Here is a 57671-nt window from a genome sequence, read left to right on the forward strand (position 1 = left end):
ACTGTGACAGGCACCAGTGATGCACCTAACAGCACCATCACGGTGACGTTTACAGATGCAGCAAATGCTACTCAAAGCATTGATGTACAAACCGATGCCAATGGTAACTGGAGTGCGACACCAACAGGCACATTAGCCGAAGGGAATTATAGCGTTAGCGCCAGCATCACTGATGCAGCGGGCAACACAGGTACAGGTACAGACAGTGGCGAAGTAGACGTAACTGCTCCTGAACTTGAAATTATTCCATCGTTTTTATTAGGTAATTTAGTTTCTCTTTCGGGGGATTCTGATTTACCAGGAGGCTCTGTAATCACTATTACAGAGTACCTAGTTGGTGGGTTAGTTGGCGCAACTTATACAGCAACGACAAATCCTGATGGTACCTGGGGGCTTGCAAACATAACAGTACCTTTACTAAACCTTGCCTATGTGACTGCCAGTGCAACGGATGCCGCTGGTAATGTCAGAACAATCAATACGCTTGATTTTGATAACGTAGCGCCAGAACTAACCGTTAGTGTTGATGCTTTATCTAATGACAGTACGCCAGTAATTAGCGGCACCACCGATATGGGGCAAGGCACTGTAATTAATATAACCGTGACTGATAGTGAAGGAGAAAGCCAAGCGTTTACTGCGACAGTTCAAGCCGGTGGCGACTGGTCTGTTGCTGTACCTGCAGAGCTAGCGCAAGGTCAATACACTGTTGTTGCAGAGGTTAGAGACAGTGTTGGTAATTTAACAACGCAGCAGGCTCAAGGTGAAATAGATAGCGTTGCTCCTTCATTAATTGTGAACGAAGTTAACGCGACAATAGATACAACCCCTACAATTTCAGGCACGAGTAATGAGATTGGTGCTGATGTAACCATCCTTATCGGCGGTCAAACACTAACAGCAACAGTGGGTATTGATGGCAATTGGCAAGTAGATGTCCCCGTAGCACTTGTTGATGGTGATTATACGGCTCAAGTAAGTGTTACCGATGATGCTAATAATACCAGCAGCACGACTATTGATTTAATAATTGATACCCAAGTACCTGTTATTGTACTTAATGACACAACTGTATTTAACACTAATACACCAATTATAAGTGGTACTTCAACTGAACCACAGAATACGGTGGTCGATATAGTTATTACAGATAAAAACGGTGATATACATACTTTAACCGCAATAGTTGATGCTAACGGCGATTGGCAAGTTACGGCGCCAAGCTTGCCAGATGGCAATTATGATGTAGAGGTAAGTATTACCGATGATGCTGGCAATCAAGGAGTGGATACAGGCTCGAGCTTTATTGATACTCAAGCACCAAGTATTACTATAAACGCATTAGGTACAATTAATGACAGCACGCCAACTATTTCAGGCACATCCAATGAACCTGAAAACACGAGTATTACAGTAACTGTGACCGATGCAGATAGTACCGAGACTTACACAACTGTTGTTGGTGCAGGTGGTGCTTGGACTGTAGATATTACAGATGCACTGACTGATGGTGAAGTTGCAGTTTCTGCAAGTGTTACTGATGCCGCAGGGAATGAATCAGTTGCAAATAGTACCGCAATGTTAAATACCAATGCGCCTACAATTAATATTAATACAATTATTGATACAAACGATCAAACACCAGCAATATCAGGCACAAGTAGTGCGGCAGATAACACAGAAATCACGGTTGTTATAACTGACGTTAATAACGTTTCACATACTGTAACTACAACTGTGGTAGGTGGGATTTGGAGTGTTGATGCGACAGATATTCTACCTGAAGGTGAATTTACTGTTTCGGCAAGTGTAACTGAAGGAGGCTTAACGAGTAATACAACAGGTAGCGGTGTTATCGATTTAACTCCACCAGCCCTTAATATTACACCGCTTACAATTTCAAATGATACAACGCCAACAATTTCAGGCACAACTACAGCTCCACAAGGCGCCATAGTCGCTATTTTAATTACAGATAGCTTAGGTGTAGAGCAAACGGTTAATGCTACTGTTGGTGCAAATGGCACATGGTCAGTCGCTGCAAGTACAGAGTTGAGCGAGGGCACTTACACGGTTTTAGCTTCAACAACAGATACTGCAGGTAATCCTGTAAACACAAGTATTACAGGGGAAGTTGATATAACAGCACCTGTTGTGACCATTAACGATATTGTTGGAAGTACAGACCTAACCCCGGGTATTTCTGGAGGTGTGACAGGTGCCAATGTGGGTGATGCTGTTGCTGTGGTATTTACCGATGCACTCGGGAATAAGCATACTGTAAATACAACTGTTCAAACGGGTGGTATATGGTCTGTAGAGGCAAGTAGTTCTCTTTCACAAGGAGATTATTCAGTTGAAGTATTTGTTACTGACAGCGCGGGTAATACCGGGGACGCAACAGATACAGCAACTATTGATACAATTGCTCCCGAAATTAGTATTGATCAAAGTTCATTAATACTAACTCAAGATGGCACTCCATTAATTAGTGGCACATCAAACGAGCCAAATACAAACGTTATAGTTACGTTTACGGACTCAGCTGGCGCATCGCATCAAATTACCGTTCAAACGGATGCTAATGGAGACTGGCAAGCCGCTGCAGACAACGTATTAGCAGAAGGTGTTTACAGTGTTTCGGCAACGATTACTGATAGCGCAGGAAATACCTCTGTTGATAGTAAAACGGGTGGCGAAGTAGATACAGTAGGGCCAGAGCTTACTATTGTGCCTTCGTTCGTGTTAGGGCAGCTTGTATCTTTATCTGGTACTTCTGATTTAGGTGAAGGTAAAACAGTCACTGTTAATTTAGAATTAGCAGGTGATTTGGCTAACTTAACATACGATGTAACAACTGATGCCAATGGCGATTGGGTGTTATTAGGCCTAGCGGTTAATATTATTGGCTTATCGGTTGTTGAAGCCTCTGCAACTGATGAAGCGGGTAACACCACCACTATTACAACTGCAGATGTAGATGCTTCAACGCCGTTACTTAATGCGGTGGTTGACTTTGTAACTGGCGAGGGAGATTTACCAATAATTAGCGGTACGACCGACCAAGCCCCAGGCACAGAAGTGCTAGTGAGAGTGGTAGATAGCGATAACATAGCACAAGATTTGGTTGCCATAGTGCAGGCAGATAATTCATGGGCTGTACAGGTTCCTCAATCACTTGCTCAGGGCGTGTTTACTGTAACTGTAAATGTATTAAGTGAAGTCGGAATAACAGCTACACAGCTTATAAGCAGTGTAGTAGATACCATCTCGCCAACGCTTAATTTGCAAGTGATTGGTACAACGTCAGATTCTACTCCAATTATTCAAGGGACTAGCGATTTAATTAATGGTGTGGTAGAGATTCAGCTGGATGGAGGCTCAGTACTAACAACAACAGTGAATGCAGCAGGGCTATTTTCACTGGAAGTTGATGCGCTGACTGAAGGACAGCATGTTGCCAACGTCAGTATCACTGATGATGCCGGCAATGTAGTAACACAAACGCTCGAGTTTGTTGTTGATACGTTAGTACCTGTGGTAGATATTTTACCGTTGAGCATCAGCAATACTGACATTCTAACTATTTCTGGTACTTCTGAAGAAGCTCAAGGCACAGACATTGATGTAACTGTGATAGATAGTAACGGGAACGCAACAGTATTTGATGCCCTTGTTGGTAGCGATGGCACGTGGTCATTAGTAACCACTAGTCTACCTGATGGTATATATAGTGTATTCGCAAGTATTACTGATGCTGCGGGTAATGTAGGCCAGTCTGTTACTGAGCAAGTGACGATTGATACCATACCGCCATCGTTAGAAATAGACGCCTTTGGTGTACTTAATACATTAACGCCTACTATTACTGGCACCAGTGACGAAGAAATAGGTAGCTTAATTACGGTTAATGTTACCGACTCTACAAACACACTTTATGAAGTTACCACAACGGTATTAGGAGATGGCACGTGGTTTGTTGTTACCCCTTTACTTGCTGAGGGCGATTTAACCATAGAAGCTATTAGTATTGATGATGCTGGAAATATAGCCACAGTAACGCAAACTGGCACTGTTAGTACCACTTTACCGAGCCTACTAATCAATCCAATAATAGATACAAGCGATACAACCCCTACTATTAGTGGTACTACCGATGTAATAAACGGTAATGTAGAAGTCGTTATTACTGACAGTGACGGTACCGCTACCACTTATAATACAACGGCTATAGCAGGTATGTGGACTCTAATACCTACAACACCATTAGCTGAAGGCGCCTTTACTGTAAGTGCTACAGTTGAAGACTTAGGGCTTTCAAGCTCTACAAGTCTTGGTGGAATAATTGATTTAACACCACCAACAGTTGAAGTTGATCAATTATCTGTAACCAATAACCCGCTACCGACTATAACAGGTATAAGTGATGCACCAGCAGGTACAAATGTGAGTGTTGTTATTACTGATGCTAATAACGATTCACAAACTATTACCGCTCAAGTTTCAGGAAATGGCACATGGTCAGTAACAGCTACCACCGCGCTTAGTGAAGGTGGTTTTAGTGCTACTGCGACAGTGAGTGATGCTGCGGGTAACTCATCAAGCGATACTATGGTTTCAAGCACAGACTACACAGCGCCAACTGTAGTCATAGATCCAATATTGGTAGGGCAAGATACAACGCCTACTGTTACGGGGTCAGTTACTGGAAGCTTTGCAGGTGCAGCGGTTATAGTTATGTTTACTGATTCAGCTGGTGCCACTCACAATGTTCAAACAACAGTTGGAGCTGATGGGACGTGGAGTGTGACATCAGCAGAAGTACTTCCTGAGGGCAACTACAGCGTAGATGTAAGCATTGCTGATGGTGCAGGTAATATCGGTACGCAATCATCAAGTAGCGCAATTGACTCAGGTATTACAATTGACTCGGGGTTAGAGCTAACCGCAGATCAAACACCGCTTGTTACGGGGACTGCCGCTCCAGGTGAGTCTGTAACTGTTACCTTTAATGGTCCAACTGAAAGTATTGTATTAATAAAAACTGTTAATGCATCGGGTGTATGGAGTGCTACAGCTAATACTGACTTAGCTGATGGGGAGTACACAGTAACAGCCGTAGCAACTGATACATCAGGTAATACAACTTCAAGCGGTAGTATATCTGGATTGGTTATTGATACCACGCCAATAGGTTTTGAGGTTACTGATTTTAGATCAGCATTAGGTCTTTTACTCCCATCAGTTGAAGGAACAACAGAACCAGATACTGAAGTGTATATTATTGGCTCTTCATTATTGGGTGTTAATTTACTCGGTCTAGATTTAGATGTACTAGATAATGCAGGAAGTTTTACTTCTGATAGCAATGGAAATTGGGGAGGCTTTCTAAATTTACTCAATCTAAACATAGGTGGAGGAGAGCAATTCTACTTTGTAACTGTAGATGAAGTTGGAAACTACTTAATCAAAAATACTGACAACGCAATAGAAGGTACGGGAAATATTTACGTTAATGGAGCAAGCGCTGCTTCTGGCGATACAATCCCTGCATTATTTAGTGAAGAATCTTCATTAGGCGATACAACCCCTAATGAGGTTTCAAGCAGCAACGTATTAAGCACTGAAACGATTGATTTAGGTAACTTGAGTGGTCTATCAACACCTGAGCAAACGGTGCAAATGAGTTCGGCGGAGCCGCTTAATATTAATGACGTAATCATTGATGAAGATGCAGAGCAGCTTATAGCGCTAAATACACTGGTTGAGGATGAAGGCTCTGCAATTGCTTATACTCCAGCTCAAAGTGGAGGAAGCATTGATGCAGCAGCACCTGCGGTTGATGTACAAAATCAATCGGAAGAGATGATTAAACACTTAATTGAAAGTAGTAATAATCAAACGGATATTTAATATCAATAAAGCCCTCTTAATTATTTTTTAAGGGGGCTTACATTATTAAGCAAATTGATATTATTTGACTTGGTCATAATAAATCCTAAATGTGTAAACACATTTCAGGACGAGACAAGGACATTAAAAAAGCCTTATTGATAAATCAATAAGGCTTTTTTAATGTAAAATTTTGGGCTTACGCTTTTAAATTACGAACCAGTTTACTCTCGGTATTTACAGATTTACCGGCTTGGTCGTAGGTCATTGACGTTGGTGCGCCAATTAATATCTCTTTTAATTGTTTAACACTAAGTTGTGCTTGACGGGCAGCATGAGCATTAACATTATTTTGTTTTTGGCATTGTGCAAGTTGAGTTTTAACTTGGCTTATTAGCTCAGATATTTCAGGATTTTGTGAATCGTTACTGGCAATTAGCTTACTTAGCTCTTTATCTAGAGTGCTTAGCTTAGTTAAAAAAGACATTTTTTGTTGGGCAATTTCTTTTAAACCAGCACCACGTCGTGAGGCAATAGCAGTAAGCTCATCGTTTAATAGCGTATGTAAAGAGTCTAAACAACTTACTTGTTGGTTCAGCTTTACGCTAATTAAACTATTATGATCAGCCATACACGTTAAACTCAAAATCAGCTAAGTTTTTAGCAAGCTTTTCACTATCCACTTGGTATTTACCTTCAGTTATTGCTTTTTTTAGCTCAGCAACTTTATCGCTGTCAAAGCCAGGCGATTGCTGCGCTTTATCTTGAAGCGTTTTTAATTGCTGTGCCTGCGGCGTTAAACTTACAGAATCACTAGCAGCTTTTGGCGAAGGGGCCTGAGCAGCTTGTGTATTTGCGTTATCTTTTTTTAAATCAACTTGTTGCTGCTTTGCATTTGTAAGCGCATTAGCTTGTTGATTACTGCCATTAACTTGATTAACCATAATAATAAACCCGTATATTACCCAACTTATGCCATGTTATCGGCATATACGTGGGATACTTTAGTATAAATCTAAATTAAATATTCACTTGAACAGACTCTACACCATCTACTCGCGCATTTAAAACTTTACCTGATTTTTTGTTTTTTATTTGTATCTGTTCGCCCAAAGTACCGTCTTCTAAAGCAATACCTGTGGTTTTAATTCTAAGGCCTCTGAGATTAGCGTAAATATTAACAGAGTCACCTTTGCACACCATACAAATTTGGTTTAGTAATACTGGCATACCACTTCTAATATTTCGTTTACTTCTGCTGCCTATTAGCATTGTGGGATCATCTAAGTACTGTATTCGTACAAAGTGAGTTGGTTTCATTTCAATACTTAAATGCGACTTAGTTATTACTTCACCGCGGGTTAAATTAGCAGTGGCAACAACAACTGGGGCCATTTCAACAACTCTTACATGAACGTATTGAGCCCACGTTTGAGCATCATTGCACTTGGCTTGTAAGGTTACTTGGCGGTTAAATGGTGGCTCATCGGATGTTGATAATTCAAGCTCTGTATTACAGACACGATCAGGAATGCGACTGTCTAAAGGCAGAGCACTTAATTGAGTATTAGTATTTTGTAATGTACCAATTTGCTTAGCTATGTAAGCAACGGCTATGTCTTGTAATAAATCTTTACTAAACACTTTAGCTTGCAAAGGGAATACAAAGCACAAGCTAGTAACAAAATAAAAAACACTGTATCTTCTGATTTTTTTTAACAAACTCATAATGTTTCGACTATGCTTATGGTTTCAAACAGGGTATAAATATTTTGCGTCAAAAAGTAGACGCACCCGCGATGTTATGTAGCTTTATAAATAGAAAGCAATTATCGTTCCGTATTATTTGTTTTCTTTAGGAGATTTGAATGGCAGGCATTTTAGACTCAGTAAACCAACGCACACAGTTGGTTGGGCAGAACCGCCTAGAATTACTTTTATTTAAGCTCAGAGGGCGTCAGCGTTTTGGTATTAATGTATTTAAAGTGAGAGAAGTGCTGCAATGCCCTCCACTAACAAGCATGCCAAAATCTAATCCGTATATTCGTGGTGTTGCACATATTCGTGGTCAAACCATTTCGGTTATTGATTTATCAATGGCTGTAGGTGGGCGCCCAATCGACAACATTAAAGACAGCTTTATAATCATTGCTGAATACAATCGCTCTGTGCAAGGGTTTTTAGTGGGCGGAGTTGAACGTATTGTAAATATGAATTGGGAAAAAATAATGCCACCGCCATCAGGCGCCGGACGTTATTCATATTTAACGGCAGTGACCGAAATCGAAAATGAATTAGTCGAGATTCTCGATGTAGAAAAAATTCTCAACGAAATTTGTCCAGTAAACACAGAAGTAAGTGCTGAAGTTGCACAAAGTGGCGATATTCAAAGAGATTTAGGCGAACGTATCGTATTTATTGCAGATGACTCTGCTGTTGCCCGTAATCAAGTTAAACGAGCCTTAGAGCCGCTAGGTGTTCAAACAGAGCTTGCTAAAAATGGTAAGGAAGCTTTAATTAGGCTTAAAGAAATAGCAGAGCTTGATTGTAAAAATGATATTACAGAGCGAGTAGCATTACTTATCTCAGACGTTGAAATGCCTGAAATGGACGGCTATACCTTAACAGCTGAAATAAAAGCAGATCCCAAACTTGCACCTTTGCATGTTATTTTGCATACCTCTTTGAGTGGTGTTTTTAACCAAGCGATGATTGAAAAAGTAGGGGCAGATGACTTTATTGCTAAATTTAACCCAGATGAATTAGCAACAGCGGTTAAAAAGTGGGTTCATTGTGATTAACAAAAATAGGTGCTACTAACTTGAATAATAAAGATTTGCAGCAAAGTGAATACGACCAGTTTCGTTCGTTTTTAGAGCAGCAATGCGGCATTGTTTTAGGTGAAAATAAACAGTATTTAGTTAAAAGCCGACTTGCTCCGTTAATGACTCGATTTAATGTGGGATCTTTATCGGAATTGGTTAGTAAAACTCTCGGGCCTCACGAGCGGCAATTAAGAGCCGCTGTGGTTGATGCAATGACCACCAACGAAACTTTGTGGTTTAGAGATCAATACCCATTTGAGTTGCTCCAAAACAAGCTTTTCCCTGAATTTAAAGATTTAAGAAGGCCTTTAAAAATTTGGTCTGCTGCCAGTTCGTCAGGCCAAGAACCTTATTCAATAGCTATGTCGGTTGCTGAATTTAATGCTAAGCAACCAGGTGTGCTTCGTATGGGGGCACAAATTATCGGTACCGACATATCTAATACCATGCTTGATATGTGTAAAAATGCAGAGTATGACGCGCTGGCACTCGCCAGAGGGTTATCTGCAGAGCGTCGTAAAAAGTTTTTTAAAGACAGCGGCAACGGTATGGCACAAGTAAACGATACAATAAAAAAACAAGTTAGTTTTAGGCATTTAAATCTGCTTGATTCTTACGCGTTAATGGGCAAGTTTGATATTATTTTTTGCCGAAATGTACTAATTTATTTTGCGCCTGAAATAAAAGCTAAAATTATTAACCAGTTTGCACAAGCGTTAAATCCAAACGGTTACCTATTTTTAGGCGCGTCAGAGTCCCTAACTGGGCTAAGCACTGAATTTGATATGGTTAGGTGCAACCCTGGTATTATTTACCAAAAGAAGTAATTAAGCTAACTTCCTTCCCTAAAACGACGCACCTAGCGTCGTTTTTCTATTTAGATACATAGCCTTATAAAAATATAGCACTCCCTAATATTAATGGCTTATTTTTTGCTTTATTAATGGGTAAGTCAATTTTTTGGAGAAGGTTATGGCTATCAGTTTTGATAAAGCATTAGGTGTGCATCCGCAAGCCATGTTGATCCGTTCACAGCGAGCAGAATTAATTGCAACTAATATAGCTAACGCTGATACGCCTGGCTATAAAGCAAAAGATATTGATTTTGCCTCTGCATTAAAAGCGGCAAGGTCAACCCAGCAAAGCGGCAATACTATGGTAAGAACTAATGATAAACACATTGGTGGAGGTACTCATAGTATGGGCAGTTCAGAATTATTTCGTTTGCCAAATCAATCAGATACTGGTGATGGTAACTCGGTTGATATACAAGTGGAACGAAACTTGTATACACAGAATGCTATGGAGTATCAGGCCAGCTTGCAATTTTTAAGTGGCAAATTTAAAGGCCTGAATAAAGCTCTCGGTAGTCAAGGATAAAAATTATGAGTTTATATAATGTTTTCGATATTGCAGGTTCGGGTATGAGCGCACAAAACGTTCGCTTAAATACTACAGCTAGTAATATTTCTAATGCTAACACCATTAGTTCATCTCAAGACAAAACGTACCGAGCGCGCCAACCTGTATTTGCGGCTGAGCTAACAAAGGCTTCAGCATCAGTAAGTAACCAGCAGGGCTCCGCAGTTGGTGTTAAAGTTTTGGGCATTGTTGAAAGCGATGCACCATTACAAATTGAATATAACCCAAACCATCCAAGTGCGGATGAAAATGGCTATATCTATAAACCCAACGTTAATGTTGTAGAGGAGATGGCAAATATGATTTCTGCCTCTCGTTCTTACCAAACAAACGTGCAAGTTGCTGATGCAGCTAAGCAAATGCTAAGTAAAACACTGTTGCTAGGGCAGCGGTAACCGAGGGTAGGTTATGAGTAACGATATTAGTACATCTTCATCCTATTTAGACTCTATACGCTGGCAAGAGCAACAAGTTGCTACCAGTGATAATGAGAGTGATGCGTTAACACAAGAAGACTTTTTCTCTTTGTTAACTCAGCAATTATCGTATCAGGATCCCAGTAACCCTGCGGATAATGACCAAATGATTGCTCAAATGACTAGCTTTACGATGGCGCAAGGGATTACAGATTTAAATACTAATTTTGAATCTTTAGCCTCTTCAATGACATCTAATTCAGCACTGCAAGCATCTACACTTGTAGGCAAACAAGCTTTACTAGAGTCAAACACCCTGGATTTAAATGAAACAGGTGATGCCAGAGGCTCTGCAGTGGCAGAAGAAGCCGTTGATAACTTAAAAATTAAAGTTACTGATGCATCAGGTCAGCTAGTAAGAACTATTGATATGGGTTCTCAGCCAGCAGGTGCGGTACGTTTTGCGTGGGATGGCAAAAATGAAGCTGGTGAGCGTTTACCTGAAGGTGAATATTCAGTAACCGCCGAAGGAAGTACTGACGGTGAATTTTCAAGCTTACCCATTGCTACGTTCAAGAACATTGAAAGCGTTAATATTAATGGCTCAAGTGGCATTATTATTAACACTAAAGAAGGTGCGGTTAGGCTGACAGACGTCGCAGAAATCGCGTAATAAATTTTAATTATACTTCGCCTGTCAGCAGGCTAAATATTAACAGGTTAGAGGTGAATTATGAGCTTCAATATTGCATTAACTGGCTTAGCTGCCGCACAAAAAGATTTAGACGTAACTGCAAATAACATTGCAAACGTTAATACCACAGGTTTTAAAGAGTCACGCGCTGAGTTTGCCGATGTTTATGCATCGTCAGTATTTAGCTCTGGTAAGACTAAAAATGGTGACGGTGTGCAAACAACCATGGTTGCGCAGCAGTTTCATCAAGGCTCACTACAATTTACAAATAACTCACTTGATTTAGCAATCACTGGTGAAGGTTATTTTGCGATGACTGACGATTTATCTTCGCAAGATTTAACATATACACGTGCAGGTGCATTTAAGCTTAACCAAGATAACTTTATGGTTGACGCAAAAGGTAACTTTTTACAAGCATTCCCTGTTGACTCATCTACAGGTGATACAACGTCGGTAAGTTTGAGCACAACTGATCCAATTCAAATCCCTGATTCGTCTGGTTCTCCTCGCGCAACCGAAAATGTATTTTTGTCGTTTAACTTAGATGCAACGGCGGATCCAACAGGTCTAGATTTTGACCCTACATCCAGTGGTACTTATAACTCATCTACGTCAACAACAGTATATGATTCACTAGGTGAACCTCACATTTTACAATACTTTTTTGCCAAAGAAGATGATGCCGCAGCAGGTGGTATAGATAACAGTTGGAAAGTATATGCAACTCTCGATGGCAAAGTAGTTGATGGCACAACTGGTGGAGAACAAACAACGACACCTTATACACCACTGACCACCCTAGGTTTTGACTCAAGTGGTTTACCATCAACAACAGGTGGTGTGGCAAATACAAATACAACTACTTTTGATGAAATATTACTACCAGCGGGTTCTGGTGCTGGTTTATCAACATTACTAGACAATGGTGCAACTTTCCCAGGTACTGGTATTGAGCTTAACTGGCGCGATGAAAATAACACGGCTGGACGTATCCCAACTCAGTATTCAAGTGGTTTTGAAGTAAAAGCACTCGATCAAGATGGCTCAACAGTAGGTCGTTTAGCCGGAATTGATATAGGAACAGACGGTAAAATTGTCGCTTCTTACAGTAACGGTGACTCAACATTCCTAGGGCAAGTGGCTATGGTGCGTTTTCCTAACTCACAAGGGTTATCACAAGTGGGTGATACAAGCTGGAAGCAAAGTATTGATTCAGGTGAACCTGTAGCGGGTGAAGCCGGTTCGGGTACGTTTGGTGGAATTAACTCATCAGCCCTTGAGCAATCAAATACTAATCTTACAAACGAGCTTGTAGACTTAATTACTGCACAGCGTAATTACCAAGCAAACTCACGTGCGCTTGAAGTTAACTCAACTATTCAGCAAAGTATTTTGCAGATTCGATAAGCTAAACCCCATTAAATATATTAGGCTGCATTTTTGCAGCCTTTTTTATAAGTCCTCTTTGCAAGCCCTTCTAAATACCTCTCAATGTTGCGTCAAATTTAATCTGGCATCTATTTTGCATTTGTAAGTTCAGAGATTTTTTATGTGAGTCGATACTATGGACAAAATGGTCTACATTGCGGCCTCTGGCGCTAAGCAAAGCCTACAAGGGCTTGCTTTAAAAGCCAATAATTTGGCAAATGCAAATACAACGGGTTTTAAAGCTGACTTTGCGCAGGCGCGTTCTATGCAAGCGTTTGGCGAAGGTTTGCCTACACGTGTATTTTCAATGCAAGAGCGTCCGGGTTCTAACATGGTATCGGGTGGCATTGTTCAAACCGGGCGAGACTTAGATATCGCAATGAGCGATAACGCATGGCTTGCTGTGCAAGATGCCTCCGGTAATGAAGCTTACACAAAAGTGGGTACGTTAAACATTACTGCTCAAGGCATGCTCGTAACCAGCCACGGTCGTCAAGTTATTGGCGAAGGGGGACCTGTTATTTTACCCGTCCCAGTCGAAAAAATAGGGTTTAGCCAAGATGGCGCTATTCAAGTTCGACCACAAGGCGCTCCTGCTAACTTTTTAGAAGAAATCGACACGCTTAGAGTTGTTGAAGCAAATAGCTCACAGCTCGAAAAAGGTAACGACGGTTTATTTAGACCAAAAGCAAATGTAACAGTAGATACCTCTGCCAATGTAAAAGTTTTAAGTGGTTCGCTTGAAATGTCGAATGTGAATCCGGTTCACGAAATGGTCGACATGATAAGCCACCAGCGCCAATTTGAATTACAAGTGAAATTAATGAAAACAGCTGAAGAAATTGACGAGCGTCAAGATCAGTTATTACGCATAGTTTAACTTTAAAGTGAGGACACGATTATGAATCCAGCATTGTGGATCAGTAAAACGGGGCTAGACGCTCAACAAACCGATATATCGGTTATCTCAAATAATTTAGCGAATGCCAGTACCGTAGGTTACAAAAAAAGCCGCGCTATATTTGAAGATTTACTTTATCAAAATATTAATCAACCAGGTGGTCGTTCATCGCAAGATACCGAAATGCCGTCGGGCTTAATGTTAGGTGCGGGTGCTAAAGTTGTAGCTAACCAAAAAGAGTTTACGCAAGGCAACATGTTGACCACCGAAAACTCACTAGATTGGATGATTTCTGGCGAAGGTTTTTTTGAAGTACTGCAACCAGATGGCAATATTGCTTACTCGCGCAATGGTCAGTTTACTACCGATGGCGATGGACGAATTGTGACATCGGGCGCAGGTTACGTTATTCAGCCAGAAATGAATGTACCAGATGACGCGCAATCAATTACGGTTTCGCAAGACGGCGAAGTATCTGTACGTGTTGCAGGCCAAGCCGATAACGTTGTAATTGGTCAGCTAACTATTAGTGACTTTATTAATCCATCGGGTCTTGAGCCAATTGGTCAAAACCTTTATACCGAAACGGCTGTAAGTGGTGCGCCTGTACAAGGTAATCCTGGTGTTGAAGGGTTAGGTAGTATTATTCAAGGCTCACTCGAAACTTCAAACGTAAATGTGACTGAAGAGCTGGTAAACCTAATAGAAACTCAGCGTATTTACGAAATGAACTCAAAAGTAATTTCGGCCGTTGACGAAATGATGAGTTATATCAATCAACAGCTTTAATAGAATAGGGGGAATTATGCGTAATATTATTTTATTTGCAGCGGGCACATTATTTTTAAGTGGCTGTATGTCTACGCAAAATAGTGAGGTAGTGCAGGACGACCCTTACTACGCACCTATGTACCCCGAGCCTATCTTAGAGCCGCTGGTAGCCACAGGTTCACTGTTTAATACTCATACATCAAACGACTTATATTCCGATAAAAAAGCGCTACGTACTGGCGATATAATTACGGTTAAATTGCAAGAGTCTACTCAAGCAACAAAAGCCGCTAAAACAGAAACAGACAAAGAAACTGACGCAAGCTTAGACCCAGTGATTGGCTTAGGTGGTCTACCTGTAAATATAGGTGGCGATAGTATCCAGTTTGGTATTGGTAGTGATTCGTCGTTTACGGGTGATTCAAAATCAAACCAGTCAAACAGCTTAGTGGGCGATATTTCGGTTAATGTAATGCGCGTTTTACCTAACGGTAATTTAGTTATACGCGGCGAAAAATGGCTAACGCTTAATACCGGCGAAGAGTTTATTCGTTTAGAAGGGCTAGTACGCCCTCAAGACGTAAGCGCCGATAATACGGTTGAATCAAATCGTATTGCTAATGCACGTATTCAATACTCAGGTAAAGGGCAAACGCAAGAGGCGCAAAGTCCTGGTTGGCTTACACGTTTCTTTAGCAGTTCGCTGTTTCCATTTTAGAGGGTAACAACATGAATAGCCTTAAAGCTTTATGTTTAGTTGTGTTATTAGGTTGGCAGTTTACTGCCAGTGCTGAGCGCATAAAAGATGTGTCTATGGTTGAAGGCGTACGCTCTAACCAATTAGTCGGTTATGGCTTAGTAGTTGGTTTGCCAGGCACTGGCGAGCAAAACTCATACACACAACAAAGTTTTAGAGGCATGTTAAACAGCTTTGGTATTACGCTACCTTCAACTCAAAGTCCTAAAATTAAAAATGTTGCCGCTGTTGCTGTACATGCAGAATTACCTGCATTTAGAAAACCCGGGCAAACAATAGATATAACGGTTTCTTCTATTGGTAGTGCAGGCAGCTTACGTGGTGGTACTTTACTACAAACTTTTTTAAAGGGTGTAGACGGTAACGTGTATGCAATTGCACAAGGTAGTTTAATTGTTGGTGGCTTAGGTGCACAAGGTCTTGATGGCAGTAGAGTTGTAATTAACACCCCTACAGTTGGTCGTATACCAAATGGTGCAACAGTTGAACGCACAGTAGAAAGCCCGTTTATGCAAGGCGATTACATTACTTTTAATTTAAACCGCCCAGACTTTACAACGGCAAAACGCCTAGAAAAAACAATTAATGACTTAGTTGGCCCAAATAGCGCACAAGCAATAGATTCTGTTTCTATTCGTGTTATAGCACCACGCGATGCATCCCAGCGTGTATCGTACTTATCAACACTCGAAAACTTAGAATTTAAACCAGCTGACATGGCCGCTAAAATTATAGTTAACTCGCGCACAGGTACAATTGTGATTGGTAAAAACGTTAAGCTTCAGCCTGCGGCTATAACTCACGGTGGCTTAACAGTAACAATTGCAGAACAACAAAACGTGTCACAACCAAACCCGCTAGCAAACGGTGATACAGTTGTTACGCAGCAGAGCATTATTGATGTAAATCAAGATGACTCGCGCGCCTTTGTATTTAATCCAGGTGTAAGCCTTGACGATTTAGTTCGCGCAATTAACGAAGTAGGCGCAGCGCCTGGTGACTTAATGGCTATTTTAGAAGCACTAAAAGAAGCCGGCGCAATTAACGGACAGTTAGTTGTTATATAAATAACTCAAGCCAATAAATAACGTATTACTTAAGCCCTATATTTTTGAAATTAGGGCTTTTTATTTACAGCAACTTAAGTTTATTATTTTTATCTTCCTTGTTTTATCTGTAGTGGCTCAATTTTTGCATTTTTAACTGTATTATTCATTTTGTGTCAAAAAGCCGATGGAAACTAATCACCTCGATAAACAAAACTTTTTTGATTTAGGCAACTTAGATTCACTTCGTAAAGAAGCCTTAACGAGCGGCGATGCATCAACTGATGCCTCTAAAGCTGCGCTCAAAAAAGCGGCCGCACAATTTGAAGCTATTTTTACGCAAATGTTGCTCAAAGGAATGCGCAAAGCTAACGAAGCATTTGAAGACAAAGACAGCCCATTTAATTCAAGTGGCGTAAAGTTTTTTGAAGAAATGCACGATCAGCAACTTTCAACAGAGCTTTCATCAAATGGCTCGTTAGGCCTTGCCGATTTAATAGTTCAGCAGTTATCGCCTGAGTCTAAAAACTTTATGCCAGGCTCGGTGCTTAGAACAACCAACGATATTTTTAGCGATACGCAAGTCGGTTCCGCTCTTCCTCATGAGCAAAAAAATAAGCAATCCGATCTTATCGTTAATAACACTAAAGCCGATATTGCTGAGCCTAAAGTCGATACTGCAGAGACTAAAACCGATAGCCCAACATTTAAAAATGCAGAAGAGTTTGTAAGTTCAGTGTGGGAACACGCTAAAACGGCAGCGCAAAAAATTGGTTTAAATCCTGCGGTAATGGTTGCACAAGCGGCACTTGAAACCGGTTGGGGTAAGCACATTATTAATAAAAATGACGGTGGCAGCTCAAATAACTTATTTAATATTAAGTCAGATAAAAGCTGGGAAGGTGATAAAGCAAGCAAAGTAACGCTTGAGTTTGAACAAGGCACACCCGTTAAAAAACAAGCCAGCTTTAGAGCCTACGATTCAGTTAAAGATAGCGTGAACGACTTCGTTGATTTTTTAACGCAAAACCCACGCTACAAAGAAGCATTACAAAATACAGCAAAACCAAATGACTTTTTAGATTCATTACAAAAAGCAGGTTATGCAACCGATCCAAATTATGCCAGCAAAATAAAAAAAGTGCTCAATAGCAGTCAGCTAAAAGACATTGCGGCAAACGTGATCCGCCAAGGAGTAGAGTAACATGTCGTTTAATTTATTGAACATTGCCAGTTCTGGGGTTAGAGCAAGCTCGGAGCTACTGCAAACGACAAGTAAAAATATCGCCAATGTAAATACAGAAGGCTATGTGCGTGAGCGTACAGAGTTTACCACTATGGTTGATAACCAAGTGGGGCGAGGCGAAACATACCGATTATTAAACGAGTTTGCTCAGTCACAGCTAAATCGTGACACCTCTAATAAATCGTTTTTCGATCAGTTTATTACTGAGGCTAATCGGGTTGATACTATTTTCTCTGAAGAGTCGAACAACCTTTCGACTGGTATTAACTCTTTATTTAATAACGTGCAAGAGGCGTTAAATCAGCCTTCGTCTACTGTTGCTCGCTCATTAGTAATGACAGATGCGCAAAGTTTAATTGATCAAATGGATAGGCTTTCGGGCATCGTGCTTGATCAAAAAAGTATAGTAAACGAGCAGCTCGAAATATTTTCAGATGAAGCAAACTCACTCATTCAAAGTATTAGTACGCTAAATCAAAATATTGCAGCAGTTAATGGCACTAATAACGCCGCAGATGCCAGCTCTACCTATAACGAACGCGATAAAGCAATACGCGACTTGTCAGAGCTAATAGACATAGAAACGCTTGATGGTCCAAATGGCGAAAAACTCGTTTTTATGGGCACAGGCGAAGCGGTTGTTATGCAAAATGGCGCATTTAACTTATTTTCGATGACAGGGGATCCTGATCCTAACTTTAAAGAATTCACGCTTGACGTTAATGGTGGCAAAGCTGTGCCGCTTGAAGTTGATGTAAGCAAGCTTAAAGGCAAAATTGGCGGTTTACTTGCTTTTAGAGATGACATATTAGTCCCTGCGCAAAACCAAATTGGCCAAATGGGCTTAGCGATAGCTGATGCATTTAACGAACAAAACAAATTGGGTATGGATGCAACAGGTCAGCTAGGGGGTAATATTTTTAATATTCCTACCGTTGGCGCTTATGCGTATCAAGCTAACACGGGCACTGCTGGTATGACTGCAACGGTAGAGCCAGGTAAAGGCAGTGAACTTCCTGCTAGTGACTTTATTATTACCTATACAGGCAATGCCAACGAAGTAAGTATTCAGCCTATAGATAACAAAGGGGATCCGCTGGGGCAGCCTTCACTTGCTGATATATCGACAGGTGTTATTGATTCATCGACTATAACCTCAGGCGAATCATTTGGTCTTCAAGTAAATGTATCTGGGGCAGGTGTTGAGGGTGATCAATTTCAAATAAAGCTTAATTCAGATGCTGCTTCAAGTATTACACTTGCAACAGGGCGCGCAGAAGATTTAGCACTAGCATCGCCAATCCGTACTGCTAACGATTTAAATAATATAGGCACCGCTACTATTTCAGCGGGAGAAGTAACAAGTGTTACCTCCGGTGGCTTTACTTCAGCGCCAGGCTTAACGAATGGCGAAATAACGCTTGTTAAAACAGATAATGCTAACGAATATCAAATTACGGATAATAGCGGAACGAATACTTTTACTATTACGCCTCCTGCAAAAGGAATGTTATCGCAAGCGGGCGCTCCATTTGATACCTACGGATTCGATTTTGATATAGAAGGTACACCAGCAACAGGCGACACCTTTACACTTGAGTTTAACGAAGGCGGCTTTGATGATAACCGTAATGGTTTAAAATTAGCTGATTTACAAAATGGCGAGTTAGTACGCTTAAACGTAGAAACAACAGCAACGGCCGATAACCATAAAACGTTCAACCAAGCTTATTCAGGATTAGTGAGTGATATAGGTGTTATAACTGGCCAAGCAATCACAAGTGGGGCTGCATTTGACGCTCTAGCACAGCAATCTGAGGCATGGTATGAATCACTATCGGGTGTAAACCTTGATGAAGAGGCCGCAAATTTACTGCGTTTTCAACAATCATATTCAGCATCAGCACAAGTTTTAGCAGCAGCTCAAGAAATTTTTGACACCTTATTAAATGCGGCGAGGTAATTATGCGTTTATCAAATAATTTAATGTACCAAAACAACATAAATAAAATACTCGACAACCAACAAGGTGTTGCAAATGCTCAAGAGCGAGTAACAACAGGTGAAAAGTATTTAACCACCTCAGAAGCACCAGCTGCTATTTCGCAAGCTATGCTCTATTCAAATAAAATACAAACGAATGAGCAATATACTAAAAATATCGATCAGCTAAATGGCCGCCTAGAAACAGAAGAAAGCGTATTACAAAGCATAAATAGTAATATTCAACAAGCGCAAGAGCTCACTATTCAAGCAGGTAATGGTGCATATACTAAAGATGATTTAAAGACGTTTGCATCAGAACTTAGTGGCATTCAGCAAACGTTAGCTAACTTAATGAACACCCGCTCAGAAGACGGAAAGTTCATATTTTCAGGATACCAAGACAGCACGCAGCCATATCAGTTTGATTCTGCAGCGGGTGAGTACACCTATAATGGCGACCAAGGCCAGCACCAAATAACTATAGCTGAAGGGGTATCAATTAAAGCGAGTGATAACGGCTTTGATACGTTTGAAAAAACTAACGCGCGATTAAATGTAGAATCTAACACGGCAAGTGTTTCAGGCTCTATTACAGCGGCAAGTGTATATGTTGACGGCCAAGCTGAGTTTGACAAGTTTCATCAAGCAAATTACAACGCAGACCCAACAGCTCTAGCAACTGCAAATACATATAGTGTATTAGTAAGCCCAGGTGCTACAGCAACAGATCCACAAACCTACGAAATATACCGAGACGGCGCAGCATTAACCCCCGCAGTAACAGGTGAAGTTACTGATGAGCCTATCGATTTTGCAGGTATGAAAATTGAATTTGAAGGCACAGCACCAGGTCAACTCGATTTTAGCCTTGAAAAACCAGGCAAAGAAAACGTACTCAATACACTACAAGCACTTATTACCGGCCTTAACGATGGCACACTTGAAGGTGATGACTTTCAGCAAGTACTTGCTGATGGCTTAGTGCAATTACAAAACGCCAGTGAGCAAGTCGTGTTTACCCAAGCAAGTTTAGGTGGGCGTATGAATGCACTTGAAAGAGTAAGTGATTCAAACTTAGCACTCGACATTCAAAATAAAAGTAATCGCTCTAACTTAGTTGAAGTTGATATGGCAGAAGCTATTAGCGAACTAACTAAACAAGAAACGGCACTGCAAGCATCGCAAGCTACTTTTGGCCGTTTAACTAACCTTTCATTATTCGACTACTTATAAGCAGATTATAAGCAGAATTACCTTGCCGCTTTACCTACTTTAAAGCGGCAATACTTTGCGGCAAAAATTGGCTACAAAACCGCGGCAAAAAAATGTCACTCCCTTCTAAACCACTTCACTTTTTATTTACAATTTAATAAGCGTCATATTTATCAATAAAAACAGTATCTTAAAAATAAATTAAAGTTGGCACAGTAAATGCTTTTCTTATTGTAAGAAATTATCGAACAGTGGTTCCTGTTAAATCGTGTTGAACCACACTCTGTTTAAACCTAGGAGATGGTAAAATGGCATTAACAGTAAATACTAATGTGTCGTCACTAAACGCACAACGTAACCTCAATAAATCAGGTGAAGGCTTAGCAACTTCGATGGAGCGTTTATCATCAGGTATGCGTATCAATAGCGCAAAAGATGATGCCGCAGGTCTACAAATTTCAAACAGATTAACATCGCAAATTAATGGCCTAGCCGTTGCTCAGCGAAATGCTAATGATGGTATTTCAATGGCGCAAACAGCCGAAGGTGCTATGCAGGCATCTACTAATATTTTACAAAGAATGCGAGAGCTTTCCTTGCAGTCTGCAAATGGTTCAAACTCAGATAAAGATCGTGATGCTCTTCAAAAAGAAGTCGTTCAACTCAAGTCAGAACTTACAAGGATCGCAGAAACAACCCAATTTGGTGGTCAGCAATTATTAAATGGCGATTTCGGCACGAAATCTTTTCAAGTCGGAGCTAATGCAAACGAAATTATAGGGCTAACACTTAAAAATGTTTCTGCAGATAGTATAGGATCATTTGATAAAGTGTTAGTTGGTACAGCTGGTTTGGGTAGGGCTAGTGCGGCGGCTAACGATGGTGCAGCATCTAACAATGGATTTGTTGGTACTGGTGCTTTAACAGTCAATGGAACTCAATTAGCAGCGAACCCTGCTGCTGGTAGTGAAGCAAGCGCAATTGCAGAAACAATAAACGAGTTATCAGGGACCACAGGTGTTACAGCCGATGCTAGGACACAAGCTGAAATTAAGCTAACAGCTGGCGACTCTGTCAGCTTTACTCTCAACTCTGTTCAAATATCAGCTTCTGTTTCGGGTACCGATGATTTAACTGATTTAGCAACAGCAATTAATGAAGAGACAAGTAATACAGGTGTAACCGCAGAAAGTAAAGATGGCAGATTAATACTGACAGACGAAAGCGGTAAAGATATCGAAATTGCAGACTTTACAGCAGCTACGGCTGACATGACTGTCGCTGGAATAGCCCAAGATGGAACAACGCAGGCCGCTCCAATTTCACTTGACGGTCAGGGGACTGCAGCAGATAGTACAACTATAGCTGGTAGTATTAAACTTTCATCTGATAATAGCTTTAGTGTTGTTGCTGCCACAGCGGCGGACTTTGGCGCTGGTGGTGTTTCTGCTTTAACAAAAGTTTCTGATATTGATATTAAAACCCAAGACGGCTCGCAAAGCGCTTTAGCTGTTATAGATGGCGCGCTATCACAAATAGATTCGCAACGAGCAAATTTAGGTGCGGTACAAAATCGCTTCAGCCAGACAATTAGTAATTTAGCCAATGTTCAAGAAAATGTGTCGGCATCGCGTAGTCGTATTCAAGATACAGATTTTGCAACTGAAACCGCACAAATGACTAAAAACCAAATATTACAACAAGCGGGCACTTCAATACTCTCGCAAGCAAACCAAATACCGCAAGCGGCAATTAGCTTATTAGGCGGTTAATTATTAGTTCAACTAGTGACTAAATATATAAACGCACTTTATTAAGTGCGTTTTTTATTTTTGGGTTGTTAAAATCAACTAAAAGCATAATATGTAAATTGTATTTTAAACTCATTTAAAATAACTAATCTTTTAAAACAGTCGGTTAGCTTTTTTTTAACGAATAAACCAGTTTATTTCTAAAATACTTCTAAAGATAATTTACCTCCTGCCGTTAACTTAATCAGTACGGAGCTGAACATGTATTTATGGCAGCTCTTGGTTAAATCAAAACAGCAATATTACGAAAGTAATCAGGAGTCTTATCATGGCTATATCAGTAAATACAAATGTATCTTCATTAAACGCTCAACGTAACCTTTCAGCTTCAGGTTCAAATTTAGCTACCTCAATGGAGCGTTTATCATCGGGTATGCGTATTAATAGCGCAAAAGATGATGCAGCAGGCCTGCAAATATCAAACCGTTTAACATCTCAAATTAATGGTTTGGGTGTTGCACAGCGTAACGCTAATGATGGTATTTCAATGGCGCAAACTGCAGAAGGTGCTATGCAAGCTTCTACCGACATCTTACAAAGAATGCGTGAATTAGCACTGCAATCTGCTAATGGCTCTAACTCAGACAAAGACCGCGATGCTTTACAAAAAGAAGTAGTACAGCTAAATACAGAACTAACACGTATTGCAGAAACAACGTCTTTCGGTGGTCAGCAGTTACTAGATGGTTCATTCGGGACTAAGTCTTTCCAAGTTGGTTCTAATGCAAATGAAACAATCGGTGTTACTTTAAAAGATATCTCAGCTAATAGTATAGGCTCTTTCGATAAAGTACTAGCAGGTGCCGCTGGTAGTGCCTTAGGTCTTGGTAGAGCGAGCACTGCAGCAGATACAGCAACGGCATCAACTAATGGGGTAGCCGGTGGAGCTTTAAGTATCGATGGCACAGCGCTTACTACAGCACCTAGTGCTGGTAATTCAGCGGAAACAATTGCTGCAGGTATTAATGAGCTGTCAGGTACAACAGGCGTTACAGCTGACGCTAGAACGCAAGCTGAAATTAAGTTAACAGCAGGCGACTCAGTAAGTTTTAGCCTTAACTCTGTTCAAATATCAGCTTCTGTTTCGGGCACCGATGATTTAACTGATTTAGCAACAGCTATCAATGAAGAGACAAGTAACACAGGTGTAACCGCAGAGAGTAAAGATGGTCGATTAATACTGACAGACGAAAGCGGTAAAGATATTGAAATTGCAGACTTTACAGCAGCGACTGCGGATATGACCGTAGCAGGTATTGCTCAAGACGGAACGACGCAGGGTACTCCAATTTCACTTGATGGTCAGTTAGCTGCTGCGGATAGCACAACTGTTGCGGGAAGCATTAAACTTTCATCTGATAGTAACTTTAATGTTGTTGCGGCTACGCCTGCTGATGCTGGTGCTGGTGGTGTAGCAGCACTATCTAAAGTTTCAGATGTAGATATTAAAACTCAAGATGGTTCGCAAAATGCTTTAGCTGTAATTGATGGTGCACTATCGCAAATAGATTCACAACGAGCTAACTTAGGTGCGGTACAAAACCGCTTTAGCCAAACAATTAGTAATTTAGCAAATGTTCAAGAAAATGTATCTGCATCACGTGGTCGCATTCAAGATACTGATTTTGCGGCAGAAACAGCGCAAATGACGAAAAATCAAATATTGCAACAGGCTGGAACATCAATCCTGGCGCAAGCAAACCAGTTACCACAAGCAGCACTTAGCTTAATAGGTTAAAGGCAATAGCTTAATGGTTAGCTAACTAATGCATAAAGTCAGTATTAGTATTAAAAAAGGAGGTGGCTTTAGCTACCTCCTTTTGTGGTTTAAGAATATAAACTAAGCTATTGTTGGTTTAATTAAGTACAAATAGGAATCTGTTATGAATACAATTACTTCAAACGCAGAAATTACAACATTACCGACTCCCATTGCTGGTGATGATAAGCAAACAGGACAAGCTGCTCGTTCTTTAACTGAGCGAGCAGTTGATGATGTAAAGCAAACGGAAGTGCTCAATCAACAAAAGCTACAGCAAAACCAATACAAAAATAACAATCAAGATGAAAAAGATCAGCCCTTAGAGCGCGAACAGCTAGAACAAATGGCGCAACAATTGCAGGACTTTATGGGTGAAATGAATCGCAGCTTACAATTTAAAGTTGATGAAGATTCAGGCCGCGATGTCATTAAAGTGCTCGATAAAAACAGTGGTGAAGTAATTAAGCAATATCCTTCTGAGGAAGTATTAAGTTTGGTGTCTAAATTGTCTGAATCTGCTGGTATTTTAATCGACCAAACAGTTTAGTCGGTAGTTTGCATTACCAATATCAAGTTAGTGTATTTTTAAGTATTTAAAGAGGTGAAGTATGTCTATATCGTTCAATGGCTTAGGCTCTGGTTTAGCTGTGTCAGATATTGTTGATGCACTCGTTAATGCTGAAAAAGCTCCTGCGGAATCTCGTTTAAATACTCGAGAAGGTAATTTAACTACAGATATTTCAGCTGTTGGTGCACTCAAGTCAGCGCTTGAAAAAGTACAAACTTCAATGCAAATATTAGGTGATAGCGATAAGTTCCAACAGCGGAGCACATCAGGCAGCGATGATTTTATATCGATAAGTGCTGATGGAGAAGCCCAACCTGGAGGATACTCAGTAAAGGTAAATAACTTAGCTTCGGAACATAAAATTTTATCAAAAGCTTTTGATTCTGAAGCTGCTGTAGGTGAGGGAACTATTACCTTGGCCTCTGGCGATAACAGCTTTGAGATACTTGTGTCTGGCACAGCAACTCTTAGCGAAATTCGTGATGCGATAAATGATAGCAACGATAACGACAGTATTAACGCAACTATTATTACTGACGATGATGGACAGCATTTGGTTTTTTCAGCTAAAAATAGTGGTGTTGATAACATCATTAATATTGAAGTTGCTGATATTGACGGAGACAACACCGATTTAAATGGACTTTCGCGATTAGCTTTTGATTTAAATGGTGTTAAGAATATTGATGAAATAATAGAGGCAACAGATGCATCTATTACCATTGATGGTTCACTTACAGTGAGTAGCTCATCTAATGAATTTGCCGGAGTAATTGACGGTATTACAATAACAGCTAAAAAGTCACACGACACAGATGACGATTTGAGTGATATATCGGTTAAAGAGAATAATAATAATATCAAAGCTGGTTTAAATAGCTTTATCGAAAGTTATAATGAGCTATTAGAACTAAGCAAGAACCTAGGTGCATCAAGCGAAGATGGCGTTGGGGTTATGGCTGGGGATTCATTACTTCGAGGCGTTATGTCAAAGCTTCGTAGCGAAATAACAAATCCTATTGATTTAGGTGACGGGAACTCGTTATCACTTTCGCAGTTAGGTGTTGAAACAGACCGCTACGGTGTTTTAACACTAAATAGTGAAACATTGGATGACAAAATAGATGCAGATGTTGATTTAGTACAGCAGTTTTTCGTGGGTAATGAAGGCGATGATAATGGTGGGTTTGCAAAGTCCTTTGATGAAAAGTTGAGCTTTTATACGGATTCCGATGGTATTATCCAAAACCGAATAGACAGTAAAACGAACCAACTTGATGATTTAGATGATCAGCGCGTGAGCCTTGCTAGTAAAATGGAGTCGTTATCTTCTCGGTTATACGCTCAATATAATGCGATGGATTTATTAGTAGCGAGCCTTAATAACACCAGCAGTTATGTTCAAGCTCAATTAGAGAATATGCCAGGCGTAGTACGAGATAACTCTTAGTAGATAAATATAATATTAAATTAATAACTAAATTAAGAAAGCACAAAAAAACCGTTATTTAAAACGGTTTTTTTGTGCTTTCTATTTAAGTAGATTTTAGCGACTTGCTTTATAAGCTTTAATCGCCTTACCTGATTTTTTATGTTTAATAATAGCTTTTGATGATTCGTTTTTTGCACTATTCGCTTTTACTAAAATAGTATTTATACGAAGCTGAATTAATTCTAATTGTTTTGCGCTTGGGCCGTCGCTGCTTTCGCACCATTGCTTTAGTTTAACATTTAAAGTGTCTAAAAGAGGCTGAGCTTCGTCTGCGTTATCATCATTTACTAACACTTCAATATTACTAAGCAACGTTTGTATGAGCTCAGAGTAGTTAGTTAATGGCTCTGAAAATGTTGGCGAGTCCATAATTGAAATTAAACCGCAGGGCTTCGTTGATCTAGCGGAATATTATCCCAGCCTTCTTTAATTTCTTTAACAATACTTGATACTTCCACAATTGCTTCAATATCGTTGTTTATGTTCGCTTGCGTTAAACGGCGCTGGCAGTAATCGTAAAGCGCCAATAAATTATTAGAAATACTAGGGTCTTGTTCTACTTCTAAATTAAGTGCATCTTGCAGTGCACCAAATAGCAAAATACATGCTGAAATGTTTTCCCCTTTTTTTGCTATTTCTTTGCGCTCAATAAACCCTTTTGTTGCTGCTAAGCGACCGATGATATTACTGAATATAAGGTTTATTTGTTCGTAAGGGGCCATTTCGGCAATACTACTGGCACGAACTTGACTGTATTTTTTTACTGAGACATGAGCCATGGGAAAATCCTAAAATTTAAAACGATAAAATTATGTGAAAGCTAATACAAAAAATTAATTAAGCTTTTATACTTTTATAAGAACAAAGCAATATTAATGCCAAGCATTTTCACTTATTTATGTATCGGCATTTGTAACTTCAACTTAAATTTATAATTGAGTTTATTTACTAACAATAGCATTTTTATTGCAGAGTAAATTAATTTTTAGGGCTAAGTTATAGTTAGGTAATAGTTAAGTAATGGCTAAGTTAAAACTATAACCCATACTTAATGATTAACTATTAAGTATGATTGACTTAACTAGCCCGCCTGTTTTTTGGCGTTTATGTCAAAAAACTGCCGCTATCACTTGCATCCATGCTGAACTGGCTTACAATTTAACTAATTATACAAATTAGTGAAAGTACGGCTCGCTAAATATGATCTTGATTTTAGATAATAATAACAACCGCGCAATAGGATTAAATGCTTCACTTGGCTTTATTGGTGAGGCTGCTCAACTATTAAGCGAAGACTGCTTTGAACAAGAATGCAAAAAATATCAGCAGCAAGAATGCATGATTATTTTAGGAGCGTTGCAATCACTTGACCACGAAAGCTTAATTAAACGCTATCCAACATTACCCTTTTTATTAATTGGCGAAACGCTAAAACCACTATTAAGTATCGCTAATGTGGTGGGGCTTATTTGCGAGCCATTTAATCACGAAGTGACAACTCAGTTACTTCACGATTGCCAACAGTATCAGCGCATGCTGCCTAATGAGCATAAGCATAGTAAACCACATAAAATTTTTGATGGACTTGTTGGTGAAACAGAGGCCGTAAAAGATGTTCGCTTTTTAATTGAACAAGTGGCAAAAACCGACGCTAATGTTTTAATTTTAGGCGAATCAGGCACAGGTAAAGAAGTGGTTGCCCGTAATGTACACTTGCTTTCAAAGCGTATTAATGGACCGTTTGTACCTGTTAACTGTGGTGCTATTCCGGCTGAGCTGCTCGAAAGTGAACTATTTGGCCACGAAAAAGGCGCGTTCACTGGTGCTATATCGGCTCGTAAAGGGCGCTTTGAACTAGCTCAAGGTGGAACGCTATTTTTAGATGAAATAGGCGATATGCCACTGCAAATGCAAGTTAAGTTGCTGCGAGTATTGCAAGAACGCAGCTACGAACGTGTTGGTGGTACAAAGGCAATCCAAGCTGATGTACGCGTTATTGCGGCCACGCATCGTAATCTTGAAACAATGATTGAAGAGGGTAGTTTTAGGGAAGATTTATATTACCGTTTAAATGTATTCCCTATCGAAAACCCATCGCTGAGTGAACGAGCTGATGATATTCCGCTGCTTTTAAAAGAGTTAATGCGCCGTGTTAACGACCAGACTGGTTCTACCGCTAAGTTTACAGAGCGCGCAGTTGAGAGCTTAAAAGAACATGCTTGGCCTGGTAATATTCGTGAGCTTGCTAATTTGGTGGAGCGTATGGTTATTATGTTCCCTGACAAAGTGGTTGATATTCCTGATTTACCTAACAAATATCGTTACATTGAAGTTGAAGCCTACGAGCCAGAATACCCTGAAGAGTTAATGGAAAAAGACGCCTTTAACGACATATTTAGCACAGGCTTTAGTGATTACGAAAGTGAGCCAGACGCTGAGTTTAGCCAAACGGGTAGTGGGCTATTACCTGATGATGGTATTGAACTTAAAGATTATTTAGCCGAACTTGAAATAAGCTTAATTACCCAAGCGTTAGAGCGCTATGATTACGTTGTAGCTCGCGCTGCAGAGATATTAGGGGTTCGCAGAACAACACTCGTTGAGAAAATGAAAAAGTATAATCTTTCAAGAGATTAAGGTTTAAAAGCAGCTGTCAGTGTTAAGTTATAAATTGGCCAAACACAGTAGATAAAGAACCCTTCGTTTTGTAGGTGCGGTTTTATACCGCACTTTACTTAAAAAATATTAGCAAGAGCGCGAAGTAAATTCGCACCTACACGGTTTTTACTTTTGTTGTAGACGCTAGACTTGCTCGCGTGAAAAGCGTAGCTTTTAATCATTTAAATAAAACGTTATTTCACAAAGAGAAAAAACGAGGATAAATGAGAAACCATAGCCAACTTACGCGTTACTTCTCTATAGCGCAGCGTCTCTTAACCTCTTTGTGAACTAATCACTTACTCACTAAAGGTCTTAATAATTTCTTCTTTTCTAAAACAATCATTACTGTGATCGTTAACCATGCCGCAGGCCTGCATATGCGCATATACCGTTGTAGGGCCTAAAAACTTAAAACCCCGTTTTTTTAAATCTTTAGCAAATGCAGTTGATGCCTCTGTAATTGCTGGGTAGTCCTCAGCGTTATTTAAATTACTTATAATCGGTTTATTATCGACAAACTGCCATTGGTAGTTACTAAAACTTCCAAATTCTTTTTGTATTTCTATAAAGCACTTTGCGTTGTTAACAGTTGCCGCAATTTTTAAGCGATTGCGCACAATCCCTTCATCAAGCATTAGTCTCTCAACGTCATCTTGTGTGAATTGTGCCACTTTATCTACATCAAAATTAGCAAATGCTTTTTTGTAACCGCTACGCTTTTTTAAAATTGTGTACCAGCTTAAGCCGGCTTGCGCTGATTCAAGAGTGATAAATTCAAACAGCTTTGTATCATCATAAAGAGGGACGCCCCATTCTTCATCATGGTAAATAACGTAGTCGGGTTTAGTGGTGTCGAGCCACGGGCAACGGCACTTTTTTTGCTCACTCATTATTATTCCTTTTTGTGTGCGTCATTTTTATGTCGCTCAAATTATTGATGTAACTTAATGATAAGTATGTAAATAAATTTTGGTATAAATCGTGCATTTAGACATATATCTACATCAATTCGAGATTTGATTATGGCCCTTGCTAGCGTGCTAAAACCACAGTTTTTTTCTGCAAATCAGTATAACCCATGTTTACTTCAAGAGGAGTACATTGGTGAATTAAGCGATCTGCGCAAGCAAGCAAGTTGGCTTTCACATTTGGTTGATACCATGCCAGCAGGCGTGGTTGTACTTGATGGCAAAGGGTTGATTGCAAAAGCGAATCAAATAGCGATTGATATGCTTGGCGAGCCACTTGAAGGCGAACGCTGGTTTAATGTTATTCAGCGCTCTTTTAGGCCACATCAAGATGATGGCCATGAAGTGTCTTTAAAAGACGGACGCCTAATAAAACTTGATATTACTGCTTTAGCACCAGAGCCTGGGCAACTTATTTTAATGACGGATTTAACCGAAACTCGCCGCTTACAAAAACGTGTTGCACATATGCAGCGATTAAGCGCGCTGGGTAAAATGGTTGCATCATTAGCGCATCAAGTCCGTACGCCGCTCTCAGCCGCTATGCTTTATGCTGCTAATTTAGGGTCAAAGCGCTTACCCGAAGCATCTCGCGATAATTTTCAAACAAAGTTAATGTCGCGTTTAAAAGATTTAGAAACTCAAGTAAACGACATGCTGTTATTTGCTAAAAGTGGCGATCAGCAAGTTGTTGAGCAAGTTTCAATGCAGCAGCTTTTAACCGAAGTTAAAGCAGGTGCTGATGCGATGGTCGCACTTAATGAAAGTGAGCTAGATGTAAGCTTACCAGAACCCGATATACAAATAGTTGGTAATAAAACGGCATTGGCCAGTGCTATTCAAAATCTAGTGCACAATAGTATTCAAGTTATTGGCGGTGGCGCAAAAGTAAAAATTAGCGCACAAAGAGATTTAAAAGATTTAGATATGGTTCGTATTAGTGTGAGCGACAATGGCCCAGGTGTTGATTTAAGCCAAAGCGATAAAATTTTTGAACCATTTTTTACTACAAAAAGTCAGGGCACAGGTTTAGGGCTTGCTGTAGTGAGTTCGGTGGCTAGTGCGCACCAAGGCCGTGTTGATGTGACTAATAATACGCATGGTGGTGCCTGCTTTAGCTTGTTACTGCCTATTAAGGCAACATCTAAATTAGAGGGGTCATTATGAGTAACACTATTTTAGTTGTCGAAGATGACGCAGGGCTTCGTGAAGCCTTAATAGATACCCTTGAAATGTCGGGTATTGAATGTGTTGCAGCGAGCAGTGCTGAGCAAGCAATGTTACTGCTTAAAAAAGATCAATTTTCGCTTGTTGTAAGCGACGTGCAAATGGGCGCAATGAGTGGACTTGATTTACTACGCAGTATTAAATTAAACCACCCTGATTTACCTGTATTGATGATGACGGCGTATGCCACAATTGACGATGCGGTAGAGGCCATGCGCCTAGGTGCAATTGACTACATGGCAAAACCATTTGCACCTGAAGTGCTGTTAAATATGGTGAGCCGTTATTTGCCTGAAAAAGCAAAAGAAACCGACGGCCCCGTTGTTGCTGATCCAACTAGTATTCAATTATTGGAGCTTGCAAGTAAAGTAGCACGCTCTGATGCAAGTGTAATGGTACTTGGCCCAAGTGGTTCGGGTAAGGAAGTACTTGCGCGTTATATTCATGATAAGTCGAGCCGATGTAATGAGCCATTTGTAGCGATTAACTGCGCGGCTATTCCTGAAAATATGCTCGAAGCCACGTTATTTGGTTACGAAAAAGGGGCTTTTACGGGGGCGATTCAAGCATGTCCGGGTAAGTTTGAGCAAGCACAAGGCGGTACTATTTTACTTGATGAAATTACTGAAATGGACTTAGGACTACAAGCTAAACTTTTACGCGTACTGCAAGAACGTGAAGTAGAGCGTTTAGGGGGGCGTAAAACAATTCAGCTCGATGTACGTATTTTGGCAACCAGTAATCGTGATTTAAAAGAAGCCGTGTCTGAAAATCAGTTTAGAGAAGATTTATATTACAGGCTTAATGTTTTTCCACTTATGTGGCGTCCATTGTGCCAACGCCCTGGCGATATTATTGTATTGGCTAAGCATTTAATTGAGCGCCATATAAGTAAAAGCAAGGAGCCTATGGCGTATTTAGATAAAGCTGCCGAGCAAAAGTTACTGGCTCACGCGTGGCCTGGTAATGTGCGCGAACTTGATAACGTTATACAGCGTGCACTTATACTGCGAAGTGGCGATACAATAAACGAGCATGCTATTTTTATCGAAAACTTAGTATCTAATAACTTTGTTATGGAGCCTTCATTGGCACCGGCGCAAACCGTATCGCCAACAGAATTAGCTCATGCAGATAAAGGTGTTGATAAAAGCACGTTAAGCTCTGCATATTATGATGAAAAATTGCATGCTGAGGATGAGCCTAATCAAGGTTTGCTAGCGGCAGATACCGGTAGCTATAAAGATGAGCTTAAAGACAAAGAGCATCGTATTATTTTAGAAACCCTTGCACGTTGCCAAGGTAAGCGTAAAGACGTTGCTGAAACGTTGGGTATAAGCCCACGAACTTTACGTTATAAACTAGCGCAAATGCGCGATTTAGGTATTTCACTTCCTGCATAACCTCCTATAAACCCTAAGTTTGCGCTGCGAGCTTAGGGTTGTCAAAACTCTGACTCACACAAATTAAAGTTAACCCATTGTATTTTAATGATTAATTATTTGGCATGCTTTGTGCTTTATTACTTATAAGAGTTCACTGCGTGTCAGAGATAAATTATGAAAATTCAAAACAGTGCTGTATTTCAAGAAATGCAATCAATGGCTTTAGAAGCCGGCCGTAATAATCAAACTAATAAACTGCCAACTCAGGTGCAGTCTACTTCTACAGCACAATTTGGCGACATGCTAAGTGATGCAATAAATTCAGTGCACGGATTACAACAAGATGCCGCGCAAAAAGTAACAGCGGTTGAGATGGGGGATCGAAGTGTATCCCTTGCTGAGGCGATGATTGCTTCTCAAAAATCGTCAGTTGCTTTTGAGGCTACAGTACAGGTTCGTAATAAACTTGTTGAAGCTTATAAAGAAATCATGAACATGCCTGTTTAATTAGGTAGTGGAGAATTATTGTGGCGCAATCTAACCAATCTACAGACCTAGCACTTGCTGGTGGCGGTATTGACCAAAGTGGTGGTGATGATCAACAAGAACAAAAGTCAGGCTACTTAAGTGCTTTAAATGGTGTTGATGTATTGCGCCAAGTAACATTGGTTATAGCATTGGCTATTTGTTTAGCTATCGCGATTTTTATTATTATTTGGGCTCGTCAGCCAGATATGCGCCCGTTAGGCAAAATGCAAACAGAAGAACTTATTCAAACATTAGACTTTTTAGATGCGCAAAAAATTGAATACCAACTAGATGGCAATGTTGTATCGGTTGATGAAAGCGAATACCAAAACATTAAATTGCTAATGACCCGCGAAGGGTTAGAGCAAGGCCCTGCATCTGGCTCTGACATAATTATGCAAGATATGGGCTTTGGTGTAAGCCAACGCTTGGAGCGTGAACGTTTAAAACATGGTCGTGAACAGCAATTAGCACGCACCATTGAAGAGCTAAATAACATTACTCGCGCCAAAGTATTGTTAGCCATCCCTAAAGAAAACGTATTTGCCCGCAGAGAGAAAAAACCATCCGCTACTGTTGTATTAACACTTAAGCGTGGCCGCTCACTTGACCGTGAAGAAGTAGACTCTGTTGTTGATATGATTGCTTCTGCAGTACAAGGCTTAGAGCCTGCACGTGTTACAGTCACTGACCAAAATGGTCGATTATTAAATTCAGGTTCGCAAAGCTCATTAGCAGCACGCTCTCGTAAAGAATACGATTTAGAACGTAAGCGCGAACAAGAGTATCTTGAAAAAATAGACAGTATTTTAATACCGGTTGTTGGGCTTGCAAACTATACAGCTCAAGTTGATTTGAGCATGGACTTTAGCTCAGTTGAGGAAACTCAAAAGCGTTATAACCCAGACCTACCAGCGGTTAGAAGCGAAACCACATTTGAAGAAAATAACATTGGTGGTTTAGCTGTTGGTATTCCTGGTGCGCTTACAAATCAACCACCGCTAAACTCAAACATCCCTGAAGTTGCAGGACAAGGCGGCGCAGGCACAGCTACGTCACCAACACGTAGCCACAAAGAAGCAACACGTAATTATGAACTCGATACAACTATTTCTCACAAGCGCCAGCAAAGTGGTGTAATACGCAGAATAAGTGTGTCAGTTGCTGTTGACTATGTCCCTAAAGTGGGAGAAAACGGCGAAACAACTATGGCCCCGCGCTCGGTAGAGGCATTGTCAAATATTCGTCGCTTATTACAAGGTGGTGTAGGTTTTGATATGCAACGTGGTGATGCACTTGAAGTAGTAACAGTGCCGTTTGTACGTGAAGCAACAAATTTAGCAATAGAAGTGCCACTGTGGGAACAAGACTGGTTTATGAAAATAGCCCGCCTTGTACTAGGCGCCTTAGTTATAATTGTATTGATAATGGCAGTAGTAAAACCAATGCTTAAGCGCTTAATTTACCCAGACGATACACTAGAAGAATACGACGAAGATGCATTAAGTTCAGGCGTAGATATTGGCGACAATACACTTGATATGCTAAATAAAGACTTTGATTCTGCTTCGGTTGGTTTCTCAAGTGATGGTACACTGCAGTTACCGGATTTACATGGCGACGAAGATTTACTCAAAGCAATTCGTGCCCTTGTAGCTAACGAACCAGAACTATCATCACAAGTAGTGAAAGCGTGGTTAACAGAAGATGACTGATCAAGAACAAAAACAACTCCCGCCAGCCTTTGATGTTGATAAGCTAGATGGGGTAGATAAAGCCGCTATATTACTTTTGAGTTTATCAGAAGAAGATGCCGCGCAAATTCTTAAACACTTAGAACCTAAACAGGTGCAAAAAGTGGGTATGGCGATGGCTGGGCTACAGGATTTATCTCAAGCTAAAATTAGCGCTGTACACAACTTGTTTATAGAACAAATTCAAAGCTTTAGTACCATTGGTTTTCAGTCAGAAGACTTTATTAAAAAAGCGCTTACAGCAGCACTTGGTGAAGACAAAGCCGCTAGCCTTATTGACCAAATTGTTATGGGCTCAGGTGCTAAAGGCTTGGATTCATTAAAATGGATGGACTCTAAGCAGGTAGCAAACATTATTCGTAATGAGCATCCGCAAATTCAAACCATTGTATTATCGTATTTAGAGCCAGAACAGTCAGCTGAGATTATTGCTCAGTTCCCTGAAAAAGTGCGTTTAGATTTAACAATGCGTATTGCAAACCTTGAAGAAGTTCAGCCAGCAGCACTGCAAGAGCTAAACGAAATTATGGAAAAACAATTTGCCGGCCAAGCAGGTGCACAAGCCGCTAAAATGGGTGGCTTAAAAGCAGCTGCAGATATAATGAACTACCTAGATACCAATGTAGAAGGGCAGTTAATGGACTCTATTCGTGAGCATGACGAAGAGATGTCGCAGCAAATTCAAGACTTAATGTTTGTGTTTGAAAACTTAATGGATGTTGAAGACCGTGGTATTCAAGCAATCCTTCGAGAAGTACAACAAGACGTATTAATGAAAGCAATTAAAGGCACCGACGATGCCCTTAAAGATAAAATACTGGGCAATATGTCTAAGCGTGCAGCCGAAATGCTTGCTGATGATTTAGAAGCTATGGCACCTGTTCGTATAAGTGAAGTAGAAGCGGCGCAAAAAGAGATTTTATCAACAGCGCGTCGTTTATCTGACTCAGGTGAAATTCAGCTGGGCGGCGGCGGTGGCGAGGAGTTCTTGTAAACCATGAGCAAACTCAAAGGGCGCACACTTCGGGCTGATGAAGCAGATGAATTATTAAAAAACTGGGCTATTCCAGATGTAGCACCAGATGAGAGCAGCTTTGGCAATCGCTCTACAGCTTACGGTACACCGCTTAGTGAACTGTATAAAAAAGAATTAGCTGAAGAAATGCCAATTGATGAGCCACAAGAACCAGAATTGCCTGCGCTTACTATGGTTGAGCTTGAACGCATTAGGCAAGACGCCTACGAAGAAGGCCTCAAGCAAGGTCATGAGCAAGGCTACATAGACGGTTTTGAAAAAGGCGTTGGCGAAGGCAAAGAGGCTGGCTACAAAGAAGGCTTAGAGCAAGGTAAAACCAAAGGCCTTGATGACGTAAAACCATTAATTGAAGAGCAGTTAACAAGTTTAAAAACTATTTTAGAGGGACTTACTGCACCGCTAGATAAAGTCGATGAACAAGCTGAAAAGCAATTAGTACAACTTGCTAGTATGTTAGCGGAAGCTGTTATTTATCAAGAAGTAAAAACATCGCCAGATGTGATCTTACATACGTTAAAGCAAAGTATAGATTCTCTTAATGCCGAGCAAGAAAAAGTACGAATTCATTTAAACCCCGAAGATTTAGAGCTCATAAAAGAGAGTTACGGTGAACAAACCATTATTGATAATAACTGGCAATTAATGGCAGAGCCCACTCTTGAGCGCGGTGGCTGTGAAGTTAAAACAGCGCAATCATCACTCGATATGACCCTTAAAACACGTGTCAAAGAAACGTTGGATAGTTTTTTGCATAATAGTGGTATCTAACTATTTTATTGGCGTGTTATGTCAACGCAACGTGCACCTTTAAGCGAACGCTTATCTCAATATCAACAACATATAAAAACCCCAGCGCCTGCTGTGGCAGGTATTTTAACGCGTGTTGTTGGCCTTACCCTTGAGGCTAGAGGTTTACGTGCTCCCGTTGGTAGCCAATGTAAAATAGAAACTATGAACGGCTTTGTAGACGCCGAAATAGTCGGTTTTAACGATCAAACTTTGTATTTAATGCCTAATGATCATATCTCTGGTGTACTTCCTGGTGCGCGTGTAATTCCTCAAGTTAATAACTTAGGTTTACCTGTAGGGATGAGTTTACTAGGGCGCGTGGTTGATGGCTTAGGGCGACCGCTAGATGGCCTTGGTAAAATTAATGCTGAGCATCATTTAAAGTTTGCACAAAATACTATAAACCCGCTTTCAAGAAGACCAATCACTAAGCCTATGGATGTAGGTGTGCGTGCTATTAACTCGGTTATTACAGTAGGGCAAGGCCAGCGCATGGGCTTGTTTGCAGGCTCAGGTGTGGGTAAATCAGTACTTCTCGGTATGATGACCCGAGGTAGCGAAGCCGATGTAATTGTTGTCGGCTTAGTGGGGGAGCGTGGTCGCGAAGTAAAAGAATTTATTGAAGAAATACTCGGTGTAGAGGGGCGAAAGCGTTCAGTTGTTGTCGCAGCGCCCGCTGATTCATCACCGCTTATGCGTTTAAAAGGCTGTGAGAGCGCTGTAACTATTGCAGAGTATTTTAGAGATCAGGGTTTAAACGTATTATTGTTACTCGATTCGGTAACGCGTTATGCAATGGCGCAACGTGAAATTGCACTTGCTGTAGGTGAGCCGCCTGCTACAAAGGGTTATCCGCCTTCGGTGTTTGCTAAATTACCTGCGCTGGTGGAACGTGCTGGTAATGGCGGTGAAGGGCAAGGTTCAATTACCGCCTTTTTTACGGTGTTGAGTGAAGGCGATGATATGCAAGACCCTATTGCTGATGCAGCGCGAGCTATTTTAGATGGCCACATTGTATTATCGCGTGATTTAGCCGACAGCGGGCACTATCCCGCTATAGATATAGAAAAATCGATTTCGCGTGTTATGCCTCAAGTCGTTTCTGAACCACACATGCAACAAGCCCGTGTACTTAAGCAAGTTTATTCAATGTATCAACAAAACAAAGATATGATTACTTTAGGTGCTTATCAAAAAGGGACCGATCAAATGCTCGACCAAGCCATAAATATGATGCCAAGAGTAAATGCATTTTTACAACAAGGTATGCGAGATGTCATTAGTTACGATGATGGTCTGCAAGGTCTTGCTCAGTTACTAGGACAAGCATAATGGCTAAAAATAAACTCGATTTATTGCTCAAAATTGAAAATGATAAAGAAGAAAATTTGCGCATGAGCTACTTACAAGCCAATCAAAATTTGCAAGCAAATCAACAAAAGCTGCAAGGTTTAAATAACTTTAGACTTGAATATTCTCAACAGTTACACCTAAAAGGTAAGTCGGGTTTATCTAGTGCAGGGTTTGGTCAGTACCATGCTTTTATAGCTAAAATTGAAGAGGCAATTCGCCAACAAGCAAGTACAGTAAATACCGCTAAGCAAGTTGTTACTCAACGTAAAACGCTATGGCTTAAGCAGCAAATTAAAGCTAAAGCAGTTGCCAAATTAATCGAGAATCAAAAACTTAAAGCAAATGCATTAATGGCTAGAAACGAGCAAAAAATGTTAGATGAGTTTTCAGCTAATCAGTTTTTTCAACGTCGGAAAGCTTTGTAATTCAGGCACGTTAATTGCTTTGTTACTTAGTGGTATTTAACTTTTGGCGGTATGCGGTGGCATATTGCCGTAATGGTATTAGGTGATTTATGGCGATGAATAACATTTCGTTTTTAGTTTCTTCTGAAAAAGATTCACTGTTAGCTTTTAAAGACAATAGCTTAGCTAATGGCGAAGGAAATTTAGGCGAGGAATTTTTAAGCCAGCTAAACGAAGCGCATAACTCTATGGGGCCTTTGCTTAAGGGCAATAAAAATCCCGATGCCGAAAACTCGATTGCCATACCTAAGCATAAACAGCCAGAAGAAAATGAAAATCTGAGCGTAAAGCTAGATGAAATAACAACAGACGAAGTTACTTTTTTATCTGTTGAGATGCTTGATCAAATTAATTCAGCACAAGCAATGAGCACCTCGATTAATAAGCCGTTCGATGCAACTAAAAGTATAGAATTAGAAGATGCAGAGTTAGAAACCACCTCAGTAATTTTATCTGCTAATACAAGTGATGAAGTAACGACTGAAGAAGCGAATACAGCGAGTGTAGTGCAAAATCCAATTGCCACTAATGTAGACTCTAAAACGGCTAAATTAATTGATTCAAAAAGCGATAACTTAAGCTCACTACCTTTGAACTCTTTACCATTAAATGAAGGCAAGCATCGGAAAAGTGGTGTTGCTGAAGCTATTGAAGGGCCATTAAATTCTATAAATAAAAAGCCAGATGACAGCCCTGGCTCTACAGTAGAAAAACCTGAATTTGCATTAATGAGTTCTAAAGAGCAGCTAGGACAAAATAAGTCTGCTGATAAAAATAATACAGTTTTGCCAACTCCCGCCGACAAAGCGAGCGTTACTCAGTCTCCTTTAGCCACAACTGAAGGTGATAATAATGCAGCAATAGATACGTTAATGACTAAAGATGCGAGCTTAATTAAAGCTAATAGCGTTATTGCTAGTTTAACGTCTGAGCAGCGCTCACAACTTAACGCGCAAGTTAAGGTATTAGAGAACGCTGATTCAACAAATAGCGCAACTAGTAACACTTCAAATCTTAAGCAAATGCTTGCACAATTTATTACTGATAACGAAAAAGCGCAAAGCGCGGTAACAAAACACTCTTTTAGCGCAGAAATAAATTCACTTAATACAACTGAAAAACAAAGTTTATTAACGCAATTAAACGCATATATTAAAACAGAGCAGCCTAAAGGCGAGCAGTTGTCAGTGCTTAAGCAAACAGTTAATGAGTTAAAAGCTTCTATTGAAATTGGGCTTGCTGATACCGCTAAATCAGACTCAAAAACGTTTGTGGCCTCAGAGACTCCTAATACAGTATATGATCCACAAAAGTTAAGCTTAAAGGCATCTACAAACGAAGGCGCGGATATTAATAAAGCCGTAGCAACCTCAGCTAAGCGTGATGATTTATTAAAATCATTTGAAGAGTTACAAAAAGATGGGCTTAGAAAAATAACGGCAGAACAAACTCCTGGACGCGTAGCACAAGTATTTACGCAAATTACAGCCGCTTTAAATACTCAGCAAACGAGCACATTAAGCCAATACGACTCATTAAGTTACGAGCAGAGCTTACTTGATACCCAAATAATTCAAACTCAACAATTACAAAGTACATCACAAGTTAAGCAAGTAAGTATTGATCCAGGTGTAATGCAGGCAATTAATATTGTTAAAAGTGATGCAGCTAAATTACTGCAAGAGCGCGTTAGCTCAATGTTGAGCATTAATAATAAAGAAGCAGAAATTCGCCTCGATCCTCCAGAAATGGGCAGCATGCAAATACGTATTCGTAGCGATGCAGAACAAGCACATATAAACTTTGTTGTACAAAACCAGCAAGCCAAAGAAGCGCTTGAACAATCAATGCCGCGCTTACGTGAAATGTTAGCGCAACAAGGGCTAGAGCTTGGTGAAAGCACTATTTCTTATGGGCAATCAGGTGGTGAAACAGCTGAGCAAAGTGAGAGTGGAGCCCAAGGTAATTTGGCTAATAATAAGTCAGTTAATGATGAAAATGACGAGCAAGCAAATAACACTGCACAAAGTTCTCGACAACAAACTTCATCATCAATAGATTACTATGCCTAAGTACTGCTATTATAATAGTTAAAACAAGCAAGTACCTTTGCGATTAAAGGAATCATGATGGCTGAAGAAGCAAGTTTAGAAATCGAAGAAACCGGTAAAAGTAAAAAGAAACTAATAATAATCATAGTAGCTGTACTACTTATTGCAGGTGGTGCTGCGGGTTACTTTTTTATGTCAGGTTCGGATGCGCCAGTTGAAACCTTAGATGAAGAGACTGCGATGTCGACTGATGCTGCTCCTGCAGCTTCTGGTTCATCAGCAGAAGTTGGTAGTGCTTTATATGTTGCTATGCCACGCCCATTTGTATTTAACGTGCCTGGCTCAAGTCGCGATAGAATTGTACAAATTAAAGTACAATTATTAGTACGTGGCGAAGTAAATGAAGAAACAGCCAAAAAACATATTCCACTAATAGAAGGGACGCTATTAAGCGTGTTTTCTACTACAACAGCTGATGAATTAAGTACGAGCTCTGGTAAAGAAACACTTCGTTTTTCTGCACTTGAAAAGGTACAAAAAGCCTTAATGGATGTTGAAGGCAGTAAAGTAATTGAGCGGGTATTGTTTACCGGCTTTGTGATGCAATAAGGGGTTAGCGTGAGCGATTTATTATCCCAAGACGAAATTGATGCGCTATTACATGGCGTTGATGACGTTGAAGAGGAAGATATACACGAAGGTGAAGATGGCGGGGGAAGTACGCTTCAGTACGATTTTTCTTCGCAAGATCGGATCGTACGTGGTCGTATGCCGACGCTGGAAATTGTTAACGAACGCTTTGCTCGTCATATGCGAATTAGCCTATTTAATATGATGCGTCGCACCGCAGAGGTGTCTATTAACGGCGTGCAAATGATTAAGTTTGGCGAGTATATTCATACTTTATTTGTTCCAACCAGTTTAAATATGGTCCGTTTTAGGCCTTTAAAAGGCACTGGCCTGATTACCATGGAAGCACGACTTGTGTTTATTTTGGTAGATAACTTTTTTGGTGGTGACGGGCGTTATCATGCGAAAATAGAAGGCCGAGAATTTACCCCAACAGAGCGCCGGATTGTACAAATGCTCCTTAAAATAATCTTTGAAGATTATAAAGAAGCATGGGCACCGGTTATGGATGTATCGTTTGAATATCTCGATTCAGAAGTAAACCCAGCTATGGCGAATATTGTAAGTCCAACAGAGGTTGTGGTTATTAGCTCTTTTCATATTGAGCTTGATGGCGGTGGCGGCGATTTTCATATTGCACTTCCGTATTCGATGCTTGAGCCAATCCGAGAGCTTTTAGATGCGGGTGTTCAATCTGATACAGAGGATACCGACTTACGTTGGAGCAAAGCACTTCGCGATGAAATAATGGATGTTGAGGTTGATATGTCGACTCAGTTACTTGAAGTTGATTTGACCTTAAAGCAAATTATGGAATTAAAAGCAGGTGATATTATTCCGGTTGAAATGCCTGAGCATATAACCGTATTTGTTGAGGAACTCCCTACATTTAGAGCCAAGATGGGTCGCTCTCGCGATAATGTTGCGCTTCAAATTAGTGAAAAAATTAAACGACCTGATTCAGTTAAATCTGAGCTGCATGTATTTACCAAAGGCGGCAAGAAAATTGACTCAGATGCAGAATTAGCAGAACTAGAAGATGATTTACACCTCTCTGACGGTGTAGACTTAGACTGGTAATTGATTAAAAGGTTAAAAGTATGAGCGATGATCAAGACACAATGGATGAATGGGCAGCAGCATTAGCAGAAGCCGAAGGTCCAGATGATAGTGGCGAAGCACATGTTGCAGAGCTTGATGAGTTAAGTGATTCAAAACACGAAATGAGTGGTGATGAAAAACGAAAACTCGACACTATTTTAGATATTCCCGTTACTATCTCAATGGAAGTAGGGCGCTCTAAAATCAATATTCGTAACTTACTGCAACTTAATCAAGGCTCTGTTGTTGAGCTTGACCGTGTTGCGGGTGAGCCGCTAGACGTACTAGTTAATGGTACTTTAATCGCTCATGGTGAAGTAGTTGTAGTAAACGACAAATTTGGTATTCGCTTAACTGACGTGATAAGCCAAGTAGAGCGGATCAAAAAATTACGATGAGCTTATTAGTTGCTTTAACGACTACCGTTTTTTCAAAAGCAGATGTGGCAACACCCACTGGGGATATACTCTCTATGGTGCTGTCGCTTGTAATGGTGCTAGTACTAATTATTGTACTGGCATTTTTTGTTAAAAAGCTTAACCCTAATTTAGCAAATAGTGATGAGTTTAAAGTAGTTAGAAGTCTACCTTTAGGTTCTCGCGAGCGTTTAATGGTTGTTGAGATAGATAATGCTCAGCATTTACTTGGTGTAACTCCCCACAGTATTAATTATTTACACAAGTTAGAAACCCCATTAAGTGAAAAAGAACTGCCTGAACTCGCTAAACGATTTGGTAAACTTTTAAACCCGCAATCAAACCAAAATAAAAAGAATTAAACCTATGACAAAGTGGCTGCTTATTATTTTTGCCATGGTGTTTGTACCAAATGTAAGTGCAGAAGGAATTGATGCCCTTACTATTACAACAAACGCTGATGGCACGCAAGATTACTCAGTAACGTTACAAGTTTTAGCAATTATGACGGCGCTGAGTTTTATACCGGCCGCCATAATTATGATGACCTCTTTTACACGAATTATTGTTGTACTCGCCATTTTGCGCCAAGCAATTGGCTTACAGCAAACACCGTCAAACCAAGTGTTATTAGGTATGTCACTTTTTTTAAGTATTTTTATAATGGCGCCTATTTATCAGCAGGTAAACGAGCGAGCTATAGAGCCTTACTTAAATGAGCAGGTTACATCAGTAGAGGCTTTAGAGCTTGCTAAAGAGCCAATGAAAGCATTTATGCTTTCACAGGTGCGTTTAAAAGATTTAGAAACGTTCGCTAAAATTGCTGGTTACGATCAGCTAAATTCGCCACAAGATACGCCATTAATAGTGTTAATACCGGCCTTTGTAACCAGCGAACTGCAAACGGCATTTATAATTGGGTTTATGTTTTTTATCCCATTTTTAATTGTTGATTTAGTGGTCGCTTCGGTATTAATGGCGATGGGTATGATGATGCTTTCCCCCATGATAGTGTCCTTACCGTTTAAAATTATGCTGTTTGTACTTGTTGATGGTTGGAGCTTAGTGATGGGGACTCTAGCTAAAAGCTTTGGTTTAGGGACTTAGTATGCAAAGCATTAACATGACCCAACAATAGGAGTACAACATGGAACCGGAAATTTTTGTTGATATTCTAAGTGACGCGCTGTTTTTAGTTATTAAATTGGTGTCTGCAATCGTTGTCCCAGGCCTAATTATTGGTTTAGTGGTTGCTGTGTTTCAGGCGGCAACATCAATCAATGAACAAACGTTGAGCTTTTTACCTCGTTTATTAATTACCATTAGTGCGCTAATTGTAGGTGGGCACTGGCTTACTCAAGAACTGATGGATTTTTTTACTCGCCTAGTATTACTTATTCCTGAAATTGCAGGTTAAACGTGGAATACCCCTTTGTTGTCGTTATTCAATGGTTGAGCGATTTTTTGCTGCCCCTGGTACGCATTAGCTCAATGATTATGATTATGGCTGGTTTAGGGGCTAAAAATGTCCCTACGCGTATAAAAATGGGTTTATCAGTTGTCGTAACTTTTCTTGTTGTTCCTGTTCTGCCGCCAGCTACATTCACTAATTTATTTTCGTTTGAGATGATTTTAGTCGTTATTCAACAAATGCTGATTGGTGTTGCTATTGGTTTTGCATCTATACTTTTATTAAATACCTTTGTTTTAGCAGGGCAAATACTTGCGATGCAAACCGGTTTAGGTTTTGCTTCGGTTATTGACCCCTCTAATGGCGCAAGCGTCCCAGCGGTTGGCCAGTTTTTCCTTATTTTGGCCACCTTGTTATTTTTTGCTTTTAACGGTCATTTAATGATGATTCAAATGGTGGTGCATAGCTTTCAAGTGCTACCCATTGATGGCACATGGTGGTCTGTAGATCATTACTGGGACATAGTGACTTGGGGCGGCTGGATGTTTACTACAGCACTGGTACTCTCACTTGCACCGCTTACCGCAATGCTCGTTATTAATATGTCGTTTGGGATTATGACGCGTGCAGCGCCGCAATTAAATATTTTCTCTATTGGTTTTCCGTTTACCTTGGTAGCTGGACTGATTATTATTTGGGCAACACTAGGTAACTTTGTTACTCAGTTTGAGTTTCAATGGTTAAAAATGGTTGAGCTAATGTGTACTTTAGTTGGTTGCTCACCTTAGGAGAAAGTCATGTCTGAAGACTCAGGACAAGAAAAAACAGAAGAACCGACATCCAAAAAGCTTGAAGAATCTAAAAAGAAAGGCCAAATAGCACGCTCAAAAGAGTTAGGTACCATGTTTGTACTTATTTTTTCGGCTATATCGCTTTTGATGTATGGTCCTGAAATTGGTAAAGGTTTATACAATGTAATGGGCCGAACCCTTAGCTTAAACCGCAACGAAGCCTTTGATACCACTAAAATGTTTGCCGTGTGGGGAGAGGTTGCAGACGCGTTGATGTTTCCTATGGCTATGTTTGTGTTAATTATCGTTTTGGCTGCATTTATTGGTAATACGTTACTCGGTGGTTTTAACTTTAGCTGGGAAGCTGCTGCACCTAAAGCAAGTAAAATGTCGCCAATGAAGGGCTTTAAGCGGATGTTTGGCCCACAAGCGGCTATTGAGCTTGTAAAGTCACTTTTAAAATTTGGTTTGGTTGCAAGTTTTGCTGTGTTTTTAATTAATACTTATTTTGATGAAATACTGCATTTAAGTTTAGAAAGTGCGCCGGGTAATATTATTCATGCCTTAGAGATTTTAGGGTGGATGTTTTTAGGCCTTTCGTGCACTTTAATTGTTATTGCCGCCATTGATGCACCATTTCAAAGTTACAACCATAACAAACAACTTAAAATGACAATGCAAGAAATTAAAGATGAGTATAAAAACTCTGAAGGTGACCCACAAATAAAAGCGCGCATTAGGCAAACACAAAGGCAAATGTCGCAAAACCGCATGATGCAAGATGTTCCTGACGCTGATGTTATTGTTACGAACCCAACTCACTACTCTGTAGCATTAAAATACGACACGGAGCGCGCAGGTGCGCCTATAGTGCTTGCTAAAGGCATTGATGAAATGGCGATGCAAATTCGAAAAGTAGCAATAGGGAATGAAGTACCTATATTAGAATCCCCCATGTTGACCCGAGCGCTTTATCATACGGCTGAAGTAGGAGAGCAAATACCCGATCAGCTATTTACCGCAGTAGCGCAAGTTTTAGCGTATGTATTTCAGCTTAAGCGCTTTAATAAAGGGCGCGGTAAACGTCCAACTAAGCTCAATAAAAAGCTGCCAATCCCCGATGCCTACAAGTATTAAACCGTTAACTGAGTAACTTGGAATAGTTATTGCAAATTCTACGTAGTGTCAATTTTTTGAAATTGTAGAATTATGAGTTTTAAAGCGGTATTACAACAACTTAACAGAGACAAAAAAGACTATGCCAAAGGGGTAGGTACACCTTTGCTTGTGCTTGCTGCCTTGGGAATGGTGATTTTACCACTACCGCCATTTTTACTCGATATCCTTTTCTCGTTTAATATTGCTCTCGCGTTAGTGGTTTTACTTGTAACTGTTTACACGATGAAGCCAGTTGAATTTGGTATTTTCCCCTCTGTATTACTAATCGCTACAATTATGCGCTTAGCACTTAACGTTGCCAGTACTCGAGTTGTGTTACTTGAAGGCCATAATGGTGGTGACTCTGCCGGTAAAGTAATTGAAGCATTTGGCTCAGTTGTTATTGGTGGTAACTACGCTGTTGGTTTGGTTGTGTTTTTAATCCTGATCATTATTAACTTTGTAGTAATTACTAAAGGTGCTGGTCGTATTTCTGAGGTATCTGCGCGTTTCACCCTTGATGCAATGCCGGGTAAACAAATGGCAATTGACGCCGATTTGAACGCAGGCTTTATCAGCGCAGAACAAGCGCGTGACCGCCGCGAGGAAGTAACTCGCGAAGCTGATTTTTACGGCTCAATGGATGGTGCGAGTAAATTTGTAAAAGGTGATGCGATTGCAGGTATTGTTATACTAATCATCAATATTGTTGGTGGTTTATTTGTCGGTATGATCCAGCACAATTTGAGTTTTGGCAATGCAATGGAAGTATATACATTACTTACCATTGGCGATGGCTTAGTTGCTCAACTCCCTTCTTTACTGCTTTCAATTGGTACCGCGATTGTTGTAACACGCCAAAATGAGTCGCTCAATATGGGGGACCAATTTAAGAAACAACTAGGCAACGAAAAGTCACTCTTTATTGCATCTGGTATTTTGATCATCATGGGCTTAGTGCCTGGTATGCCGCATATTGCTTTTTTAAGTTTAGGTGCGTTACTGGGTTACTTAGCTTACTACACACAGCAAAGTAAATTAAAAGCTGCTGCGGCAGAAGCTGAAGAGGCCGCTAATGGCGGAAGCGTTGCAACGGGTGTTGCTAATAAACAAGAACAAAAAGAACTAGGCTGGGATGACGTTCAGCAGGTTGATGTAATTGGCTTAGAAGTCGGTTATAGATTAATTCCGTTAGTGGACCAATCACAAGGTGGTGAGCTACTTAATCGTATTAAGGGGGTGCGTAAAAAGCTTTCTCAAGAGCTTGGTTTTTTAGTGCCGCCGGTACATATACGCGACAACTTAGAGCTTGACCCTAACGCTTACAGAATAACACTAATGGGGGTTTCAACCGGTGAAAGCGAGCTTAAGCATGGCGACGAGCTAGCGATTAACCCAGGACAAGTATTTGGTCCAATTAAAGGGGTTGAAACAAAAGATCCTGCGTTTGGCCTTGATGCCGTATGGATCAAGCCTGATCAAAAAGATGAAGCACAATCACTAGGTTATACCGTTGTAGATTCAGCCACGGTAGTTGCCACTCATATTAGCCAGTTATTAACTAACAGTGCAGCGTTATTACTAGGGCATGAAGAAGTTCAAAACCTACTTGATATGCTTGCTAAAAGCCATCCTCGCTTAGTGGAAGGACTAGTACCTGATGTATTGCCATTAACTGCTATTGTAAAAGTACTACAAAATTTATTAAATGAAGGCGTGGCTATTCGCGATATGCGCTCAATTGTTCAAACCCTTGTTGAGTATGGCCCACGTAGTCAAGACCCTGATGTATTAACGGCTGCAGTGCGTATTTCACTGCGTAGATTAATTGTTCAAGATGCGGTGGGAATGTCATCAGAAATCCCTGTCATAACCTTGGCGCCTGAGTTGGAACAGATGTTGCATCAGTCATTACAAAATGCAGGCGATGAAGGTGCCGGTATTGAGCCAGGACTTGCAGAGCGACTTCAAGTGTCATTGACACAAGCGCATCAAAATCAAGAAATGGCCGGCGAACCTTCTATATTGCTAACGTCAGGAATGTTACGCACTGTGTTATCTCGTTTTGTTAAGTACACCATTCCAGGATTGAGAGTGATGTCTTATCAAGAGGTACCAGACGAAAGACAGATCAAAATTGTAAGCTCGGTAGGCCAACAATAAGATTTTAACAGGGGTTGAATCATGAAAATTAAACGTTTTTTTGCTAAAGATATGCGCACAGCACTTAAAGAAGTTAAAGATGAGTTAGGTGTTGATGCGGTTATTATGTCAAATAAAAAACTGGCTAACGGTGTAGAAATTGTAGCGGCAGTTGATTATGACAAAGCAGCCCCTAAAGTAGCAGCGCAACCACAACGCCCTGCAGAGCCGCGTACTCAGGCGCCACAACAAAGCATGCATAACTTTGTAAAACCAGAGCCACAGCGTGCCAAGCCTGAGCCTCAAGCAAAAGTTGCTGACAGCCTACAAGCATTATTAGAGCGTCAATCACCGCGTCCTCGTTCTCCTGAGCTTGCATCGATGTTTTCACAATCGGGTATTGATACTACTGATAACTATCAAGAACCTGATATGGGGCAGCGTACTAAAAATATGTTTGCTCCTGAAGTTGCTGCGCCAGTTCGTCCACAAACTCAAGCGGATAGCTTAGGTTTTGATGATTTAGACCGCGACTTTGATGATTTAGATAGCCCAGTAACCACTCGCCAACAAGCACCTAATAATGAAAGCGAAGAAATGACAACAATGCGTGAAGAAATGAACGCAATCCGTCAATTATTAGAACACCAAGTATCAGGCTTGATGCAGCAAGATATGGCGCGTCGCGATCCAACACGCGCTTGTATGGTTGACCGTTTAGTCGGTATGGGTATCGATAAAGAAGTAGCACAGCAAATGGCATGTTTTGTACCTGATGATGTGTCTCGTAAGCAAGGTTGGAAAGCATTGTTAACTATGGTCGAAGATCAAATGCAAACAACCAATAATGAAATACTTCGCCAAGGTGGTGTATATGCGTTAGTGGGTCCAACAGGTGTGGGTAAAACAACGACTGTTGCTAAGCTTGCAGCTCTAGGCGCACAAAAATATGGTGCCGATAAAGTGGCGTTAATAACCACTGATACATACAGAATTGGTGCTTATGAACAACTTGCAACATATGGTCGTATTATTGGTTGTGGTGTTAAGCAAGTTAAAGATGCTAATGAATTAGCTGAAGTTTTATATCATTTACGAAATAAACGTCTAGTATTAATTGACACAGCAGGTATGAGCCAGCGAGATTTACGTTTAACTGAGCAATTAAACACGTTAATGCGTAACCAACGTGTAGATATTCGCAGCTACTTAGTACTTAGCGCGACAGCACAAATTAATGTATTGCAAGAAACTGTACGTCACTTTAAAAAAGTACAGTTAAGTGGCTGTATTTTCACTAAGTTAGACGAATCATTAAGTTTGGGTGAGATTATTAGTATTGCGATTCAAAATCGCCTTCCAATAGGGTATCTTACTAATGGTCAACGAGTACCAGAGGATATTCGTGTTGCAAATGCTGAGAAACTAGTTAAAAAGGCTGAGCAATTATATTTAAAAAGAACAAAAGAACAACATTCAAGGCACCAAGCAGTGGCGCCAAGCACAGTAGGGATGTATGATTAACACAGTATTAGATCAAGCAAGCGGCCTGCGCAAAATGAGTCAAAACAATAACAACGGCGTAAAAGTTATCGCTGTAACCGGTGGTAAAGGTGGAGTAGGGAAAACAAATGTTTCTCTAAATACAGCTATTGCACTTGGGCAGCAAGGTAATCGAGTATTAGTGCTGGATGCTGACTTGGGTTTAGCAAACTGTGATGTGATGCTTGGTTTACGTGTAGAGCGTAACTTGTCACATGTCTTGTCTGGTGAATGTGAGCTTGATGAAATTTTAGTTGAAGGCCCTGCAGGAATTAAAATTGTACCCGCTACATCGGGTTCGCAAAGTATGGTTGAATTATCACCATCTGAGCATGCTGGGCTAATTCGTGCGTTTAGCGAATTGAATACCGAATTTGATATTTTAATTGTAGATACAGCTGCTGGTATTTCAGACATGGTACTGAGCTTCTCGCGTGCAGCGCAAGATGTAATGGTTGTTGTATGCGATGAGCCGACATCAATCACCGACGCTTACGCACTTATTAAAGTATTAAGTCGTGAGCACGGCGTTTATAAATTTAAAATTGTTGCCAATATGGTGCGCAGTATGCGTGAAGGCACTGAATTGTTTGCAAAGCTATCTAAAGTTACCGACCGCTTTTTAGATGTATCAATGGAGCTAGTAGCAACGGTTCCTTATGATGAAAATATGCGCAAAGCAACACGTCGTCAAAAAGTAATAGTAGAGCTCTTTCCAAATTCGCCAGCCGCTCTTGCGTTTAAAACGCTGGCAACAAAAGCAGTTAAATGGCCAATACCCAACCAACCATCTGGGCATTTAGAGTTTTTCATTGAGAAACTAGTAAACGGTTAATTATGACAACACTGGTGAATAGAGCTATGGGATATCAATCAACACAAAATTTAAATGTGATTGTTGAGAAGCATGCATCACTTGTTAAAAAAGTGGCATGTCATCTAATTGCTCGATTACCACCTAGCGTTCAACTTGATGATTTAATTCAATCAGGAATGATAGGCTTAATAGAAGCTTCGAAAAACTTTGATGCAACAAAAGGCGCAAGCTTTGAAACTTTTGCAGGTATTCGTATTCGCGGTGCTATGCTTGATGAAATGCGCCGTGGTGATTGGGCTCCTCGTTCAGTTCACCGTAAAAACAGGCAAGTTGCAGAAGCAATTACTGAGCTCGAAAGTAGTCTGAACCGCGAACCAACGGACATAGAAGTTGCTGAAAAACTTGAAATTTCGCTCAATGAGTACCATCATATTTTAAATGATGCGAATACGAGTAAAATATTAGGCATTGAAGACCTTGGTGTAGATGAGGATGTTATTACTCCTGTAGGCCAAGATTTAGCACAAGATAAACCTTTTAATAATGTTAAAAATGATAGGTTTAATGAGTCTTTGCTAAGTGCAATTAAGTCATTACCAGAGCGTGATGCAATGGTGCTTTCTTTGTACTACAACGATGAAATGAATTTAAAAGAAATAGGACATATACTCGATGTAAGTGAATCGCGTGTAAGTCAGATACATGGTCAGGCGATGATTAAGCTTAAAGCTAAAATCAATGACTGGATAAATTAGTAGTAAGTAAACAAAGGTTAATACCTCACTGGGGGATGTTTTGGATAAAAACATGAAAATTCTTGTAGTTGATGATTTTTCAACAATGAGACGCATTATAAAAAACCTGTTACGTGACTTAGGTTTCACTAACGTTCAAGAAGCTGATGATGGGTCTACAGCTTTGCCTATGTTGCAAAATCAAGTGTTTGATTTTGTAGTTACGGATTGGAATATGCCTGGAATGCAGGGTATTGATCTTTTAAGAGCAATACGTGCAGACGATAAGTTAAAACATATCCCTGTATTAATGGTAACGGCAGAGGCTAAAAAAGAACAAATAATAGCTGCAGCGCAAGCTGGTGTTAATGGTTATATTGTTAAGCCATTTACGGCTGGAACATTAAAAACTAAATTAGAAAAAGTATTTGAACGCTTAGGCTAATGATGGGGGAGAGGCTTATGCCAGCACCAGCTGCGCCTCAAATAACGTTAGAACAAGCTCGTCAGCTCGTTGTTTTTTTAGAAAATGATGAGCAAGACAAAGCAAATCAGTTGATTTTAGAGGCTGCATCTAAAGAGCAGTCTGAATTATTTGCTGAAGTTGGAAAGTTGACTCGTCAACTGCACGAAGCCCTTAAAAGTTTTGAGCTTGATACTCGCTTAACTGATATAACGACAGATGCGATTCCAGATGCTAAAAAGCGGCTTAATTATGTTATAGAAATGACAGAAAATGCGGCTAATAAAACAATGGATGCAGTGGAGGCCAGTTTACCTATAGCCCAACAGTTAGCGGACGAAATATCTCATATTAAACCGACATGGGATCGTTTAATGAGCCGCGAGATTGAGCTTGGTGAGTTTAAGCAACTTTGCCATAGCATCGATAAGTTTATGAACAACTCTCATCATAAGACTGATGAGCTTCAAAACTTAATGACAAATGTACTAATGGCTCAAGACTATCAAGACTTAACAGGTCAAGTTATTCGCCGTGTTATCGAACTTGTTAGGGAAGTAGAAGAAAGTTTACTTCATCTTTTAACTGCGTTTGCTGAACAAGACGACACTAACAGCACCGCGAATAAAGTAGAACAACAAAAAATAAAAGAACCAGTTGCCACACAAACTTTAGCAGGTCCTGAAGGCCCTATTATTGATAAAGAATCGCGTAATGATGTTGTATCTGATCAAGATGAAGTTGATGATCTTTTATCAAGTTTGGGCTTCTAAGAGGAGAGTAACTGCATGTTTGAAGTCGATGAAGATATTTTACAAGACTTTCTTGTAGAGGCTGGAGAAATCCTAGAGCTTTTATCTGAACAGTTAGTTGAGCTGGAAAATAATCCAGAAGATACCGAGTTACTAAACGCTATATTTAGAGGTTTTCACACTGTAAAAGGTGGTGCAGGCTTTTTAGCTATGACAGAACTTGTTGATGCTTGTCACGGTGCTGAAAACGTATTTGATTTACTACGTCAAGGCGTGCGAACAGTCAACTCAGAGTTAATGGATGTTATTTTACAAGCACTAGACACCATTAATGAGATGTTTGCGACTATCCAAAACAGAGACAAGCCTGAACCTGCAGATCCTGAATTACTTCATACTCTTCATATCTTAGGTCTACCTCCAACAGAAGCCGAAGCCACTGAAGCCTCTTCACAAACAGAGGTTGAACAACCTCATAATGAAGTGGTGGATACACCGGTAGCTGATGATGAAGATCCGTTTGCATTTGATGAACTATTTAGCGGAGCGCCTTCGGTTAGCGATGCTGAAATAGATGAAATCACTGAAGACGAATTTGAAAGCTTACTTGATGAGCTGCACGGTAAAGGACAAGGTCCTGCAGTTGAAAAACCAGTAGCAAGTAGTAGTGATTTTAGTGGTGATATTACTGATGATGAATTTGACAGCTTATTAGACGAGTTACATGGTGTTGGCAGTTTTGGTGAAGTTACGAGCAAACCTGAACAAAATGATGCCAATAAAACACCTGTAGAATCTGCTATACCAGCTGTAAATACAGTTAATTCATCAGATGATGAAATTAGTGATGACGAATTTGAAGCGCTTCTTGATGAACTTCATGGTAAAGGCACTGCTCCTAAATCGATAGAAAGTGCGCCAGCTGCAAAACAACCTGAACCTGTTTCACCGCCAGCTAAACAAGTGAGTGAACCAGTAAAAAAAGCTGAGCCAGCTAAAGCTCCTACTCCAAAACCAGTTGAAAAAGCGCCAGAGAAGCCAGTAGCTAAAGTACCACCAGCAGCAGCTCCAAAAAAATCAGCGCCACCAGCAGCAGAGACCACTGTTCGCGTAGATACAAAACGACTCGATCAAATTATGAATATGGTTGGTGAGTTAGTTCTTGTACGAAATCGTTTGGTTAGTTTAGCGACTAACTCAGACAGTGAAGCGATGGGTAAAGCAATCTCTAACTTAGATGTAGTGACTGCGGATATTCAAGGTGCGGTTATGCAAACGCGAATGCAACCAATTAAGAAGGTATTTGGTCGCTTCCCTCGCGTTGTACGCGACTTAGCACGTAGCTTAAATAAAGATATTGATTTAAAACTTATTGGTGAAGAAACCGATCTAGATAAAAACTTAGTTGAAGCACTTGCCGACCCGCTTGTGCATTTAGTTAGAAACTCAGTTGACCATGGTATTGAAATGCCCGCTGTTCGTGAAGCAGCTGGTAAGCCTAGAACAGGTAATGTTACTTTATCAGCGTCTCAAGAGGGCGACCATATTTTGCTAACCATCAAAGATGATGGTGCAGGTATGGATGCTGAAAAACTGAAAAAAATTGCAATTAGTAAAGGCGTACTCGATCATGACCAAGCGAGTCGACTTTCTGACACCGAAGCATATAACCTGATTTTTGCACCTGGCTTTTCTACAAAAGAAGAAATATCTGATATTTCAGGCCGTGGTGTAGGAATGGACGTAGTTAAAACTAAGATCACGCAACTTAATGGCTCAGTAAGCATTCAGTCTGAACTTGGTGTTGGTACTATTTTAGAAATAAAAGTACCACTTACCTTGGCTATATTACCGACATTAATGGTCGTTGTTGGCGCACAAACATTTGCGTTACCACTGGCTGGTGTTAGTGAGATATTCAATTTAGATTTAACGAAGACGAATGTAGTTGATGGGCAATTAACAATTATTGTGCGTAAAAAGGCGATACCGTTATTTTACCTTGAGCATTGGTTAGTAAAAGGCTCAGATCGTTCTCAGCGAAAATCTAAAGGTCACGTCGTTATTGTACAAATTGGTACGCAACAAATTGGTTTTGTTGTTGACTCATTAATTGGCCAAGAAGAAGTAGTGATTAAGCCGCTTGATGCGTTACTTCAAGGAACGCCAGGTATGGCAGGCGCTACAATAACTTCAGATGGCGGCATTGCACTGATTTTAGACGTTCCAAACATGTTAAAACATTACGCAGGCTAATAATAAAGTAGGTATATATTTAATATATACCTACGCATAAATTTAATAAGAGAGCTAAATGGCCGTTAAAGTTTTAGTTGTTGATGATTCAAGCTTTTTTCGCCGTAGAGTAAGCGAAATCCTTGAGCAAGATAGCGATATACAAGTTATAGGCTTTGCTGTTAATGGCAGAGAGGCTGTTGAGAAAGCAGCTCAATTGCGTCCTGACATGATCACCATGGATGTCGAAATGCCTGTGCTTGATGGTATTAGCGCAGTTAAAGAGATAATGGCGAGTAACCCAACTCCTATCTTAATGTTTTCATCACTTACACGTGATGGTGCAACAGCAACGTTTGATGCGTTAGATGCTGGCGCAATGGATTTTTTACCGAAAAAATTTGAAGATATTGCACGCAATAATGAAGATGCAATTAAGCTTTTGCAAAGTAAAGTAAAAGATATAGGACGAAGACGTTTACCGCGAACATTTAGAGCGGCAACACCAGCTAAACCAGTCATTTCAACGAAACCAACAAGTTCACTTTCGCAAAGCACAAGCACATCAACAACTCAAATCAAGCAGCCTGATAGAAGCTTTCAAAGAGCTGCGCCTGTTGCATCGACAAGTTCAAATGTTGCCTCAATGCGAGCAAGTGGAAAACAATATCAACTTTTAGCTATTGGTACTTCTACAGGTGGTCCTGTTGCTCTGCAAACTATATTGACTCAATTGCCTGCTAATTTTCCTCACCCTATTTTACTTATTCAGCACATGCCCGCTGCATTTACACCCGCGTTTGCAGCGCGCTTAAACGGTTTGTGCCAAATAAAAGTGAAAGAAGCACAACAGGGCGATCGCTTACAACCAGGAACTGCTTATTTAGCGCCTGGCGGACAGCAGATGATGGTAGAGGGGCGTGGAGCAAATAGAACGCTGCGCGTATTTGAAGATCATAGCGAGAGAATAAGTTATAAACCAAGCGTAGATGTAACGTTTGCTAGTGCAGCTAAAACGTACCAAGGTGATGTACTTGCTATTGTTTTAACAGGTATGGGCGCTGATGGTCGTGATGGTGCAAGAATGTTAAAACAAACGGGGGCAACTATTTGGGCACAGGATGAGAAAAGCTGTGTCGTTTATGGAATGCCCCAAGCAATTGCTAATGCGGGGCTTTCAAGTGAAAGCTTAGCATTGAGCGATGTTGCAGCACGTATAATGAGAGAGGTAGGTTGTGGATAAACTCTCAATATTTGGACTATTGGTAGCACTTGGTGCAATAGGTTTAGGCTATTCTTTAGAAGGCGGTGTTGTTTCAGCTTTATTTAATGGCCCTGCGCTTATTATTGTACTTGGTGGCACGCTTGGCGCTGTTATGTTGCAAACCTCTGCTAGCACATTCAAAAAAATGCTAAATATGAGCTCGTGGGTTTTTGTTGCACCACAATACGATATTGAAGACGCAATAGAGCAAGTTAAACGATGGTCTCATAAAGCACGTCAAGAAGGTTACTTAGCGCTTGAGAATGAAGCTTTAGCTCACCCAGATGCGTATGCAGCAAAAGGTTTAAGCTTACTTGTCGATGGCTGCTCAGAGCAAAAACTACGAGACACGCTTGAAATTGATTTACTGCTAGAACGCGATCGTTTGCTTGAAGCCGCGCGTGTTTATGAAGCAATGGGGGGTTACAGCCCTACCATTGGTATTTTAGGTGCGGTGCTTGGCTTAATACAGGCAATGTCGTTTATTACCGATCCACAAATGCTTGGCGCCGGCGTTGCAACGGCATTTATTGCGACCATTTATGGTGTTGGTTTAGCTAATTTATTGTTTTTACCTATGGCAAATAAGTTAAAACAGCGTGTAGAGCAAAAAATGCTTTACCATGAAATGCTTGCTGAAGGCGTTATTGCAATAAGCATAGGTGAAAGCCCAGTAAATATAGAATTAAAGCTTGAAGCCTATCGTGTAGAGCGCCCTAATTTAGTGGACGAATAACATGTTACGCCGACGACTTCGTCACTCTGCTGCTAAAAGTCAACATACCGAACGTTGGCTTGTATCGTATGCCGATTACATGACTATTATGTTTGCTTTTTTTGTGGTTCTGTATGCGATAGCGATTAATAAAGAAGAACAATTCCAAATATTGTCAGATTCCCTTGAACAGGTTTTTGATAAGTCAGCTCGCCAATACTCCCAGCAAGGTGAAGGTGTCAACGGTAATGGAATATTGACAGATAGAGTGACACCTGAACAAGAAGTTCTTTATGGCGAAAGTATATTAAAAGAAGAGCAAGGTCCTGAGCTACTCGACGGCCAAAGTGATACAAGCAATATCCAGCAAAAGTATTTAGGCAAACCTCTTGATAGTTTATTAATTAAATTACAGTCAGCGCTTATTGATGAAATCCGTGATGGAGAAGCCAGTTTAGAGCTTAACCAAGATTGGCTGATTATAGAGCTAAGCTCAGGTATGTTATTTTCAAGCGGTAGTTCAGTTGCACACTCTCGAGCAAAGCAGGTCGTCAAGATTGTTAAAGATATTATTGCACCAGTAGATAACTATGTAAGAGTACGAGGTTATACTGATGATGAAAGTATTCGTAATGAGATATTTCGTTCGAACTGGGAACTGTCGGTAGCTAGAGCCACGTCAATTTTAGTAGAGCTGGAAGCATTAGGCATTAATTCAGCTAGAATGGCGATAGAAGGTTATGGCCAATATTCACCTTTTGCAAGTAACGATACAGAACAAGGGCGCGCAGAAAATCGTAAAGTTGTTATCGCACTTTCTAAGTATGGATTACCGCCAAAACAAGAGGTTAAAAGTGACGGGCAAGCTGATGAGCCTGCAGTGATTGAACCTGAAATTGAACTTCCTTCAGATGACGATACAATAAAAGTAATTCGTTTGCCTCATGGCGGTATTCGCATAACAACGCGCAATGAACAGTAATTAGGATGTAATGTGAAGATTTGGACTGTCGCTAATCAAAAAGGAGGGGTTGGTAAAACAACAACCGCAG

At 40.3% G+C, this 57671-nt stretch carries 53 protein-coding genes and 1 pseudogene (1 of these 54 running past the window's edge); 48 read left to right on the plus strand and 6 right to left on the minus strand.

Features of this window, described 5'->3' with window-relative positions:
* The first annotated feature begins 3 nt into the window (after positions 1-3).
* Positions 4-5913: an Ig-like domain-containing protein gene (locus H5160_RS06290; protein ID WP_310736668.1), complete on the plus strand. Its 5910-nt coding sequence runs from the start codon at positions 4-6 to the stop codon at positions 5911-5913.
* 178 nt (positions 5914-6091) lie between these two features.
* On the opposite strand, the gene flgN is transcribed toward H5160_RS06290, so the two are convergent.
* The 3 genes from flgN to flgA form a co-directional block, all read right to left on the minus strand.
* The gene (gene flgN, locus H5160_RS06295; protein WP_024595784.1) at positions 6092-6523 is read right to left on the minus strand and encodes a flagellar protein FlgN; all 432 of its coding nucleotides are present in this window, start codon (positions 6521-6523) and stop codon (positions 6092-6094) included.
* Positions 6516-6836: a flagellar biosynthesis anti-sigma factor FlgM gene (flgM, locus tag H5160_RS06300; RefSeq protein ID WP_002959436.1), complete on the minus strand. Its 321-nt coding sequence runs from the start codon at positions 6834-6836 to the stop codon at positions 6516-6518. The genes flgN and flgM overlap by 8 nt, the downstream gene beginning before the upstream one ends.
* 76 nt (positions 6837-6912) lie before the next feature.
* Positions 6913-7620, minus strand: coding sequence for a flagellar basal body P-ring formation chaperone FlgA (gene flgA, locus H5160_RS06305; protein ID WP_182737089.1), 708 nt, complete (start codon positions 7618-7620; stop codon positions 6913-6915).
* Positions 7621-7760: 140 nt separating this feature from the next.
* On the opposite strand from flgA, the gene H5160_RS06310 reads away from it, so the two are divergent.
* The 18 genes and pseudogenes from H5160_RS06310 (at position 7761) to fliD (ending at position 26190) form a co-directional block, all read left to right on the plus strand.
* On the plus strand, positions 7761-8693 hold the full coding sequence (locus H5160_RS06310) for a chemotaxis protein CheV (RefSeq protein ID WP_002959434.1): 933 nt from the start codon (positions 7761-7763) through the stop codon (positions 8691-8693).
* A gap of 20 nt (positions 8694-8713) precedes the next feature.
* Positions 8714-9544, plus strand: coding sequence for a protein-glutamate O-methyltransferase CheR (locus tag H5160_RS06315; protein WP_138488696.1), 831 nt, complete (start codon positions 8714-8716; stop codon positions 9542-9544).
* 145 nt (positions 9545-9689) lie between these two features.
* Positions 9690-10097 (plus strand): flagellar basal body rod protein FlgB, encoded by a 408-nt coding sequence (gene flgB / locus H5160_RS06320; RefSeq protein ID WP_182737090.1) that lies wholly within the window; start codon positions 9690-9692, stop codon positions 10095-10097.
* Between the two features lie 5 nt (positions 10098-10102).
* A complete protein-coding gene (gene flgC / locus H5160_RS06325) occupies positions 10103-10534 on the plus strand; it encodes a flagellar basal body rod protein FlgC (RefSeq protein ID WP_002959429.1) in 432 nt (143 codons plus the stop codon).
* Between the two features lie 13 nt (positions 10535-10547).
* Positions 10548-11228, plus strand: coding sequence for a flagellar hook assembly protein FlgD (locus tag H5160_RS06330; RefSeq protein ID WP_002959427.1), 681 nt, complete (start codon positions 10548-10550; stop codon positions 11226-11228).
* A 60-nt stretch (positions 11229-11288) separates the two neighbouring features.
* Complete coding sequence (gene flgE, locus H5160_RS06335) at positions 11289-12659, plus strand: flagellar hook protein FlgE (RefSeq protein WP_182695488.1); 1371 nt, start codon at positions 11289-11291, stop codon at positions 12657-12659.
* A gap of 157 nt (positions 12660-12816) precedes the next feature.
* Positions 12817-13560 carry a flagellar basal body rod protein FlgF gene (locus H5160_RS06340; protein ID WP_024589964.1) on the plus strand — a complete coding sequence of 248 codons (744 nt, stop codon included), beginning with the start codon at positions 12817-12819 and terminating at the stop codon, positions 13558-13560.
* Positions 13561-13581: 21 nt separating this feature from the next.
* Positions 13582-14370 (plus strand): flagellar basal-body rod protein FlgG, encoded by a 789-nt coding sequence (gene flgG, locus H5160_RS06345; RefSeq protein ID WP_002959420.1) that lies wholly within the window; start codon positions 13582-13584, stop codon positions 14368-14370.
* A 16-nt stretch (positions 14371-14386) separates the two neighbouring features.
* Positions 14387-15070 (plus strand): flagellar basal body L-ring protein FlgH, encoded by a 684-nt coding sequence (gene flgH, locus H5160_RS06350; protein ID WP_002959418.1) that lies wholly within the window; start codon positions 14387-14389, stop codon positions 15068-15070.
* A gap of 11 nt (positions 15071-15081) precedes the next feature.
* Positions 15082-16176, plus strand: coding sequence for a flagellar basal body P-ring protein FlgI (locus H5160_RS06355; RefSeq protein ID WP_182732721.1), 1095 nt, complete (start codon positions 15082-15084; stop codon positions 16174-16176).
* 166 nt (positions 16177-16342) lie between these two features.
* Positions 16343-17359 (plus strand): flagellar assembly peptidoglycan hydrolase FlgJ, encoded by a 1017-nt coding sequence (flgJ, locus tag H5160_RS06360; protein ID WP_182695487.1) that lies wholly within the window; start codon positions 16343-16345, stop codon positions 17357-17359.
* Position 17360: 1 nt separating this feature from the next.
* Positions 17361-19364, plus strand: coding sequence for a flagellar hook-associated protein FlgK (gene flgK, locus H5160_RS06365; protein ID WP_182737092.1), 2004 nt, complete (start codon positions 17361-17363; stop codon positions 19362-19364).
* A gap of 2 nt (positions 19365-19366) precedes the next feature.
* Positions 19367-20620, plus strand: coding sequence for a flagellar hook-associated protein FlgL (gene flgL / locus H5160_RS06370; protein WP_182737093.1), 1254 nt, complete (start codon positions 19367-19369; stop codon positions 20618-20620).
* Positions 20621-20907: 287 nt separating this feature from the next.
* Positions 20908-21804, plus strand: a pseudogene (locus H5160_RS20650) (flagellin hook IN motif-containing protein); the annotation flags it as partial.
* A 66-nt stretch (positions 21805-21870) separates the two neighbouring features.
* Positions 21871-22371, plus strand: a complete 501-nt coding sequence (locus H5160_RS20655) for a flagellin (protein WP_404936230.1) — start codon at positions 21871-21873, stop codon at positions 22369-22371.
* 307 nt (positions 22372-22678) lie between these two features.
* On the plus strand, positions 22679-24148 hold the full coding sequence (locus H5160_RS20585) for a flagellin (RefSeq protein WP_182737096.1): 1470 nt from the start codon (positions 22679-22681) through the stop codon (positions 24146-24148).
* A gap of 145 nt (positions 24149-24293) precedes the next feature.
* Positions 24294-24719: a flagellar protein FlaG gene (locus tag H5160_RS06385; RefSeq protein WP_182737097.1), complete on the plus strand. Its 426-nt coding sequence runs from the start codon at positions 24294-24296 to the stop codon at positions 24717-24719.
* Between the two features lie 61 nt (positions 24720-24780).
* Positions 24781-26190 carry a flagellar filament capping protein FliD gene (gene fliD, locus H5160_RS06390; protein WP_182737098.1) on the plus strand — a complete coding sequence of 470 codons (1410 nt, stop codon included), beginning with the start codon at positions 24781-24783 and terminating at the stop codon, positions 26188-26190.
* Positions 26191-26286: 96 nt separating this feature from the next.
* Here the strand turns inward: fliD and H5160_RS06395 are convergent, their stop codons facing one another.
* Positions 26287-26601: a hypothetical protein gene (locus H5160_RS06395; RefSeq protein WP_182737099.1), complete on the minus strand. Its 315-nt coding sequence runs from the start codon at positions 26599-26601 to the stop codon at positions 26287-26289.
* 8 nt (positions 26602-26609) lie between these two features.
* Entirely contained in the window at positions 26610-27011 is a 402-nt protein-coding gene (fliS, locus tag H5160_RS06400) for a flagellar export chaperone FliS (protein WP_182737100.1), read from the minus strand.
* A 421-nt stretch (positions 27012-27432) separates the two neighbouring features.
* On the opposite strand from fliS, the gene H5160_RS06405 reads away from it, so the two are divergent.
* Positions 27433-28869: a sigma-54-dependent Fis family transcriptional regulator gene (locus tag H5160_RS06405; RefSeq protein WP_182712653.1), complete on the plus strand. Its 1437-nt coding sequence runs from the start codon at positions 27433-27435 to the stop codon at positions 28867-28869.
* Positions 28870-29189: 320 nt separating this feature from the next.
* Here H5160_RS06405 and H5160_RS06410 read toward each other — a convergent pair whose 3' ends face one another.
* On the minus strand, positions 29190-29783 hold the full coding sequence (locus H5160_RS06410) for a DNA-3-methyladenine glycosylase I (RefSeq protein ID WP_182721181.1): 594 nt from the start codon (positions 29781-29783) through the stop codon (positions 29190-29192).
* 132 nt (positions 29784-29915) lie between these two features.
* Here H5160_RS06410 and H5160_RS06415 point away from each other — a divergent pair, with 132 nt between their 5' ends.
* The 28 genes from H5160_RS06415 to H5160_RS06550 form a co-directional block, all read left to right on the plus strand.
* The gene (locus H5160_RS06415) at positions 29916-31028 is read left to right on the plus strand and encodes a PAS domain-containing sensor histidine kinase (RefSeq protein ID WP_008168789.1); all 1113 of its coding nucleotides are present in this window, start codon (positions 29916-29918) and stop codon (positions 31026-31028) included.
* Positions 31025-32491, plus strand: a complete 1467-nt coding sequence (locus H5160_RS06420; RefSeq protein ID WP_182695477.1) for a sigma-54 dependent transcriptional regulator — start codon at positions 31025-31027, stop codon at positions 32489-32491. Before H5160_RS06415 ends, H5160_RS06420 begins: the two co-directional genes overlap by 4 nt.
* A 156-nt stretch (positions 32492-32647) precedes the next feature.
* Entirely contained in the window at positions 32648-32980 is a 333-nt protein-coding gene (gene fliE, locus H5160_RS06425) for a flagellar hook-basal body complex protein FliE (protein ID WP_039484631.1), read from the plus strand.
* Positions 32981-33000: 20 nt separating this feature from the next.
* Positions 33001-34716, plus strand: a complete 1716-nt coding sequence (gene fliF, locus H5160_RS06430; protein WP_039484629.1) for a flagellar basal-body MS-ring/collar protein FliF — start codon at positions 33001-33003, stop codon at positions 34714-34716.
* A complete protein-coding gene (fliG, locus tag H5160_RS06435) occupies positions 34709-35749 on the plus strand; it encodes a flagellar motor switch protein FliG (RefSeq protein WP_007581881.1) in 1041 nt (346 codons plus the stop codon). Before fliF ends, fliG begins: the two co-directional genes overlap by 8 nt.
* Positions 35750-35752: 3 nt before the next feature.
* On the plus strand, positions 35753-36559 hold the full coding sequence (gene fliH / locus H5160_RS06440; protein ID WP_182737101.1) for a flagellar assembly protein FliH: 807 nt from the start codon (positions 35753-35755) through the stop codon (positions 36557-36559).
* A gap of 18 nt (positions 36560-36577) precedes the next feature.
* The gene (gene fliI, locus H5160_RS06445; protein ID WP_002959338.1) at positions 36578-37912 is read left to right on the plus strand and encodes a flagellar protein export ATPase FliI; all 1335 of its coding nucleotides are present in this window, start codon (positions 36578-36580) and stop codon (positions 37910-37912) included.
* Positions 37912-38358, plus strand: a complete 447-nt coding sequence (gene fliJ, locus H5160_RS06450; RefSeq protein WP_182695475.1) for a flagellar export protein FliJ — start codon at positions 37912-37914, stop codon at positions 38356-38358. The genes fliI and fliJ overlap by 1 nt, the downstream gene beginning before the upstream one ends.
* 89 nt (positions 38359-38447) lie before the next feature.
* Positions 38448-40469, plus strand: a complete 2022-nt coding sequence (locus H5160_RS06455) for a flagellar hook-length control protein FliK (RefSeq protein ID WP_182737102.1) — start codon at positions 38448-38450, stop codon at positions 40467-40469.
* Positions 40470-40526: 57 nt separating this feature from the next.
* Positions 40527-41057: a flagellar basal body-associated protein FliL gene (fliL, locus tag H5160_RS06460; protein WP_002959335.1), complete on the plus strand. Its 531-nt coding sequence runs from the start codon at positions 40527-40529 to the stop codon at positions 41055-41057.
* Positions 41058-41066: 9 nt separating this feature from the next.
* Positions 41067-42158 (plus strand): flagellar motor switch protein FliM, encoded by a 1092-nt coding sequence (gene fliM, locus H5160_RS06465; protein ID WP_002959334.1) that lies wholly within the window; start codon positions 41067-41069, stop codon positions 42156-42158.
* A gap of 20 nt (positions 42159-42178) precedes the next feature.
* Complete coding sequence (gene fliN / locus H5160_RS06470; protein ID WP_002959332.1) at positions 42179-42577, plus strand: flagellar motor switch protein FliN; 399 nt, start codon at positions 42179-42181, stop codon at positions 42575-42577.
* Positions 42574-42957: a flagellar biosynthetic protein FliO gene (gene fliO, locus H5160_RS06475; protein ID WP_002959331.1), complete on the plus strand. Its 384-nt coding sequence runs from the start codon at positions 42574-42576 to the stop codon at positions 42955-42957. Before fliN ends, fliO begins: the two co-directional genes overlap by 4 nt.
* Positions 42958-42961: 4 nt before the next feature.
* On the plus strand, positions 42962-43702 hold the full coding sequence (fliP, locus tag H5160_RS06480; protein ID WP_002959327.1) for a flagellar type III secretion system pore protein FliP: 741 nt from the start codon (positions 42962-42964) through the stop codon (positions 43700-43702).
* A 40-nt stretch (positions 43703-43742) separates the two neighbouring features.
* Positions 43743-44012: a flagellar biosynthesis protein FliQ gene (gene fliQ, locus H5160_RS06485; protein ID WP_002959325.1), complete on the plus strand. Its 270-nt coding sequence runs from the start codon at positions 43743-43745 to the stop codon at positions 44010-44012.
* A gap of 2 nt (positions 44013-44014) precedes the next feature.
* Entirely contained in the window at positions 44015-44794 is a 780-nt protein-coding gene (gene fliR, locus H5160_RS06490; protein ID WP_182737103.1) for a flagellar biosynthetic protein FliR, read from the plus strand.
* A gap of 9 nt (positions 44795-44803) precedes the next feature.
* Complete coding sequence (gene flhB, locus H5160_RS06495) at positions 44804-45934, plus strand: flagellar biosynthesis protein FlhB (RefSeq protein ID WP_024596365.1); 1131 nt, start codon at positions 44804-44806, stop codon at positions 45932-45934.
* A 72-nt stretch (positions 45935-46006) separates the two neighbouring features.
* Positions 46007-48118 carry a flagellar biosynthesis protein FlhA gene (flhA, locus tag H5160_RS06500; RefSeq protein ID WP_039484610.1) on the plus strand — a complete coding sequence of 704 codons (2112 nt, stop codon included), beginning with the start codon at positions 46007-46009 and terminating at the stop codon, positions 48116-48118.
* Between the two features lie 21 nt (positions 48119-48139).
* Complete coding sequence (flhF, locus tag H5160_RS06505) at positions 48140-49621, plus strand: flagellar biosynthesis protein FlhF (RefSeq protein WP_154903545.1); 1482 nt, start codon at positions 48140-48142, stop codon at positions 49619-49621.
* Positions 49614-50474: a MinD/ParA family protein gene (locus H5160_RS06510; protein ID WP_002959312.1), complete on the plus strand. Its 861-nt coding sequence runs from the start codon at positions 49614-49616 to the stop codon at positions 50472-50474. Before flhF ends, H5160_RS06510 begins: the two co-directional genes overlap by 8 nt.
* A 26-nt stretch (positions 50475-50500) precedes the next feature.
* Positions 50501-51211 carry an RNA polymerase sigma factor FliA gene (locus H5160_RS06515; protein WP_002959310.1) on the plus strand — a complete coding sequence of 237 codons (711 nt, stop codon included), beginning with the start codon at positions 50501-50503 and terminating at the stop codon, positions 51209-51211.
* 40 nt (positions 51212-51251) lie between these two features.
* Positions 51252-51635, plus strand: coding sequence for a chemotaxis response regulator CheY (gene cheY / locus H5160_RS06520; protein ID WP_008132609.1), 384 nt, complete (start codon positions 51252-51254; stop codon positions 51633-51635).
* Positions 51636-51652: 17 nt separating this feature from the next.
* The gene (locus tag H5160_RS06525; RefSeq protein WP_024595388.1) at positions 51653-52426 is read left to right on the plus strand and encodes a protein phosphatase CheZ; all 774 of its coding nucleotides are present in this window, start codon (positions 51653-51655) and stop codon (positions 52424-52426) included.
* Between the two features lie 15 nt (positions 52427-52441).
* The gene (locus H5160_RS06530; RefSeq protein WP_182716006.1) at positions 52442-54661 is read left to right on the plus strand and encodes a chemotaxis protein CheA; all 2220 of its coding nucleotides are present in this window, start codon (positions 52442-52444) and stop codon (positions 54659-54661) included.
* A gap of 58 nt (positions 54662-54719) precedes the next feature.
* Positions 54720-55883 carry a chemotaxis response regulator protein-glutamate methylesterase gene (locus H5160_RS06535; RefSeq protein WP_182716005.1) on the plus strand — a complete coding sequence of 388 codons (1164 nt, stop codon included), beginning with the start codon at positions 54720-54722 and terminating at the stop codon, positions 55881-55883.
* Positions 55876-56640, plus strand: a complete 765-nt coding sequence (locus tag H5160_RS06540) for a flagellar motor protein (RefSeq protein ID WP_024595391.1) — start codon at positions 55876-55878, stop codon at positions 56638-56640. Before H5160_RS06535 ends, H5160_RS06540 begins: the two co-directional genes overlap by 8 nt.
* Before the next feature lies 1 nt (position 56641).
* Positions 56642-57601: a flagellar motor protein MotB gene (locus H5160_RS06545; protein ID WP_182721174.1), complete on the plus strand. Its 960-nt coding sequence runs from the start codon at positions 56642-56644 to the stop codon at positions 57599-57601.
* A 12-nt stretch (positions 57602-57613) separates the two neighbouring features.
* Positions 57614-57671: the 5' end (the start) of a ParA family protein gene (locus H5160_RS06550; protein ID WP_182737104.1), read on the plus strand. 713 nt of this gene lie beyond the right edge of the window; 58 of the gene's 771 nt are visible here — the first part of the coding sequence; the start codon lies at positions 57614-57616; the stop codon falls past the right edge of the window.

It is taken from the genome of Pseudoalteromonas sp. SG43-4, from assembly GCF_014164325.1.
In the GTDB taxonomy this organism is placed as follows: domain Bacteria; phylum Pseudomonadota; class Gammaproteobacteria; order Enterobacterales; family Alteromonadaceae; genus Pseudoalteromonas; species Pseudoalteromonas distincta.

Bases quoted from the DNA above. Each gene is read 5' to 3' on its own strand.
- flgE (WP_182695488.1), top strand. From the start codon at position 11,289: ATGAGCTTCAATATTGCATTAACTGGCTTAGCTGCCGCACAAAAAGAT.
- H5160_RS20585 (WP_182737096.1), top strand. From the start codon at position 22,679: ATGGCTATATCAGTAAATACAAATGTATCTTCATTAAACGCTCAACGT.
- flhA (WP_039484610.1), top strand. From the start codon at position 46,007: ATGAGTTTTAAAGCGGTATTACAACAACTTAACAGAGACAAAAAAGAC.
- H5160_RS06395 (WP_182737099.1), bottom strand. From the start codon at position 26,601: ATGGACTCGCCAACATTTTCAGAGCCATTAACTAACTACTCTGAGCTC.
- H5160_RS06385 (WP_182737097.1), top strand. From the start codon at position 24,294: ATGAATACAATTACTTCAAACGCAGAAATTACAACATTACCGACTCCC.
- H5160_RS20655 (WP_404936230.1), top strand. From the start codon at position 21,871: ATGACTGTCGCTGGAATAGCCCAAGATGGAACAACGCAGGCCGCTCCA.
- H5160_RS06330 (WP_002959427.1), top strand. From the start codon at position 10,548: ATGAGTAACGATATTAGTACATCTTCATCCTATTTAGACTCTATACGC.
- flgJ (WP_182695487.1), top strand. From the start codon at position 16,343: ATGGAAACTAATCACCTCGATAAACAAAACTTTTTTGATTTAGGCAAC.
- H5160_RS06515 (WP_002959310.1), top strand. From the start codon at position 50,501: ATGGGATATCAATCAACACAAAATTTAAATGTGATTGTTGAGAAGCAT.
- H5160_RS06410 (WP_182721181.1), bottom strand. From the start codon at position 29,783: ATGAGTGAGCAAAAAAAGTGCCGTTGCCCGTGGCTCGACACCACTAAA.
- fliG (WP_007581881.1), top strand. From the start codon at position 34,709: ATGACTGATCAAGAACAAAAACAACTCCCGCCAGCCTTTGATGTTGAT.
- H5160_RS06420 (WP_182695477.1), top strand. From the start codon at position 31,025: ATGAGTAACACTATTTTAGTTGTCGAAGATGACGCAGGGCTTCGTGAA.
- fliI (WP_002959338.1), top strand. From the start codon at position 36,578: ATGTCAACGCAACGTGCACCTTTAAGCGAACGCTTATCTCAATATCAA.
- H5160_RS06530 (WP_182716006.1), top strand. From the start codon at position 52,442: ATGTTTGAAGTCGATGAAGATATTTTACAAGACTTTCTTGTAGAGGCT.
- fliP (WP_002959327.1), top strand. From the start codon at position 42,962: ATGACAAAGTGGCTGCTTATTATTTTTGCCATGGTGTTTGTACCAAAT.
- fliJ (WP_182695475.1), top strand. From the start codon at position 37,912: ATGGCTAAAAATAAACTCGATTTATTGCTCAAAATTGAAAATGATAAA.
- fliN (WP_002959332.1), top strand. From the start codon at position 42,179: ATGAGCGATGATCAAGACACAATGGATGAATGGGCAGCAGCATTAGCA.
- H5160_RS06535 (WP_182716005.1), top strand. From the start codon at position 54,720: ATGGCCGTTAAAGTTTTAGTTGTTGATGATTCAAGCTTTTTTCGCCGT.
- flgA (WP_182737089.1), bottom strand. From the start codon at position 7,620: ATGAGTTTGTTAAAAAAAATCAGAAGATACAGTGTTTTTTATTTTGTT.
- flgC (WP_002959429.1), top strand. From the start codon at position 10,103: ATGAGTTTATATAATGTTTTCGATATTGCAGGTTCGGGTATGAGCGCA.
- H5160_RS06355 (WP_182732721.1), top strand. From the start codon at position 15,082: ATGAATAGCCTTAAAGCTTTATGTTTAGTTGTGTTATTAGGTTGGCAG.
- H5160_RS06405 (WP_182712653.1), top strand. From the start codon at position 27,433: ATGATCTTGATTTTAGATAATAATAACAACCGCGCAATAGGATTAAAT.
- fliO (WP_002959331.1), top strand. From the start codon at position 42,574: ATGAGCTTATTAGTTGCTTTAACGACTACCGTTTTTTCAAAAGCAGAT.
- fliL (WP_002959335.1), top strand. From the start codon at position 40,527: ATGGCTGAAGAAGCAAGTTTAGAAATCGAAGAAACCGGTAAAAGTAAA.
- fliE (WP_039484631.1), top strand. From the start codon at position 32,648: ATGAAAATTCAAAACAGTGCTGTATTTCAAGAAATGCAATCAATGGCT.
- flgH (WP_002959418.1), top strand. From the start codon at position 14,387: ATGCGTAATATTATTTTATTTGCAGCGGGCACATTATTTTTAAGTGGC.
- flhF (WP_154903545.1), top strand. From the start codon at position 48,140: ATGAAAATTAAACGTTTTTTTGCTAAAGATATGCGCACAGCACTTAAA.
- flgM (WP_002959436.1), bottom strand. From the start codon at position 6,836: ATGGTTAATCAAGTTAATGGCAGTAATCAACAAGCTAATGCGCTTACA.
- H5160_RS06310 (WP_002959434.1), top strand. From the start codon at position 7,761: ATGGCAGGCATTTTAGACTCAGTAAACCAACGCACACAGTTGGTTGGG.
- H5160_RS06415 (WP_008168789.1), top strand. From the start codon at position 29,916: ATGGCCCTTGCTAGCGTGCTAAAACCACAGTTTTTTTCTGCAAATCAG.
- flhB (WP_024596365.1), top strand. From the start codon at position 44,804: ATGTCTGAAGACTCAGGACAAGAAAAAACAGAAGAACCGACATCCAAA.
- flgN (WP_024595784.1), bottom strand. From the start codon at position 6,523: ATGGCTGATCATAATAGTTTAATTAGCGTAAAGCTGAACCAACAAGTA.
- flgL (WP_182737093.1), top strand. From the start codon at position 19,367: ATGCGTTTATCAAATAATTTAATGTACCAAAACAACATAAATAAAATA.
- fliQ (WP_002959325.1), top strand. From the start codon at position 43,743: ATGGAACCGGAAATTTTTGTTGATATTCTAAGTGACGCGCTGTTTTTA.
- flgB (WP_182737090.1), top strand. From the start codon at position 9,690: ATGGCTATCAGTTTTGATAAAGCATTAGGTGTGCATCCGCAAGCCATG.
- flgK (WP_182737092.1), top strand. From the start codon at position 17,361: ATGTCGTTTAATTTATTGAACATTGCCAGTTCTGGGGTTAGAGCAAGC.
- fliS (WP_182737100.1), bottom strand. From the start codon at position 27,011: ATGGCTCATGTCTCAGTAAAAAAATACAGTCAAGTTCGTGCCAGTAGT.
- flgG (WP_002959420.1), top strand. From the start codon at position 13,582: ATGAATCCAGCATTGTGGATCAGTAAAACGGGGCTAGACGCTCAACAA.
- fliH (WP_182737101.1), top strand. From the start codon at position 35,753: ATGAGCAAACTCAAAGGGCGCACACTTCGGGCTGATGAAGCAGATGAA.
- H5160_RS06340 (WP_024589964.1), top strand. From the start codon at position 12,817: ATGGACAAAATGGTCTACATTGCGGCCTCTGGCGCTAAGCAAAGCCTA.
- H5160_RS06455 (WP_182737102.1), top strand. From the start codon at position 38,448: ATGGCGATGAATAACATTTCGTTTTTAGTTTCTTCTGAAAAAGATTCA.
- H5160_RS06525 (WP_024595388.1), top strand. From the start codon at position 51,653: ATGCCAGCACCAGCTGCGCCTCAAATAACGTTAGAACAAGCTCGTCAG.
- fliD (WP_182737098.1), top strand. From the start codon at position 24,781: ATGTCTATATCGTTCAATGGCTTAGGCTCTGGTTTAGCTGTGTCAGAT.
- H5160_RS06510 (WP_002959312.1), top strand. From the start codon at position 49,614: ATGATTAACACAGTATTAGATCAAGCAAGCGGCCTGCGCAAAATGAGT.
- H5160_RS06545 (WP_182721174.1), top strand. From the start codon at position 56,642: ATGTTACGCCGACGACTTCGTCACTCTGCTGCTAAAAGTCAACATACC.